Below are 45,490 nucleotides of genomic sequence, written 5' to 3' on the forward strand. Positions count from 1 at the left end.
CATCAAGCTGAACAAAAAAATCCCCCCGGAAGTGCTGACGTCGCTGAATAGCATCGACGATCCCGCGCGCCTGGCGGACACCATCGCGGCGCACATGCCGCTGAAGCTGGCGGACAAACAGTCCGTGCTGGAGATGTCAGACGTTAACGAACGTCTGGAGTATCTGATGGCGATGATGGAGTCAGAAATCGATCTGCTGCAGGTTGAGAAGCGTATTCGCAACCGCGTTAAAAAGCAGATGGAAAAGTCCCAGCGTGAGTACTATCTGAATGAGCAGATGAAGGCCATCCAGAAAGAGCTCGGCGAGATGGACGACGCCCCGGACGAAAACGAAGCGTTGAAGCGTAAAATCGACGCCGCGAAAATGCCGAAAGAGGCGAAAGAAAAAACCGAAGCGGAACTGCAAAAGCTGAAGATGATGTCGCCGATGTCGGCGGAAGCCACCGTCGTGCGCGGCTACATCGACTGGATGGTGCAGGTGCCGTGGAACGCCCGCAGCAAGGTTAAAAAGGATCTGCGCCAGGCGCAGGAGATCCTCGATACCGACCACTACGGTCTGGAACGCGTGAAGGATCGCATCCTTGAGTACCTCGCAGTGCAGAGCCGCGTGAACAAGCTCAAAGGGCCGATCCTGTGCCTGGTTGGGCCGCCTGGGGTGGGTAAAACCTCTCTGGGTCAATCCATCGCCAAAGCCACCGGACGTAAGTACGTGCGTATGGCGCTGGGCGGCGTGCGTGATGAAGCGGAAATCCGCGGTCACCGCCGGACCTACATCGGCTCAATGCCGGGTAAACTGATCCAGAAAATGGCGAAAGTGGGGGTTAAAAACCCGCTGTTCCTGCTCGATGAGATCGACAAAATGTCCTCCGACATGCGCGGCGATCCGGCGTCAGCTCTGCTGGAAGTGCTGGATCCTGAACAGAACGTGGCCTTTAACGACCACTATCTGGAAGTGGACTACGATCTGAGCGACGTGATGTTCGTGGCGACCTCTAACTCCATGAATATCCCGGCGCCGCTGCTGGACCGTATGGAAGTGATTCGTCTCTCCGGCTATACCGAAGATGAAAAGCTGAACATCGCGAAACAGCATCTGCTGTCGAAGCAAATCGAGCGTAACGCGCTGAAAAAAGGCGAGTTGACCGTTGAAGACAGCGCGATCGTCGGCATCATTCGCTATTACACCCGTGAAGCGGGCGTGCGTGGCCTGGAGCGTGAAATTTCCAAACTGTGCCGTAAGGCGGTCAAACAGCTGCTGCTGGATAAATCGCTTAAGCACATCACCATCAACGGCGATAACCTGCACGATTTCCTCGGCGTTCAGCGCTTTGACTACGGTCGTGCGGATAGCGAAAACCGCGTAGGTCAGGTGACCGGCCTGGCGTGGACGGAAGTGGGCGGCGATCTGCTGACCATCGAAACCGCCTGCGTTCCGGGTAAAGGCAAGCTTACCTACACCGGTTCGCTCGGTGAAGTGATGCAGGAGTCCATTCAGGCTGCGCTGACCGTGGTGCGTTCTCGTGCGGATAAGCTGGGTATTAACTCAGATTTCTACGAAAAACGTGATATCCACGTCCACGTACCGGAAGGGGCAACGCCGAAAGATGGCCCAAGCGCCGGTATTGCGATGTGTACCGCGCTGGTATCCTGTCTGACGGGCAATCCGGTACGCGCCGATGTCGCTATGACCGGGGAAATTACCCTGCGCGGCCAGGTGCTGCCAATCGGTGGTCTGAAGGAAAAACTGCTGGCGGCGCACCGCGGCGGCATTAAGACTGTTCTGATTCCTGACGAAAACAAGCGTGACCTTGAAGAAATTCCAGATAACGTTATCGCCGATTTGGATATCCATCCGGTGAAACGAATCGAAGAAGTTCTGGCACTTGCGCTGCAGAATGAGCCGTTCGGCATGCAGGTCGTCACGGCGAAATAGTGATTTCGCGCAAATTGCGCTAAGAAAAATAGGGCTGGTAAGTAAATTCGTGCTTGCCAGCCTTTTTTTGTGTAGCTAACTTAGATCGCTGGCAGGGGGTCATCTACAACTCTGTTGTAAGGGCATGACAGTCCTGATATAACTGCTGCGCGGTCGCACCACGAAGGATTCTGGTGCGATATAAATTATAAAGAGAGGAAGAGAACAGTGAATAAATCTCAACTGATTGACAAAATTGCTGCGGGTGCGGACATTTCTAAAGCTGCAGCCGGACGTGCGTTAGATGCTTTAATTGCTTCTGTTACTGAATCTCTGCAGGCTGGGGATGACGTTGCGCTGGTAGGTTTTGGTACTTTTGCTGTTAAAGAGCGTGCTGCCCGTACCGGTCGCAACCCGCAAACAGGTAAAGAAATTACTATTGCCGCTGCTAAAGTTCCGGGTTTCCGTGCTGGTAAAGCGCTGAAAGACGCGGTCAACTGATCGGCTTCCCGTCAGGGAATTTGACGAAGTACAAGGGCGCATCGAGAGATGTGCCTTTTTTATTTGTCCAGAAAGCGACTTTATGTGTGTTTGCGGACACTTGTGGGCTGACAATCACCCCATTTTGTTGTCAAAATAGGTCCTCACGCGCGGCGGCCATCACGTGCTATGCTGCGCGAGCTAAAGTCATCTACAGCGGAGCGTTGTTACACCATGATGGACAACCTACGCACGGCCGCCAACAGCGTCGTGCTCAAGATTATTTTCGGTATCATCATTGTCTCGTTCATTTTGACCGGGGTGAGTGGTTACCTGATTGGCGGCAGCAGCAATTATGCCGCGAAAGTTAATGACCAGGAAATTGGTCGCTCACAGTTTGAAAATGCCGTTGCCAGCGAACGTAATCGCATGCAGCAGCAGCTCGGCGACCAGTTCTCTGAACTGGCGGCCAACGAAAACTACATGAAAACCATGCGCCAGCAGGTGCTGAACCGCCTGATCGACGAATCGCTGCTTGACCAGTACGCGCGTGAGCTCGGCCTCAGCGTCAGCGATACCCAGGTGAAGCAGGCCATCTTCCAGACCCAGGCCTTCCAGTCTAACGGTAAATTTGATAACGAACGTTTTGGCGGCATCGTTAATCAGATGGGCATGACTACCGACCAGTACGCTCAGGCATTGCGCAACCAGCTGACGACTCAGCAGCTGATTAACGCCGTTGCCGGCACCGACTTCATGCTGCCGGGCGAATCCGACCAGCTGGCGGCGCTGGTTTCTCAGCAGCGCGTGGTGCGTGAAGCAACGATCGACGTCAACGCGCTGGCGGCGAAGCAGACGGTGACCGACGCGGAAGTTGAGGCCTACTATCAGCAGAATCAGGCGCGCTTCATGGCGCCGGAGCAGTTCCGCGTGAGCTACATCAAAATGGATGCAGCGAGCATGCAGGAGAACGCTTCTGACGCGGAAATTCAGTCCTGGTATGACCAGCATCAGGATCAGTTCACTCAGCCGCAGCGTAACCGCTACAGCGTGATTCAGACCAGGACCGAAGCTGACGCGCAGGCCGTGCTGGACGAACTGAAAAAAGGCGCCGATTTCGCGACGCTGGCGAAAGAAAAATCTACCGACATTATCTCTGCCCGCAACGGCGGCGATATGGGCTGGCTGGAAGATGCGGCAACGGTTCCCGAGCTGAAAGAGGCCGGGCTGAAAGAAAAAGGTCAGCTCTCCGGCGTGATCAAATCTTCCGTCGGTTTCCTGGTCGTGCGCCTGGTTGACGTTCAGCCTGCACAGGTTAAACCGCTGGCCGACGTTCGTGCGGATATCGCAGCGAAGGTGAAGCAGGAAAAAGCCCTCGATGCTTACTACGCGCTGCAGCAGAAGGTGAGCGATGCCGCCAGCAACGATAACGAATCTCTGGCCGGTGCAGCACAGGTTGCAGACGTTAAGGTTGTTGAAACCGGCTGGTTCGGACACGACAACCTGCCGGAGGAGCTGAACTTTAAGCCGGTCGCCGACGCTATCTTTAACGGTGGCCTGGTGGGCGAAAACGGCGCACCGGGCAGCAACTCCGATATCATCACCGTTGATGGCGATCGCGCCTTTGTTGTGCGCATCAGCGAGCATAAAGCGCAGGCCGTTAAGCCGCTGGCGGAAGTCAAAGCGCAGGTGACGGATATCGTTAAGCATACCAAAGCCGAGCAGCAGGCTAAGCTCGATGCGGACAAACTGCTGGCTGCCCTGAAAGACGGCAAAGGCGATGACGCGATGAAGGCCGCTGGCTTAAGCTTCGGCGCGGCGCAGACGCTGGCGCGTACCGGACAGGATCCGCTGAGCCAGGCCGCGTTTGCTCTGCCGCTGCCGCAGCAGGGTAAAGCAAGCTACGGCGTGGGCAGCGATGCGAACGGTAACGTGGTCCTGCTGGCTCTGGATGCCGTTAAAGCAGGCGACATGCCGGCTGAGCAGAAACAGGCCATGGTGCAGGGTATCACGCAAAACAATGCTCAGATTGCTTTCGAAGCGCTGATGAGCAGCCTGCGTAAATCAGCGAAAATTAAGCTCGGCGATATCGTCGATCAGCAGCAGTAATTTCGCGCATACTCGCAAAAGCAAGTAACGTAATGCAATCCCCAAAGGCCGCTTTCGCGGCCTTTTCCATTTCTGGCATTCGCCTTTTGTCCTCCTTTTCTCCGCTCGCTATCGTGGCTCTGCTGTCCACAAAAAAGGAGAACACAGCATGAAACCAAAAGTGAAAGCGATCGTTGTTGCCGCCGCATTACTTTGCGCTGCGGGAAGCCCTGTGGCGCTGGGGGCGCCTGCCGAGGGCAAGGCGCAGGTGGCGACAGGAAAGTCGTCGCTGTCGACAGGTAAGGAGAGCGCGCGGGCTAAAGCGCCCGACTCAGCCAAAGTGGGGGAGTCGGGGGCGACGAAGGTCAGCATCAATAGCGCCAGCGCGCAGGACCTGATGGAGGCGCTGAATGGCGTAGGCCTGAAGAAAGCGCAGGGGATTGTGAGCTATCGTGAAGAGTTTGGACCGTTTAAGACCATCGACGATCTCAAGCAGGTTCCCGGAATGGGTCATGCGCTGGTAGAGCGAAACCTGGCGCACCTCACCCTGTAATTTTGCGCCCGGGGCTTGCAGCAGCGTAAATTTTTGCCAGACTAAAGAGGTCACACAAGTGGTGTGACCTCTTACCTCATCAACGATAATAAGACAAAGGCACTTGCGCTATGCAGACACAAATAAAAGTTCGCGGCTATCACCTGGACGTTTATCAGCACGTTAATAATGCCCGCTACCTCGAGTTCCTCGAGGAGGCGCGCTGGGATGGCCTGGAAAACAGCGCGGCGTTCCACTGGATGACCGCCCGCAATATCGCCTTCGTGGTGGTGAACATCAATATTAACTATCGTCGTCCGGCGGTCCTTGGAGACGTGTTAACCGTCACCAGCCACCTGCAGCAGCTGAACGGCAAAAGCGGCACCTTAAGCCAGACGGTAACCCTCAATCCCGAAGGGGAAGTGGTCGCCGATGCGATGATTACCTTTGTCTGTATCGATTTGAAAACTCAGAAGGCGCTGCCGCTGGACGGTGAGCTGCGCGAGAAGCTCGAGCAGATGGAGCTGTAGCGGAAAGGGCTGGCGACCATATTTTCCGCCACGCCCCACCCATACCAGGGCACTTTCCCCGCGACGCGAAGCGCGGGCGGGGCAAGCGCCCGGCGATGCTTAGCGCAAGCCCGTTTTCTGCTTCATCAGGGCCATGATGCCGACCTTATCGGCCTGGTACTGATTCAGGCCGTTGGCGCGCAGGTTACAGGAGGCGCACTGCCCGCAGCCGTCACCCTTAATGCCGTTATAGCAGGTCAGGGTTTCGCTGCGAATCAGCTCCAGCTGGCCCCAGTAGTCGGCCAGCGCCCAGGTCTCAGCCTTGTTGAGCCACATCAGCGGCGTTTCAAAGCGGATATCTTTTGCCATACCCAGATTAACGGCATGGTTAAGGGCCTTCACGAACTCGTCCCGGCAGTCGGGATAGCCGGAGAAGTCGGTTTCGCAAACGCCGGTGATGATCGCCTCTGCCTTAACCTGATAGGCGTAGATCGCCGTCAGGGTTAAAAAGAGGATATTACGTCCGGGAACGAAGGTATTCGGAATACCGCTGGCGTCCGGTTCGTAGTCCGGAACCGGAATGCTATCGCGGGTCAGGCTGCTCACCGCAAGTTCGTTAAGCAGGGTGACGTCGAGCACCTTATGGGCCACGGCGCCCAGCTTTAGCGCCAGCTCGCGAGCGACGTCGATCTCTGCGCGGTGGCGCTGTCCATAGTCAAAAGTGACGCAGTGCACTTCATCATACTGTTTCAGAGCCTGCACCAGACAGGTCGTTGAATCTTGTCCTCCGCTGAAGACAACTACGGCGCGTTTCATGGTCATTCCTGGCTATTAAAATGAAAGCAGTATGGTAGCGCTTGATGGGCGCGGCGACCAGCTTCATCACGGCGATGAGGCCGGCAGCCAGGCGCTGGCGAAATCAAACCAGCCGCGCGCGTTAAGGCGCAGGCCGTTAACTCCCGGCGGGGCGCTAATGCGATAATTATAATTGAACAGCGGCGTCATGATGGCGTCGTCCATCAACCTGTTGAATACGTTACGCAAAGCATCGTTGCGGCTGCGCTCATCCGGCTGCGTTTGGACCGCATCAAGCGTGGCCTGCAGATGAGCATACTGCGCCCCGGTCAGTAAGTTTGGCCACATGGCGTCGCAGCGTAGCCACTGCTCAAGCGTATATTCCGGCGCCTCGCCGATCAGGCGATCGCCCATGATCAAATCTGCCTGCGCCAGTGCCTGGCAGCCGTCCCAGTTTTTGGCATCGTGAAAAATAAGCGTCAGGCAACAGCCGAGCTCGCTTAGCCGCTGCCGTAGCTGTTCGGCCATGGTATGCAGCTCAACCGGCAGATGGTAGAGCAGGGTAAGCCGCTCGGGCAGCGCTACCTGCCGATCTTCAGGCTCCTGCGGAATTGACCATCCGGGAAGCACTTCGTTGCTGGGAGTAATCAGATCTTCGTCGAGCGGCAGCGTTTCCAGCAGCGAAGAGCGGTGAATAAGCGCCACCAGCCGCTGGGCCTGAGCTTTGCTTAGACGAGGGCTTTGGCGCAGCGTCAGGTAGCAAAAGCCCAGGCTAATGCTATTGCTGACCTGACGAAGATGGGCCAGCTCGTCAGCATCGCCAATCGTTATCTGCACCGGATGGCGGCAGCTGGTGCCTAAATCCTGCTCGAAAAGCTGCGGGGTTATCCAATATTCGACGGCCTGGATGAGCGGATGATTCAGATGGTAGCGGGGGTGATTCTCCAGCCGCACCAGCTCGGGGCTCAACAGCTTGAGGCGAAACGGGCCGCTGCCAATCGTCGGATCGTCCGGATGCGCGAGGACGCTGCAATAGCTGGCAAGGCGAAACGGCAGCCAGTAGTCCGGACGATGCAGTGTAATAGTCAGACGCTGGGCGTGGGTAACATCAATCCGGCTGATGCTGGCGAAGAGCGTACGCAGGGCCGGGATCGTGAGCAGCATCAGCAGACGCTGGCGTAGCTGAGGCGTCTCTATCGGGTCGCCGTTGTGCCAGAACAGCGTCGAGCGGATGTAAAAATGCCAGCGCAATCCGTCCGCCGAGACCTGCCAGTGGTGGGCCAGATCCCCCATCGGACAGGTACTTTGCGCATCAAAGCGCAGCAGGCCGGAAAATATCTGCCCGGCGAGGTGCTGCTCCGCCCGGCCGGGTAAAAAGCCGGGCCGCAGCGGCTCGAGCGGGCGATAGTAGGGGATCCGCAGGGTCGGCGTATTGTTCTGCCACTGGCCGCCGAGGAACGGCGACAGCAGCGCTTTAAGATCGACCGGCGCCAGCTGGGCCAGCTCGAGCGCGTTTTTCTGCTGCCCGCTATTGAGCGCCAGCTCCATCATCTCATTACGCAGCATCTCAGGCGAAGTGTGAAAAAGAAGAGTGCCGCGCTTGCCGCGACCGGAACTGGCCTGCCAGCTCAGCCAGCCGGCCTCCTGCGCCTGGCGTAACAGCGTGCGGATATGACGTTCGCTGCAAAAACAGCGCTCAGCCAGCTCGCCCACGGTAACCTGCTGCGGAGCGCCGGAAGAAGGCAGCCAGAGGCGCTGGTACTGGTTCAGCCTGTTCAGTAATCTCATATACACTTCATCCTTCAACCTGCCTCTGCGTTGGCCGCGCTTGCTCACCCCAGTCACTTACTGGAGTAAGCTCCCGGGGATTCGCGCACTTGCCGCCTTGATGCAGGTCGAATGATTTTGTGTATATCCACTTTACCTGGCAAGGCTGTCTCTGTGTTGGTCGCGTTGCTTGAGTTTCTTGTGTTGCTTGTGTTGCTTGCAATTGCTCACCCCAGTCACTTACTGGAGTAAGCTCCCGGGGATTCGCGCACTTGCCGCCTTGATGCAGGTCGAATGATTTTGTGTATATCCACTTTACCTGGCAAGGCTGTCTTTACGTTGGTTGTGTTGCCTGCGGCGATTATCTTGCCTGTCCTTCGGCCTCTCCCCTTCGGAGTCGCACTAGCGCGGCTTATAAACCCGGAACAACAAAAAATATCTATTCACTATTACTTCCGTATATCTCAGGCAATACTGGAACACAAGCAAAACCCACCTCACCTCCGGGAGCAAAACATGGCAAGACTCGCTGCATTTGATATGGACGGTACGCTGTTAATGCCGGACCATCGTCTGGGAGAACGCACGCTTTCGACCCTGAAACGCCTGCGTGAGCGCGATATTACCCTGACCTTTGCCACCGGCCGCCATGCCCTGGAAATGCGCCACGTGATCGGCGAGTTTGCGCTCGATGCGTTCCTGATTACCGGCAACGGCACGCGCATCCACTCCCTGGAGGGGGAGGTGCTGCATCAATGCGATCTCGATCCGGGCGTCGCTGAACTCGTACTGCACGGCACCTGGGATACGACTGCCAGCATGCACGTATTCAACGACGGCGGTTGGTTTACCGGGCAGGCGATCCCCGAGCTGCTGCAGGCGCATATCTTTAGCGGCTTCCGCTACCATATCTGTGATTTAAAACGCATGCCGGCGCACGAGGTCACCAAAGTGTGCTTCTGCGGCGATCATCAGGATCTCCAGCGGCTGAAAGTTCAGCTTACTGAAGCCCTGGGCGAGCGCGCGCATATGTGCTTCTCGGCCGTTGACTGCCTGGAAGTGCTGCCGAATGGCTGTAATAAAGGCGCGGCTCTGGCGGTACTTAGCCGGCATCTTGGCCTGACGCTGCAGGATTGTATGGCGTTTGGTGACGCGATGAACGACCGCGAGATGCTGGGCAGCGTCGGGCGCGGGGTGATTATGGGCAACGCCATGGCGCAGCTCAAGGCAGAGCTGCCGCATTTACCGGTTATCGGAGACTGCCGCAACCAGGCCGTTTCCCACTTTTTAACGCATTGGCTGGATACACCCGATCTTCCTTATTCCCCCGAATAATCAGACCATTCCAGCAAGCCAGGCCGGGCATCGCGATGATGCATTAAGCCTGGCTTTTTTTATTGTGCCGCCGTCTTTGCCGCAATTTGCGCCTGCCACGGCGCGATGTCGCCGATATTGGCCGCCACCCACTGGGGATTGTAATAGCTTTCGAGGTAGCGCTCGCCGCTGTCGCAGAGCAGAGTCACAATCGAGCCGGTCCGCCCTTCGGCACGCATGCGTACGGCAAGCTCCAGCACGCCCCACATATTGGTACCGGTTGAGGCTCCGACCTTACGGCCCAGCAGCGTCTCCAGCCACAGGGCGGTTGCGACGCTGGCGGCATCGGGCACGCGCAGCATTTCATCAACCACATCCGGAATAAATGACGGCTCGACGCGCGGGCGGCCGATACCTTCTATTTTGCTGCCGACCGGACTGCGCAGGCCGGCGTCGCGGCTCTGCCAGTAGTCGAGAAACACCGAGTTTTGTGGGTCAACCACCATCAGCTGAGTATCGTAGCCCTGGCTGCGGATATAGCGGCCGATGGTTGCCGAGGTCCCGCCGGTTCCCGCGCTCATCACGATATACGACGGCTGCGGATGCGGCTCATGGGTCATCTGACGGAAGATGCTGTCGGCAATATTATTGTTTCCTCGCCAGTCGGTCGCCCGCTCGGCAAAGGTAAACTGGTCCATATAGTGGCCGTTCAGCTCGCGGGCCAGGGTTTCGGAGGCGGCGTAGATTTCGCAGGCGCTGTCCACGAAATGGCAGCGGCCGCCGTAAAACTCGATCTGTTCGATTTTGCGCTTCGCCGTGCAGGAAGGCATCACGGCAATAAACGGCAGGCCCAGCAGGCGCGCGAAGTAGGCCTCGGACACCGCGGTGGAGCCTGAAGACGACTCGATAATCGTCGTCCCTTCTTTAATCCAGCCGTTGCACAGACCATAAAGGAAGAGCGAGCGCGCCAGACGATGCTTCAGGCTGCCGGTGGGATGGGTACTTTCATCCTTCAGGTAGATCTGGATCCCTGGAAACCCGGGCAGCGCAAGGCGAATAAGGTGCGTGTCGGCGGAGCGCTGATAGTCGGCGTTGATTTCGCTAATGGCGTGTTTTACCCAGGCGCTGTTCATCTTCATTTCCTGTTTGTCATTTTGTGCCCAGCTTAAAGGAAATCGAAGGAAAAATTGTTGCTATTTAGCCTTTGAATTACAATAAAAGGAGTAAAATTTTCTCTATTGGTGACCTATGTTAGATAAAATTGACCGCAAGCTGCTTTCTTTACTGCAGACGGACTGCACCCTCTCTTTGCAGGCGTTGGCTGATGCCGTTAATCTGACCACCACGCCCTGCTGGAAACGGCTGAAGCGGCTGGAAGATGAGGGTATCCTGCGCGAGCGGGTCGCGCTGCTGGATGCCGAAAAGCTCGGTCTTAGCCTGACGGCCTTCGTGCTGATCAAGACCCAGCATCACAGCAGCGACTGGTACTGCCGCTTCGTAAGCGAGGTGACGCAAATGGCGGAAGTTCTCGGCTTCTGGCGCATGGCGGGGGAGTATGATTACCTGCTGCGGGTCCAGGTCGCGGATATGAAGCGCTACGACGATTTTTATAAACGGCTGGTGAACAGCGTTCCGGGGCTCTCCGATGTGACTTCGAGTTTTGCCATGGAACAGATAAAATACACCACGGCCTTACCGATTGATTAACGGCGTTTGCCGCGACGATTTATACACTCAGGATTTAACTGCTTGCGATTATTTGCTCAACTTAGCTGGTACTTCCGCCGGGAGTGGCGCCGTTATCTCGGCGCTATTGCTCTGCTGGTCATTATCGCCGTCCTACAGCTGATCCCGCCTAAGGTGGTGGGAATTGTGGTTGATGGCGTCACCAAAGAACATTACACCGCGGAAAAGGTGTGGATGTGGATTGGCGTGCTGGTACTTATCGCGATAATGGTTTACCTGCTGCGCTACGTCTGGCGCGTGCTGCTGTTTGGTGCCTCCTATCAGCTGGCCGTAGAGCTGCGGGAAGATTTCTATCGCCAGCTGAGCCGCCAGCATCCGGCCTTCTACCTGCGCCATCGCACCGGCGACCTGATCGCCCGCGCCACCAACGACGTTGACCGGGTGGTCTTCGCGGCGGGCGAGGGCGTGCTGACGCTGGTGGACTCGCTGGTGATGGGCTGCGCGGTGCTGATCGTCATGTCGACACAAATCAGCTGGCAGCTCACGCTGCTGGCGCTGCTGCCGATGCCGGTGATGGCGCTGGTGATTAAGCGCAACGGCGATGCGCTGCACGAGCGTTTTCGCGTGGCGCAGGCGGCGTTCTCAAGCCTCAACGACCGAACCCAGGAAAGCCTGACCAGCATCCGCATGATTAAAGCCTTTGGCCTGGAAGACCGGCAGTCGGCGCAGTTCGCGGCCGATGCGGAGGATACCGGTAAGAAAAACATGCGCGTGGCGCGCATCGATGCGCGCTTTGACCCGACGATTTACATCGCTATCGGCACCGCCAACCTGCTGGCGATCGGTGGCGGAAGCTGGATGGTGCTGCAGGGCAGCATGACCCTGGGCCAGCTCACCAGCTTTGTGATGTATCTGGGGCTGATGATTTGGCCGATGCTGGCGCTGGCGTGGATGTTTAATATCGTCGAGCGCGGCAGCGCGGCCTACAGCCGAATTCGCACGATGCTGGAAGAGGCGCCGGCGGTCAAAGACGGTAGCGAAGCGGTGCCGGAAGGGCGCGGAACGCTTAGCGTCGCCGTGCGCGAGTTTATCTATCCTCAGGCCAGCAAAGCGTCGCTGGAGAAGGTCAATTTTGTGCTGCAGCCGGGGCAAATGCTCGGCATCTGCGGGCCAACCGGCTCGGGGAAAAGCACGATTCTGGCGCTGATACAGCGCCACTTCGACGTCACTCTGGGAGATATTCGTTTTCACGATATTCCTCTAACACGGCTACAGCTCGACAGCTGGCGCGGCCGGCTGGCGGTGGTCAATCAAACGCCGTTCCTGTTTTCCGACACCGTGGCAAACAACATCGCGCTTGGCAGGCCCGACGCGACGGCCGAGCAAATTGAGCGGGTGGCGCGCCTTGCCAGCGTTCACGAGGATATCCTGCGCCTGCCTCAGGGCTACGAGACCGAGGTGGGCGAACGCGGCGTGATGCTCTCCGGTGGTCAGAAACAGCGCATCTCCATTGCCCGCGCGCTGCTGCTGGAGGCGGAGATCCTGATTCTTGACGATGCCCTGTCGGCGGTAGATGGCCGCACTGAGCACCAGATACTCTATAACCTGCGGCAGTGGGGAGAGGGGCGGACGGTAATCATCAGCGCCCATCGGCTATCGGCGTTGACGGAAGCCAGCGAAATTCTGGTGATGCAGCATGGCCATATTGCGCAGCGCGGCCGCCATGACGTGCTGGCAGCGCAGCCGGGCTGGTATCGCGATATGTACCGCTATCAGCAGCTGGAGGCGGCGCTGGATGATGCCCCTCATGAACTTGAGGAGGCTGCCGATGCGTAGTTTTACCGAACTCTGGCCGACCTTAAAACGCCTGCTGGCCTACGGCTCGCCGTGGCGCAGGCCGCTGCTGATTGCGGTCGGAATGATGTGGGTTGCGGCGGCTGCCGAAGTCAGCGGCCCGCTGCTGATCAGCTACTTTATCGACAATATGGTGGCGAAGAATTCGCTGCCGCTGAAGCTGATTAGCGGCCTCGCGGTGGCCTATATCGGCCTGCAGATCCTCGCGGCGACGCTGCACTACAACCAGTCGCTGCTGTTTAACCGCGCCGCCGTCGGCGTCGTTCAGCAGCTGCGTAGCGACGTGATGGATGCCGCGCTGCGCCAGCCGCTGAGCGAATTCGATACGCAGCCGGTCGGGCAGCTTATCTCCCGGGTGACTAACGACACCGAGGTGATCCGCGATCTCTACGTTACCGTGGTGGCGACGGTGCTGCGCAGCGCAGCGCTGATTGGCGCCATGCTGGTGGCGATGTTCAGCCTCGACTGGCGCATGGCGCTGGTGGCGCTGGCGATTTTCCCGGCGGTGCTGATCGTCATGATGATCTATCAGCGCTACAGCACGCCTATCGTCCGGCGGGTGCGCGCCTGGCTGGCGGATATCAACGACGGCTTTAATGAAGTGATTAACGGTATGGGCGTCATTCAGCAGTTCCGCCAGCAGGCGCGGTTCGGCGAGCGGATGCGCGAGGCCAGCTATGCCCACTATCTGGCGCGCATGCAAACGCTGCGTCTCGACGGCTTCCTGCTGCGTCCGCTGCTCAGCCTCTTCTCGACGCTGGTGCTGTGCGGGCTGCTGATGCTCTTTGGCTTCAGCGCCTCGGGAACCATTGAGGTTGGGGTGCTGTACGCCTTTATCAGCTATCTCGGTCGGCTGAACGAGCCGCTGATTGAGCTGACTACGCAGCAGTCGATGCTGCAGCAGGCGGTGGTGGCCGGCGAGCGGGTCTTCGAGCTGATGGATCGACCGCGGCAGGCGTGGGGGCAGGACGATGCCCCGCTGCGCAGCGGGGCGGTATCTATTGAGAATCTCTCGTTTGCCTACCGTGGCGATCGGCTGGTGCTGCAGGATATCAATCTGGAGATTCCGTCCCGCAGCTTTGTGGCGCTGGTGGGCCACACCGGCAGCGGTAAAAGTACGCTTGCCAGCCTGATGATGGGTTACTACCCGCTGAGCAAAGGCGAGATCCGTATTGACGGCCGCCCGCTCTCTTCTTTAAGCCACAGCGCATTACGCCAGGGCGTCGCAATGGTGCAGCAGGATCCGGTCGTGCTGGCCGATACCTTCTACGCCAACGTCACTCTCGGCCGCGACATTAGCGAGGCGCAGGTTTGGGACGCGCTGGAAGCCGTGCAGCTGGCCGAGCTGGCGCGCGGCATGGAGGGCGGGCTTTATACCCAACTGGGCGAGCAGGGCAACAACCTCTCGGTGGGCCAGAAGCAGCTGCTGGCGCTGGCCAGGGTGCTGGTCGATACGCCGCAGATACTGATCCTCGACGAGGCGACGGCCAATATTGACTCCGGCACCGAGCAGGCGATCCAGCAGGCGCTGGCAAAGGTTCGTCAGAACACGACGCTGATTGTAATTGCCCATCGCCTGTCGACAATAGTCGAAGCGGATACGATTCTGGTGCTCCATCGCGGCCAGGCGGTTGAGCGCGGCAACCATCAGCAGCTGCTGGCGGAAAAAGGGCGCTACTGGCAGATGTACCAGCTGCAGCTGGCCGGCGAGGAGCTGGCGGCCAGCTCGCAGGAAGAGTCCCTGATTGCCTGATGCACTATAAGCAGGCAGTGATTCTGCGGCGATATAGCGTGGTGCAAAAATGCAACCTCTTACGCACTAAAATGGTGCGTTTTTAGCCGCTCCCGGGCGCTTTCCCCCGCGTTCCCGGGGCGTTTCTCGCTTTTCTCCATCAAAAGGGCCGCTTAGCGGTCCTTTTTCATTTCTGGCATAGCCTTTGCTTTATTCCCTGTGTGTTAGCTGCTGCCATTACGAATTCTGATCGGAGGGGACTTATGAAGCTGGTTACCGTGGTAATCAAACCGTTTAAACTGGAAGACGTTCGCGAAGCGTTATCTTCCATCGGCATTCAGGGCCTGACGGTCACTGAAGTGAAAGGGTTTGGCCGCCAGAAAGGCCATGCTGAGCTGTACCGTGGCGCCGAATACAGCGTTAACTTTTTGCCGAAGGTAAAAATTGACGTGGCGATTGCCGACGATCAGCTGGATGAGGTCGTCGACGTCATCAGTAAAGCGGCATACACCGGGAAAATTGGCGATGGCAAAATTTTTGTCGCCGAGCTGCAGCGCGTTATTCGCATCCGCACCGGCGAAGCCGACGAAGCGGCACTGTAACGTCCAGACCACACAGTGATGGGGATTGAGAAGATGAAAATAGCAACAACAATGAAAACAGGTCTGGGTGCGCTGGCGCTTCTCCCGGGATTGGCCATGGCCGCACCGGCGGTGGCGGATAAAGCCGACAACGCCTTTATGATGATTTGCACCGCGCTGGTGCTGTTTATGACTATTCCGGGCATCGCGCTGTTTTACGGCGGCCTGATTCGCGGCAAAAACGTGCTTTCGATGCTGACTCAGGTGATTGTCACCTTTGCTCTGGTGTGCGTTCTGTGGGTGCTCTACGGCTACACGCTGGCGTTCGGCACCGGCGGCAGCTTCTTCGGCAACTTTGACTGGGTATTATTGAAGAATATTGAGCTGAAAGCGCTGATGGGCTCCTTCTATCAGTACATTCACGTCGCTTTCCAGGGCTCCTTCGCCTGTATTACCGTCGGCCTCATCGTCGGCGCGCTGGCGGAGCGTATTCGCTTCTCCGCGGTGCTGATCTTCGTGGTGGTGTGGATGACGCTCTCCTATGTCCCGATTGCCCATATGGTGTGGGGCGGCGGTCTGCTGGCGACGCACGGCGCGCTGGATTTTGCCGGCGGTACCGTCGTGCATATCAACGCCGCGGTTGCCGGGCTGGTGGGTGCCTACATGATGGGCAAACGCGTGGGCTTTGGCAAAGAGGCGTTCAAACCGCATAACCTGCCGATGGTCTTCACCGGCACCGCAATCCTGTACGTTGGCTGGTTTGGCTTCAACGCCGGTTCTGCGAGCGCGGCGAACGAAATTGCGGCTCTGGCATTTGTGAATACCGTCGTGGCGACCGCCGCTGCGATTCTGGCCTGGACCTTCGGCGAATGGGTGACCCGCGGTAAGCCGTCCCTGCTGGGCGCCTGCTCCGGGGCGATTGCCGGTCTGGTCGGCATTACGCCAGCCTGTGGTTACGTCGGCGTGGGTGGTTCACTGATTGTCGGTCTTGCTGCCGGTCTGGCGGGTCTGTGGGGCGTGACCGTCCTGAAGCGCTGGCTGCGCGTTGACGACCCGTGCGATGTGTTCGGCGTGCACGGCGTCTGTGGGATCGTCGGCTGTATCCTGACCGGTATCTTTGCCGCGACTTCTCTGGGCGGTGTGGGTTACGCAGAAGGCGTCACCATGGGGCATCAGCTGCTGGTGCAGCTGGAAAGTATCGGCATCACCATCGTCTGGTCCGGCATCGTTGCCTGGATTGGCTATAAAGTTGCTGATATGACCGTCGGTCTGCGCGTACCGGAAGAGCAGGAGCGCGAAGGTCTGGACGTCAACAGCCACGGCGAAAACGCCTACAACGCCTGAATCCTTGTGTTATCTCCAGTAGCAGCAAAGCCTCCCTCGGGAGGCTTTTTTATGCCGTTATGCCCTATGCATTGCGGTTGCGCATCACGCCTTCCTGCACCGTTGAGGCGACCAGGATGCCGTCCTGGGTATAGAACTCGCCGCGCACGAATCCTCTGGCGCTGGAGGCTGAGGTGCTCTCAACGCTGTACAGCAGCCACTCATTAACGTTGAACGGACGATGGAACCACATCGAGTGATCGATCGTGGCCACCTGCATTCCGGGCTCAAGGAAGCCCACGCCGTGCGGCTGCAGCGCGACCGGCAGGAAGTTAAAGTCCGAGGCGTAGCCCAGCAGGTATTGATGGATGCGGATGTCCTGCGGGACGGCGCCGTTGGCGCGTATCCATACCTGGCGGGTCGGCTCCGCGGCGTGGCCTTTTAGCGGGTTATGGAACTCAACCGGGCGGATCTCCAGCGGCTTATCGCAGAGGAACTTATCTTTGACCTGTGGCGGCAGCAGGTGCGCCAGCTTACGGGCAATATCGGTCTCTGAAGGCAAAGAGTCCGGCGCCGGGGCCGCCGGCATCGTTTTTTGATGCTCGTAGCCCGGCTCCGGGGCCTGAAAAGAGGCGGTCATATAGAAAATCGGCTTGCCGTTTTGAATCGCGGCCACCCGGCGCGCGCTGAAGCTGTTGCCATCGCGCAGGACTTCGACATCATAAATAATCGGCTTCTGGCTATCGCCGGGGCGCAGGAAGTAGCTGTGGAACGAGTGGATCAGACGCTCGGCAGGCACGGTCTCTTTCGCCGCGTACAGCGCCTGGCCGACGACCTGGCCGCCAAAAACCTGACGCAGCCCCAGATCTTCGCTCTGCCCGCGGAACAGCCCCTCTTCAATTTTTTCCAGATTTAACAATGCCAGCAGATTGGTTAGTGCCTGACTCATATTTACCCTCAATCGGTGATAACCGCTTCTCGCGGCGCGTATTGAGGCAAAGTATAACCTGGAATCGCAAGTGGTCCGATGGGTGTAATAATCTGAATAAGGGGTCGTTTGCAGGAAGAGATCTGAGATCTGTGCCACACTTATGCACGATACAAATGTTCATGCCATGCAGTCGGTAGGACATGCTCCTGTGTATATAGGGATGAAAAGGAGAACAACATGAAATTTGCCTATATGTTAAGTGCTTTAGCCGTTGCCACCGCATTGACCGCCTGTGCCAACAATCATAGCGACAGTGCGAAAAATAACGCGGCTGCCGCCGATCCTTACGGCATCGCGTCACTGACGTCCTCGCAGCAACAGCCTAACGTTTCCGGGACTATCTCTATTCGGCAGAGAGTTGCCCTGCCGCCGGATGCGGTACTGACAGTGACCTTGTCTGATGCTTCACTGGCCGACGCGCCGTCGCGCGTGCTGGCGCAGAAAGCCGTACGTACCGAAGGCCAGCAGCCGCCGTATAACTTTGTTCTGCCGTACAACCAGGCGGATATAAAGCCTAACGCGCGTATCCTGCTGAGCTCGGCCATTACGGTCAATGGTCAGCTGATGTTTATCACCGATACGGTCCAGGCGGTGGTCAACGGTGGCGGCAGTCGTGCCGATCTGCTGCTGGTACCGGTACAGCAAACCGCGGTACCTGTTGCCGGCGATGGCGCAGCGGCGAACACGCCGGCCGTCGCGCAATAAGACCTCACATGCCCCTGTTCAGGGGCATTTTTTTTAATAAATCCATCGATAGTGCTGCAGGTCGATATGCCCGCTGCCGGAGACCTGTACCCCCTCGGCCAGCAGCGCCTGGCGCTGACGCTGCAGGTCCGGGCCCGTCAGTGAAATATCGCCGTGCCGATTGACCACCCGATGCCACGGCAGAGCGGAGCCTTCCGGCAGACGCTTGAGCACGCGGCCCACCTGGCGGGCCGCGCGCGGCGAGCCTGCCAGCAGCGCGACGTCGCCGTAGGTGGCGACGTAGCCTTCCGGTATAGAGGCGATAATCTGCCATACCCGCTGAGGAAATGTGTCTTGAGGATCCATGAGGCGCCCTGTTGCCGGGAAAGGTTCAGGATAAGCGCTGGATAACGGGCTGTACAGCCCTCGGCTTAAGAGGAATGCGCGAGGGTAAATTCCAGCGCCAGGCCGAGGGTCTGCATCCCGTGTATGTTGTCACGCGGAGTCAAAGCCATCAGGCTTTCGAGAAACTTAAGCCGCCGCGACTGAGCGTTAATAATCAGCTTTGCGCGCAGGGCCGGGAGCTTCTGCGAGGTGATGGGGTAAACCACGCGCCCGCACACCGCGATAGGCAGCCTGCGTAACTCGACGCTCTGCAGCACGCCGACGGTGGAGTAGAGCAGCGCAACCGGCGTCACCGCCAGCATCGTGCCGCTGCTGATGGTGATAAAATCCAGCACCAGCTCCGGGCGCAGGTAGTGCAAGCCCTTGAAGGATACGGTCACGCCGTCAATCGCCGGCATCGCCAGAGTTGACGTCAAACGCGGTGATTCGCTCATTGATTCCTCATAACGATAAGGCGTTGATTTAAAAAGAGGGCTTCGATATTAGATGAAGTATGGATGAGCATAACGCATCCTGCCGCGACGGCGCTCGCAATCCCTTGTATTGCCCGGTAAGGATTGTATCGAAATTTAACAGCCCGGCCGGCGGCGGGTTTTCGCCAGCCCGCTGGCGGCTTTGCGCAATAAACCAGCATCCGATCGACGCCGGCTTGCAATTCAGCGCCGCAGTGGGGATAATGCGCCGGCGCGTTGGTTAACAACGCTCTCAATGGGGGCTCTGTTGGTTCTCCCGCAACGCTACTCTGTTTACCAGGTCAGATCCGGAAGGAAGCAGCCAGAGCAGACGACGTGTGTGCCGGGATGTAGCTGGCAGGGCCCCCACCCAATTCTGGGTAAGTACTTGATTGATAACGTCTAAAATACTGAAATCTCTCCCCCATAGCCTTAGTGGTACAAAAACTGTGTATCACCAGCAGGCTGCACGATGTCTCTTATGCTCTCCCGTCATGGGATCTGGTACTACCGGAAAGTTAACGTCTTACCCTGTGGTAAACGCCGTGAGTTTCGTCGTTCGTTATGTACGCGTTCAAAGACTGAAGCGACAAAGCGATCTTTACGCTTTGCAGATCGCCCTTGGCTGATTACTGATACTTCCACAACTACAATCGATTTGATGCAATCCCCCCATTCAGACTTGTCGCTTAGCGAGCTAAAACTTCATGCTGAGCAGTACGTTGAGTTTAAAAGCCGTAAAGTTTGTGAAAGGGAAGTTTCTTCTATCAAACGCTGTATTGATAAGTACTTTAGCTTCACTGATCAGGTGTTTAAGCGTAGTAGAGCTGCTGAATTCATTAGCGGGCTGGATGTCGCGGTTCCTACAAAGAACAAATATGCTAAGAAAATCAGTGGTTTTTCCGATGGCTGAAACACCGTACTGACGATATAGGGGCAAATCCATATGGTACTTGATCGTTCTCAGTGAGTGTTTGTTGGCATAAGGTATAAGGTCACGAAAGTGGCCTTTTTTAATGGCAGTGAAATGATATTTTGAGTGTTTTTTTACTTTTTTTGAAGCCGCTGGAACACCCATTGTACTGTACAAATACTATACATAACCATGCTATTTATGTGACAATAATCATTCAAAAAATAGCGTAAGTACAGAGTGTTATAGCAATACTGCTATTCTGTACCGATCTCTACAAGGACAGGAGAACTCGTAAATGGGGGCGATGGGATTTTATCTGCGGATAGGGGATGCCACGACATGTGGAGGGAAGATTCTTACCGGGGATGAAACGCTAAGCTGGTATGGAGTGGCGGGAGCACGTGAAGGTGACGCAGTATCGTGTGGTAAGCATTCTGGAACGTATAAAATTTTGGGGGGCGCATCTGACACCTGGGATGAGGGACGAAGACTGGCGGGAACGCTGGACAGCGTAAGCTCCTGTCCATGCAGTGCCCGGTTTATACAGTCTATTCATGACTGCTATATCAAGGACGATACTCCAGAAGAACAGGCAGAGAAGGAGCGGTTACTGGCGGTAACAATTCCTGACATAAAGGGTAAAGAGCTGGCTACTAAAGAAAAACGCCTGACAGAAGAACAAAGTCATAACCGGGTTTTTGCCAAATAATGCCTGCGTGGGGCTGGTAATACTGATGCCGGAACAACAGATGAGCCACAAGCCAACATAGGCGAAATGAGTTTTTATCAGTCCGACCCATCGCAGCCAGCCCCTGAACCAGAACAGCATGCACAGGCCACGAAAAAGAAGAAAACTTCACTGTCACCACCAGAGCCACCGAAAAAAAAATCACTGTTCGATAGAGTGACTGGCTTCTTCTTTGGTGAAGCGGAAGCAACGCCACTTCCCCCGCCCCCGGTAGTGATGAGAGGTGGAGCAGAAGCGGGTATGGCGGCATCTGCTGGCGGAGCGACAGCAAAACTAAACCAGGATGCGGCGAAGGCGTTAACGTACCAGATGAAACACCTGTCCGGACCCACTGTCTGGGAAAGCCGGTTTGAGCTGAATTTACCGTTCGTGGCCATGGGTGCCGTGCTTCACTCGATGCTGAAAGGCGAAAAGGGTGATCTGTTAACAGCGGACAAGCTGCTGGCAGTGGCTCAGAGTGGTGGTACAGTGCCGACGCGGGTACGCTATAACTGGGTAGAAAATCCGGAAACCGGACGGCTGAAAGCGGTGGGGTATCACACCAGCCCGGAAAGCGGACGTGACCAAGTAAAAGTCAGACTGATGGAAAAGCGGTTTGATGGAAAATACCGATTCTGGGGCGATGGACCGGGCGGAAAGGTACAGGTCATCTGGACACCAGCCGATGCACCGGGCAGCACAGATGTCAGCGGGTGGCATACGGGCAATGAAGGACAAACGGCTGGGACGGTAACGATACCGGGGCTTGAATATCCCGATATTCAGGGAGTGACTATTACCACAACGCCAGTACCGGAAGAGAAAGATTTTCGGGATTACATTCTGGTGTTTCCGGGGAACGTACATCCGCCGATCTACATCTACCTCAGCAAGCCCCCAGTCGAGTTGTTAGAGGTTGATCTATATGGCAACTTTACAGGTAGACCACGAAATGGCACGCACGCAGATCACATGCCATCGGCAGCAGCAGTGAGAGCATTCTTGCGACGTGAATACCCTGATGCAAAGCCTTCTGAAATTGACCGTATGGCTAAGGATGTTGCCGCAATCATTATTCCTGCCGAAGTTCACCAGAACCTAAGTGCTACCTATGGCGGTAGAAATAATCCTGCACAAATCCAGCAGGATTCAAAAAACTTAAGGGCGGCGTTAGAACGAGATATTGAAACAATACGGCCAGCTCTAAAAGAATGTGGATTAACAGATGGTCAGATTGATGAGGCCAAGGCTAAGTTGCACCAACTGAATCATGAACAAGGGTTATACTGATGACCGTAAATGTTGAAAAATTAATTAATCACTTAGGTAAAACGTATCAGGAAATTTTCGATGCTGGGCTTATTCCTTACAAGACTAAGCCTACAGGCTATCCGGGAGATCCTGACCTTACATTAAGTATGATGAATGAAGGCATTTATCTTGCATTCAACCGCGAAGGAGTAACACTTTATTCCATCGAGCTTTTTTTACAAAACCCCAACAAAGCCAATTACCGCTTCCCCAATGAGTTACCATCGCCGTTAGAACATGAAATGATGCGTTCATGGGTTCATGCTCAATTTGGTTCTCCTGATAAATTCTTGCCACCAAGAAAGCGATTACGTAACGATGTTGGTTACACAGACCTTTTTACTGTTATGGATTTTCACATTCCAATCAGTATGCAGGTTGACTATGATTTGCAGGAACAGGTAAAAGAAGTGGCATTCATCGTAACATCAGAAGTCCGCTGGTAATCTACTGTAAGCGGCCTCATGCAGGCCGTCTTTCCGCCCTCGCTAAAAGTACTGGTCTTTAGCTCACAAAATAACCGAAAGCCAGGCCTCCCGATTTTTGGCAAAAAACCTTAAGTAATCTTTTACTCAGAAAAAAGTACAGTCAGTGTTTTTCTGCACGATTGAAAATCTCGTTCATCTGATCAGGTTCAACTGTAAGTATCCCTGCAAAAAGAACCATTCACTTTTAGAGATCTTCCGACACTCTAAATTTCGAAAAGTACATGTCATGTACCCAACCCTGACGGCACGTTACCTTGCAAGATTTTGTGCTAGACGGTACTATCGAGAGTGGTACAGTACTGTTGTAGTACTACCATGATAACCAATTGATTAACCAACACAATTTAGTACTAATGGCTGATGGCAGGGCCCCCACCTAATTCTGCGCCAGACCGCTGAAAACCTATCTACTCCGTACAAAAACCTCCGTCTGAGCTCGGGCACGCCGGCAGCCACGTATTCCGCTGAGCCACGACTTGTCTATGCGCTGAAAGCGTAATGCCAGCCAAATACTAGCTAAAATGCTTCATTATCAAACTCTCGCAGGTTTCCCATAGCGCAGGTGAGCCTCTTTTTATCGTCGGCCCATAGCGGGTTAATACCTGTTCAAGCGATACGCCGTTTTCTTGCCAGGTTCCTCCATCGGTAAAGATATTCACCAGCAGGGGCTGAAAGCGGTCGAGGGCTTTAGCAAACCGCGCATCTGCGGTTTCCGCCCGCTCAAACTCCTGCCACAAATTATTGAGCTCACCGCATTGCGGCTGCGGCAGCAAACCAAACAGCCGCGTTGCGGCCGCTGACTCCTCCTGATAGAGCTCGCCTGAATAAGCGCGATGAATGGGATGATCGCCAACGTCTATTTCGACAACGTCATGCAGCAGGAGCATTTTTATCACCCGCGAGGGATTAACCGTATCGCTGGCGTATTCGCTCAAGATTAAGGCGTACATCGCCAGATGCCAGGAGTGCTCGGCGGAGTTTTCCCTGCGGCTTTTATCAAGCAACGGTGATTGGCGTATCACCGTTTTAAGTTTGTCGATTTCTCGCAGAAACGTTAACTGTTGTTCCAGGGCCGTCATGGCATTTTCCTTCATTCAGGGAATGTATTGTGAGTATGGGCGCTATTTCTACTGCCTGGCCCATAGGCATGGCTCACGGCGAGGCGTATGTTAATGGCTACCGCCGTGGTTGAGGAAGCGGGCGGGTGACAGAGGGGATCCGCCCGCTGGCGATGGCAGCCCGGAGCTGGCGCCATCGCAGAGGCCTGACGCTTAGCCAATACCGATAAAGAAACCGGCGATAGTGGCGCTCATCAGATTCGATAGGGTCGCGGCGAGCAGGGCCCGCATGCCCAGGCGGGCGATTTCCGAGGTGCGCTCCGGCGCCACGGCGGAGAATGCGCCCACCACCACGCCGATGGAGCCAAAATTGGCGAATCCACACAGGGCGAACGACACAATGGCGATAGTTTTACTATCCAACAGGGCGGGTGCGTGTAGGTAGGGTGAGAAGCTCAGATAGGCAACAAACTCATTCACCACCAGCTTCTGGCCGATCAGGCTGCCTGCCAGCGCAGCGTCGCTCCAGTCAACGCCCATCAGCCACGCCAGCGGCGCCAGCACCACGCCCAGAATAGCCTGCAGGCTTGCATGACCATAGCCAAACCAGCCGCCGACGCCGGCCAGAATCCCATTGATCAGCGCAATGATGCCAACGAACGCCATCACCACCGTTGCCAGTCCGGCGGCGATTTTCAGGCCAATGATGGCGCCGGATGACGCCGCTTCTATAAAGCTGCGCGCGGGGGTCTCATTGAATGAGAGATTATCAAAATCGACCTTCGACTCTTCCGTGGCGGGGCTGAGTAAACGAGCAAACAGAATGCCGCCGGGAATAGCCATCAGTGAGGCGGCCAGCAGGAACTCGATCGGCACGCCGAGCCCCGCGTAGCCCACCATCGTTGAGCCGGCAATCGACGCCATGCCGCTGCAGATTGCGGTAAAGAGTTCATTGCGGTTGAGACGATGAATAAAGGGTTTGACGATCGCCGGAATTTCATTCTGCCCAAGGAATATCGTCGTCACCGCGACAAAAGATTCGATCTTACTAATCTTCAGGGCCTTCTGAAATAATCCGCCTAATATACGAATTAAAAACCCCATGACCCCGATGTAATACAGGATACTCACCAGCGCGGTAATGAATATAATGGCTGGCAAGACGCGAAAGGCAAAAACAAAGCCGGCACCGTCAAATACCTTATCCATTTGCGGTCCGGCGAGGGCGCCAAAGATAAAGGCGCTGCCGGCGTCGCTATAGGATAATACGTGATGAATTCCGTTTGCCGCTTTCTCGGCCAGCCATTTTCCCGGCGGGAGATATAGCATGGCGCCGCCAATAATAATCTGTATTAACAGTGCCGCTCCGGTGGTGCGTAGGCTAATGCTTTTTTTATTAACTGATAGCAGAAATGCAATCGCCAGCAGTACCACCATACCAAGAATGCTTCTTAGTATATCCATAATGATCTCTCTTCATGTCATCTTTGGGATGTTTCATAGCGGTATGGGCGACTGCATTCTGCCCATGGTGGTTTAATTAATGATATTTACGCACGCACTCTTCGACCAGGTCCCAGAACCAGGCGGTATCCAGGGTTATGCCGACTTTGGTATTCGGCGCCTGGCCAAGCACGCCCAGCTCGTCGCAGACCGTGCGGCCATAGCATGGCCCGCTGTTGACGTCGATCTCGACGTACATCTCCTGCACCTTGAAGGCGTCGGGGTTGATGAGATAGGCAACGCAGGTGGCATCGTGCACCGGGCCGCCTTCCAGGCCATAGTTGTCGTGTTGCGTCTTCAGCGTGAAGTTCATCATGTCGCTGAAGAGCTTACCTGCCGGACCGCCGGCATTCTCCATGCGCGCGATAATATCCGGGGTACAAACCGTTTGGTGGGTCAAATCGAGTCCCATCATCACCAGCGGAACGCCAGAGGTAAAGACCACGCGAGCGGCCTCGGGGTCGGCGAAAATATTAAACTCGGCGGAAGGGGTAAAGTTCCCGGTACCATAGGCGCCGCCCATCAGTACGATTTCACGTATTTTGGGAATAATTGCCGGCTGCATCCGCATCGCGACCGCGATATTAGTTAACGGTCCCACCGGGATCAGCGTAATATCTCCTGCGCTTTCCATTAACGTATCAATAATAAAGTTAACCGCGTGCTTTTTTTCGGCCTCGCGAGTGAGCGGGCCGAATACCGGGCCGTCCAGCCCGGTTTCGCCATGAATATTATCGGCGACAATTTGCTTACGCATAATCGGCTGCGGCATCCCGCCATGTACCGGCGCATCAATATTCAGGGTTTGACAAACGTTCAGGCCGTTAGTCAAGGTTTTATCGAGCGTTTGATTTCCCGCCACGATGCTGATGCCCAGTAATTCAATTGCCGGATGTTTTGCGGCGAGCATGATTGCTATTGCGTCATCGTGACCCGGGTCGCAGTCCAGAATTATTTTGCGTGCTGTCATTTTTATTCCTCATCTTTTATTTTGGCTCACCTGAATATTATTTATGAAGAAATAAGCAGGTGAAGTAGGGTTGACGTTTTCACCTTATCAGCGGCAAAATATTGCAGGCATGAGAAATCTCATATAGGCAGGCGACAGATGAAAGAAGTACAGAATGAATCCTTTAAAAATCAATTAATAAAGGAGTCTGGCTATGCCGATAAATTTTCAATGGATGTGATCCGCAACACACATTTACTCCATGCCCAGGCCGGAGACTACATTGTGCGGGAGGGCACGTTACCGACCTTTCTTTTTTATTTGGTGCGCGGTCGGACCAAACTTTACGTCACGTTAGCCAATGGCCGAATATCCCTGGTCGATTTCTTTAGCGCCCCCTGTTTTATAGGGGAAATAGAAGTGTTAGATGAGCAGCATCCCTCTCGGGCGGTGCAGGCTATTGAAGAGTGCTGGTGTCTGGCATTGCCGGTCAAAACCTTACGCAGCGCGCTGCTCAACGATACGTTATTTCTGCGCAACGTCTGCCTCGGGCTGGTTGGCAAGAATCACCGCAATATTGTTACGTCGACGCGTAATCAGGCCTACCCGCTGCTCAATCGCCTGGCGGCTTTTATTTTGCTGACCGAGCACGATGCGCACTACAAAGAAAAGCATACTCAGGTCGCGGAGTATCTTGGCGTAACCTATCGCCACCTGCTGTACGTGATTGCGCAGCTGTGCGCTCAGGGAATATTGCTCAAACTCAATACCGGCTATGCGATTAGTAATAAAAAAGCGCTAACGGCGCTGGCGCGCGAGATGGACCCCAATACGACAGCTGCCGGCAGTGAGTGAGGCTCGCGCCGCGCTAGCCGCCCGGCAGCGGCAAAGAATTTATTTTTTTGCGCAAAGTCGACTCTTCTGCTACCCAGAAAATGAGCTGTCATAATTTTGAAATAATAATGAAATATATCCGTCATACGTTCGTCATAAATAACTGGCAGATTAGCAGTGGGAATTTGTTGCCAGATTACAAGCCGTAAATATATGTCTGGATCAACATGTTAACTTCGTGTATTAATTATGATGAATTTATTGCACGGGAAGCGTGACTATGACCACAGTGGTTTTGAACGTAAAAATTGATGCAGAATTAAAAGAGAAGCTGCGTCACTATGCGGAAGTAAATAACGAAAATCTGGGTACTGCGACGGAGAAACTGCTGCTGCTCGCTTTTCAAATAGCGGATTCAGCGGACGAGGCGGGGGTTTCGGAAGAGGATATTGACAGCCAGCATACCGAAGAGGAAGCGACCCCATTAACCCCTAAAGAAATCAAAGCGTTAAGAAAGATTCTGAAGAAGAGAAAATGAAACAACAACTCTCTACAGCCAGCAGCTACAGCGAAGCCTGCGACATGTTACGTTCAGGGTATGTAAAGCACGTTCGCCTGAACTGGAATATCGGCAGCGATGAGTTCTTTCGCATTGCTTCCGACTGGTGTGAAACCGGGGCAAAAATAAAAAAAGATGACGATGGTTTTATTATCTCGTTAAAAAGTTTTCCCATTCCGCGCCAGCATTAATGAAATGCGGTTGATTTTGTCATTCCGCTGACATATTGCAATGACAAGATGAACTGCAATTTTATAAAAACATCTCATATCCGTCATGGACGATGATTTTTGACGGGCTGAACCCAGCCCGTCGATATTTTATTATATTATTTTCCGCGCCCGCGTATTTTCACTCTGCTGTGCAAGACTATGCCACAGCGGCTGTAGCGTAGTGAAGGCGCTGCGCAGCGCCTCATCCTCCAGCGTAAACGGCAGCCGCAGATAGCGATCGAAAGCCCCTGCGAGGCCAAAGCGCGTCCCGGTCCCGATATGAATACCGCGGCTTTCTGCCCGCGCGGAAAGTATCGTCGCCAGCATCCCCGGTAGTTCAACCCAAAAAGAGAGCCCGCCCTCCGGCGGCGTAAAGTGCCAGTGGGGAAAATATTCAGCCATTAATTTACCGCACATATCCCGGCGGGCGGCCAGCATTGCCCGACGCGGCGGCAGCAGCTGTTTTTCGTTTTCCAGCAGCCAGCAGCAGGCCAGCTGTTCGAGCAGAGGCGATCCGAGGTCAAGGGAGTCGCGGGCCTGGACGAGTGAGGCGATGGTTCGGGACGACGCGCGGATCCAGCCAATGCGCAGCCCGCCCCAGAAGCTCTTGCCGGCGGAGCCGATGGTGATAACCGGCGCCTCGGGATTGAAGGCCGCCAGCGGCGGAGGCGGCGGGGCGTTGTACCATAAATCAACCATTGTCTCATCGACCACCAGCGTTGTGCGCGTATGGGCCGCAATATCAGCCACCCGCTGGCGGGTGGCGCTATCCATGCAGCGGCCGGTGGGATTGTGAAAGTCCGGCATCAGCCAGGCCAGGCGCGGGGCGGTTTGCGCAATGGTTGCCGCCAGGCCGTCGCAGTCCCAGCCCTGGGCGGGCAGCGCCACGCCAACCGGCCGGCAGGAGGCTCCCTGAATCGCGCTGATCGCCATGGGATAGGTTGGGGCATCGACCACCACGCGGTCGCCGGGTCCGGTCATTAAGCGCAGCACCAGCGCCAGGCCGCTAAGCGCGCCGTTAACAATCATCACTTCATCAGCCTGGGTCGCTAAACCGCGCTCGCAGTAGCGGCGCGCTATCGCCTCGCGCAGCGTCGCCAGCCCCTGCTGATCGTAGCCGGTGCTGGTCAGATGCTGAGGCATCGCGCCCAGCGCGTGATGGTAGGCCTGATGGATTTCCGGACCGGCGCTGAGGGCGGCGGTGGCCAGGTTCACCGACGTGGCGCTGGCGGCCTGTTCCACCGTTCCAGCCTGGCGCTGGGGCAGGGCGATGCGCGAGCCGCTGCCCTGGCGGCTGTAAAGATACCCCTCTTCCCGCAGCTGGCCGAGCGCGCTGGCGATGGTCGTGCGGCTAACGCTCAGCGCCGTCGCCAGCTCGCGCTCGCCGGGCAGGCGCGTTTCCAGCGTCAGGCGGCCGTCAAGGATCAGCAGCCTCAGGGCTTCTGCCAGCTGGCGCCAGAGCGGAGTGCGGGAGGCGGACTCCTGCCAGTTTCCCAGCAGGCGCACCAAAGATTGCGTACCAAATCGACGAGAAGCCATAGCGATCCACTTTTATAAAACTGGCCATTAATTATCAATCCATTTTTGCCGATGATGGAGAGGTCCGCAATCATCCAGAGGTAAAAAATGTTACGTCGTCTACTGCAGCTCTATATCGGCCTCGTTCTGTACGGCGTGTCGACCGCGCTCTTTGTGCACGCCAATCTCGGAGCCGACCCGTGGGATGTTTTTCATCTCGGCATGGGTAAACAGTTTGGTCTGGATTTTGGCACGGTCATGATCCTGACCGGCGCGGCGGTCCTGCTGCTGTGGATCCCCCTGCGCCAGACGCCCGGGCTGGGCACCATCAGCAATGTGATCGTGCTGGGCCTGGCGGCAAATGCGACCCTGGCCGTTTTGCCGCCGCTTGAATCGATGGTGGCGCGCAGCCTGCTGCTGGTCGGCGCGGTGGTCCTCAACGCCCTGGCAACCGGTATGTATATTGGCGCCGGCTTCGGCCCCGGGCCGCGCGACGGTCTGATGACCGGACTCCATGCCCGTACCGGCTGGTCGCTGCGCGGGATCCGCACCGCCATCGAAGTATCGGTACTGCTGATTGGCTGGATGGCCGGCGGCACCTTTGGCGTCGGCACCGTGCTGTATGCGCTGACTATCGGGCCGCTTATTCAGCTCTGTTTGCCCTGGTTCCGCCAGCCCGTCGCTGCGCAGCCCGTTGCCGACGGCCGCGAAGCCGCATCCTGATTTTATGCCGTCTTCGGTGATGAGAACTAAACTTAACGCTGCAGATGCGGCCGGGTTCGCCGGCTGCGCTGTTCACTTCGGAGATAATGCTCATGAAGTACGTTGATGGTTTTGTCGTTGCCGTGCCTGCGGAAAATAAGGAGGCATACCGCGAGATGGCAGCGAAGGCCGCGTCACTGTTCAGAAAGTTTGGCGCGCTGCGCGTTGTGGAGTGCTGGGCGGACGACGTGCCGCAAGGCAAGTACACCGACTTTCGGATGGCGGTAAAAGCCGAGGACGATGAAGAGGTGGTATTCAGCTGGATCGAATATCCGTCGAAAGAGGCGAGGGATAGCGCCAACGCAAAACTGATGACGGACCCGCGGATGAAGGCGCTGGGAGAGGGGATGCCCTTTGACGGCCAGCGCATGATCTTTGGCGGCTTTGCGCCGCTTCTCGATGAATAATCTGCCGCAGCGCCATCCCCGCCGGCCCGTCGGTTTCGGGGATGGTGCTAGCCATCGACAGCCGGCGGCGTTCACGTTCCCTTCAGGTTATTTTCCGCCCACAGAATAAATTCCTCTTTCGGCAGCGCTTTGCTGTACAGCCAGCCCTGGGCGTATATCACGCCGTGATCGCGCAGCCAGTCGCGCTGGCGCTCGGTTTCCACGCCTTCCGCAACCGTCGCCAGATCGAGCGCCTTTGCCATCTCGATGATGTGCGGCGTCAGCGGTTTATACTCCAGCGTATCAACAAAGGATTTATCAATTTTCAGGGTATCGACGTCCAGCCGCTGCAGATAGCTCAGGCTGGAGTAGCCGGTGCCGAAATCATCGATGGAGATGCGGTGCCCTGCCTGACGGTAGCTGGCGATCACCGGTAGAGTGGTTTGCGGGTCAACGAAGCCGCGCTCGGTAATCTCCAGAATGATCTGCTGCGCGGCGATATTCCAGTGCTGAAGCTGTTCGCGCAGAAGCATCGGCAGCTTTGGCGAGCGTAAATCATCTACAGACAGATTAATCGAAATATGGACCTCCGGCCGCCGCTGAAGCCAGGGGCCGAGGTCGGCAAAAATGGTTCGGACGATATCTTCGGTTAAGCGGGTCATCAGCCCGGTTTGCTCGGCGAGCGGGATAAAAATATCCGGCGACAGAAAGCCGCCGTCGGGCTGCTTCCAGCGCGCCAGCGCTTCCGCCCCCGCGATTTTGCCACTCTGCAGCGAAACAATCGGCTGATAGTAGACCTCGATGGCGTTGGAGTTCAGGGCATCCAGCATCCCATAGCGCGGCGAGCGCAGTCGACGCAGCAGCCGCAGAATTAAAAATGAGGCCAGCAGGCTGGTAAACAGGCCGATGGGCACCCACAGCAGCAGCAGATGCCGCCATCGCTCCTGCAGCGGCAGGGTCGAAGACCAGGTCGCAATCCCGAGGCCCAGCTCCGGGATGCGGTGAATGCGGAAAACGGTATCGTCGAGGGTCAGCGTTTTGACACTCTGATTTTTTATTTTCTCCCAGATAAGCGGATCGATCTTTTCGCTACTGACGATCGCCTGTTCGCGCCGGGTGCCAAACAGAACGGTGTGGATCTCATCCGGACTCAGCTGGACGACGTCGATAAACGATGCGGGATCTATCATCACCATATGGTTATCGCTGCCCAGGGCCGTCATCCGCCGCTGCATGCCGAGATCGTTGAGGGTTGTCAGCCAGGCGCGGTAGCCGTCGGAGGTGATGCTATCGGGCTCGGGAAATTTGACGGGCGCGCTGCGGTCTTCAAGGGAAGAGCACTGGGGGACTGAATCATGCAGCCACAGCACTTCCTGCACGTAGCGATGGGTATAGGCAATCCGCCGCATCGCCTGTAAATGCTGCGGGCTACACGAGGCGTAGGGAATAGCCTCCGCTTCCTGCAGCGCCTCTTTCGCCTGATCGGCAACCTGCTGCACCCGCGTTAAAACGCGTTTGGAGTAGTTATCCAGTTCGCTATAAAACTGCGTTTTTGCCTGACTCGTCGCCAGCCAGATGCTCAGCCCGGTGGGCAAAATAATGGCGAGAATCAGCACCCCCGTAACCAGACTCACCAGGTGTCGGGTTGTCATGAGAATATCCTTATGTCAGAGGGGGTTCGCTGAGTATACCCGATAGCGTAAAAAGGTCGTGGCGTCGGTGAATTATTATTGGATGTAAAAAATGCCCGAACCGGCAGATACCGCCGGTTCGGGCTAAGATGGACGATCCGCTGCGTTCAAGGCGTTGAGCGCGCGGAGAAAACGAGGGCCGGAATGCCTTTCGCGCTAGCGTTCAGCATCCGGTAACAGCTTAATCGCCGATCGTGACAGCGAGATGTTGCGCATCATGAAGACTAGTGGGCGTCCGGAGCGGCAATATCGGCGCTGATGCGCAGGTTATTTTCATCAAAGACCATGCAGAAGCTATCGTCGAAGGCGACGTCGATTTTCTGCCACGGCCGGAAGTGCACGTCGCCGGGGAGCAGGATTTTGACATTATCGTGACCGTAGCACTGGCCGAACAGATAGGTGTTGTTCCCCAGTCGTTCAACGACTTCACACTGGAAGCCGACGACCGTCCCGCTGCGAACGTCGGTCGACAGATGCTCAGGGCGGATCCCTAACGTGACGCTATCGCCGGGCCGTACCGGGGCGGTGGTGATATTCAGCGTCAGGTGATGATCCTGCGCCATCTTCACGCTGAGCTGGCCCGGCTGCCATGCGGTGACCGTTGCGGGCAGGAAGTTCATCTTCGGCGAGCCGATAAACCCGGCAACGAATTTATTGACCGGGTTGTAGTACAGCGACATCGGCGAGCCCATCTGCTCAACCTTGCCGTAGTTCATCACCACGATCTTATCGGCAAGGGTCATGGCCTCAACCTGATCGTGGGTGACATACACCATCGTAGTTTTGAGCTCATGGTGCAGTTTGGCGATATGCAGGCGCATCTCGACGCGCAGCTCGGCGTCGAGGTTAGAGAGCGGTTCATCGAACATGAACACCCGCGGATTGCGCACGATGGCGCGGCCGATCGCCACGCGCTGGCGCTGGCCGCCGGAGAGCTGTTTGGGCTTGCGGTCCAGCAGATGCGAGAGCTGCAGGGTTTTCGCCACCATTTCAACCTGACGACGGATCTCGTCTTTCGGCACCTTATTGACCTTCAGGCCGTAGCCCATATTTTCCGCGACCGTCATATGCGGATAGAGCGCATAGGACTGGAATACCATCGCCACGCCGCGGTGGGCGGGAACAACGTCATTCATCACCTCATCGCCAATCAGCACCTCACCCTCGCTGACCTCTTCAAGACCGGCAATCATCCGCAGCAGGGTTGACTTTCCGCAGCCGGAAGGCCCAACGAAAACCGCAAATTCACCATCTTCGATATCAAGATTAACCTGATGCAGCGTCACGGTACTGCCAAACCGTTTGGTGACATTCCTCAGTCGTATATTGGACATCAACGTTCCCCGGGGTTAGTAATCGTTATTTGCCGTTGGGATTAGGGTTGCAGCGGGTTTTTGTATTACGTGTAACAACTCGTCTGACCGATGATCAACAGCACTGAAATCATGCTATGACTATAACTTCCAGTATTTTTGTGCCCTACACCGATGTTTCATTTCTGCAATCACGATCACACAACTGGCAGCTTTATATGGTTTTATCCGCCTTCAAAGCGTAGCGTATAACAAATCACGAAAATCGGATTTTAGCGTTATAAATCACCGTAAAGTGCCTGATGTAAACATCGACAAACGTCGAATGGCTTAATAAAAACCAATAAATTGTTATACCTTCACATGAGGTTGATAATGAAAAAGAACACTCTTGCCGCACTTATCCTCACGACGCTGGCTGCCGGACAGCTGGTTAGCCTGCAGGCGCAGGCCGCCGGCCAGCTTAACGTCTGGGAAGACATCAAAAAATCCGACGGCATCAAAGCCGCAGTGAGCGATTTTGAAAAACAGTATGACGTGAAGGTCAGCGTGCAGGAAATGCCCTACGCGCAGCAGCTGGAAAAGCTGCGTCTCGATGGCCCGGCGGGTATTGGCCCTGACGTACTGGTTATCCCCAACGACCAGCTGGGCGGAGCGGTGGTTCAGGGGCTACTGTCGCCGCTGAAGCTGGAGCAGGCGAAACAAGAGGCGTTTACGCCGGCATCGATCGGCGCTTTCCGCCTCGATAATGTGCTCTACGGCGTGCCGAAAGCCGTAGAAACCCTGGTGCTGATCTATAACAAAGACCTGATCGACAAGCCGCTGGATAGCCTGCAGGCGTGGTATGACTTCTCGAAGGCGCAGCGTGCGCAGAACAAATACGGCCTGCTGGCGAAGTTTGACCAGATTTACTACAGCTGGGGGGCGATTGGCCCGATGGGCGGCTATATCTTTGGCAAAAACGCCAACGGCGGCTTTAACCCGCAGGACGTCGGTTTGAATAAACCGGGGGCCGTCGAGGCGGTGACCTTCCTGAAAAAATTCTACAGCGATAACGTCTTCCCGGCGGGGATCCTTGGCGATAACGGCCTGAACGCGATTGACTCGCTGTTTACCGAGAAAAAAGCGGCGGCGGTGATCAACGGCCCGTGGGCCTTCCAGCCGTACGAAGCGGCGGGGATCAACTACGGCGTCGTACCGCTGCCGACGCTGCCGGACGGTAAGCCAATGAGCTCTTTCCTCGGCGTGAAAGGCTACGTGGTGTCGACCTGGAGCAAAGACAAAGCGCTGGCGCAGCAGTTTATTGAGTTTATCAATCAGCCGCAGTACGCCAAGGCCCGCTACGTCGCCACCGGTGAAATCCCGGCGCTGAAGGCGATGATTGACGACCCGTTAATCAAAAATGATGAGAAGGCCAGCGCGGTGGCGGTGCAGTCGGCACGCGCGACGGCGATGCCGGGGATCCCGGAGATGGGCGAGGTTTGGGGGCCGGCTAACGCCGCGCTGGAGCTGAGTCTGACCGGCAAGCAGGCGCCGCAGGCGGCGCTCGATAACGCGGAAAAACAGATCAAAATGCAAATTGAAGCGATGCAGGCCAGCAACCAATAATTGCGATGTTCGCCACTCTGCAGGCGACGCGTAGGTTGGCGACGTTGATTCGCGCTGTAACGCAGCGCGAACGATCCAGGGTATCGCTGTAACAGAACGGGCGGGGAACCTCCCGTTTTCAGAAGGAGTCGTGTGTGATTATCAATCCCAGCGAAAATATTGCCGCAGCGCGCGGCGCGGGACGCCATGCATGGTGCGGCCTGCTGCTGGCTGTGGTGCCGGGTTTTGGCCAGTTTTATCATCGTCAGTGGCTGAAGGGGCTGGTTTTCCTCGTGCTGCTGAGCAGTTTTATGAGCGTTTTTTACGACTTCCTGCATCAGGGGCTGTGGGGACTGTACACCCTCGGTGAAGAGGTGCCGCGAGACAACTCTATTTTCCTGCTGGCAGAGGGGATAATCAGCGTGCTGATCGTCGCTTTCGGCGTGCTGGTTTACTCTCTCTCGCTGCGTGACGCCTGGGTCAACGGCAAAAAGCGCGATGAGGGCGTGGCGCTCAACAGCGTGCGCAAACAGTACCAGATGCTGCTCAAAGACGGCTTCCCGTATCTGATGATTACCCCCGGCTTTATTCTGCTGGTATTTGTCGTGATCTTCCCGATTTTGTTCGGTTTCGCGATTGCGTTTACCAACTACAACCTCTACCACACGCCGCCGGCGAAGCTGGTGGACTGGGTGGGATTAAAGAACTTTATTAATATCTTTACCCTCTCTATCTGGCGCTCGACGTTCTTTGACGTCCTGCAGTGGACGGTGGTCTGGACCCTGCTGGCGACCACCCTGCAGTGTACCGTGGGCGTTCTGCTGGCGATCCTCGTCAACCAGAAAGATCTGCGCTTCAAGCCGATGATCCGCACCATTTTCATCCTGCCGTGGGCGGTGCCGGGCTTCGTCACCATTCTGGTGTTTGCGGGAATGTTTAACGACTCGTTCGGGGTGATTAACAACGCGATCCTCTCCTTCTTTGGCATCAGCCCGAAGGCGTGGCTGACCGACCCGTTCTGGACGAAAACCGCGCTGATTATGATGCAGACCTGGCTGGGCTTCCCGTTCGTATTCGCCATGACCACCGGCGTGCTGCAGGCGATCCCCGACGATCTGTATGAGGCGGCAACGATGGATGGCGCCAGCGCCTGGACCCGTCTGCGGACGATTACGCTGCCGCTGGTGCTCTACTCGATTGCGCCGATCATCATCACCCAGTACACCTTCAACTTTAACAACTTCAACATCATTTACCTGTTCAACAACGGCGGGCCTGCGGTGGCGGGGTCGAACGCCGGCGGGACGGATATCCTGGTGTCGTGGATCTACAAGCTGACGATGTCGTCTTCGCAATATGCCATTGCGGCGACCATCACCATCCTGCTGTCGATTTTTGTTGTCGGCCTGGCGCTGTGGCAGTTCCGCGCCACTAAATCCTTTAAAAATGACGAGATGGCGTAAGGGAAGCAACATGGCTAAATCACCCAGTATTAAACGCGAAAAGTGGATTCGCCTGTCGCTCACCTGGCTGGTTATCGCCGCGGTGTCGGCGATCATTATCTATCCGCTGGTCTGGACGGTTGGGGCGTCGCTGAACGCCGGCAACAGCCTGCTCAGCACCTCGATTATTCCGGAGAATCTCTCCTTCCAGCACTACGCCGATCTGTTCAACGGTAACGTGAACTATCTGACGTGGTACTGGAACTCGATGAAGATCAGCTTCATGACCATGGCGCTGACCCTCATCAGCGTCAGCTTCACCGCCTACGCCTTCTCCCGCTTTCGTTTTAAAGGGCGGCAGAACGGGCTGATGCTGTTTCTGCTGCTGCAGATGATCCCCCAGTTTTCGGCGCTGATTGCGATCTTTGTCCTCTCGCAGCTGCTGGGCCTGATCAACAGCCATCTGGCGCTGGTGCTGATCTACGTTGGCGGCATGATCCCGATGAACAGCTGGCTGATGAAGGGCTACCTCGACGCGATCCCCAAAGATCTGGACGAGTCGGCGCGCATGGACGGCGCCAGCAGCCTGCGGATCTTTTTTGAAATCATCATGCCGTTGTCGAAGCCGATTCTGGCGGTGGTCGCGCTGTTTTCGTTCACCGGTCCGCTGGGGGACTTCATTTTATCGAGCACTATCCTGCGCACGCCGGACAAATACACGCTGCCCATCGGCCTGTATAACCTGGTGGCGCAGAAAATGGGCGCCAGCTATACCACCTATGCGGCGGGCGCGGTGCTGATTGCGGTACCGGTAGCGATTCTCTATCTGGCATTACAAAAATACTTTGTTTCCGGCCTGACCTCTGGCAGTACAAAAGGATAACCCCATGAAAAGATTAACGCCCGCGCTGCTTGCTGTTTGTCTGGCATGCAGTTTTTCCGCCAGTTTGCATGCTGCCGATACGCTGCAAACGCGCTCTTTTAACAATATGCCCGCCGACTTTATCAAAGGCGCGGATATTTCCACCCTGCTGGATGCCGAAAAGCACGGGGCAAAGTTTTATAACCACAGCAACCAGCTGCAGGACCCCATCGCGATCCTCAAGGCCGACGGCGTTAACTACGTGCGCCTGCGGCTGTGGGTTGACCCGAAAGATGCGCAGGGCCAGGCCTACGGCGGCGGCGATAACGATCTGGCGGCAACGCTGGCGCTGGCTAAGCGGGCAAAAGCGCAGGGCATGAAGCTGCTGCTCGACTTCCACTACAGCGATTTCTGGACCGACCCGGGCAAGCAGTTCAAGCCGAAAGCCTGGGAAAAGATGGATTATCCGCAGCTGAAAACCACTATCCACGACTATACCCGCGATACCATCGCCCGCTTTAAGCAGGAGGGCGTGCTGCCGGATATGGTGCAGATTGGCAATGAAATTAACGGCGGTATGCTGTGGCCGGAAGGCAAAAGCTGGGGGCAGGGCGGCGGCGAGTTTGACCGCCTGGCCGGCCTGCTGAACGCCGCCATCGATGGCCTGAAGGAGAATCTGAAGAGCGGCGAGCAGGTCAAAATCATGCTCCATCTGGCTGAAGGCACCAAAAACGATACCTTCCGCTGGTGGTTTGACGAAATCAGCAAGCGCAACGTGCCGTACGACATCATTGGCCTGTCGATGTACACCTACTGGAATGGCCCGATTAGCGCGCTGAAGGCCAATATGGACGATATCAGCAGGCGCTATAACAAAGACGTGATCGTGGTAGAGGCCGCTTACGCCTATACCCTGGAGAATTGCGACAATGCCGAAAATAGTTTCCAGGCCAAAGAGGAAAAAGACGGCGGCTATCCGGCAACGGTGCAGGGACAATATAATTACGTTCACGATTTAATGCAGGCCGTTGCCGATGTTCCCGACCATCGCGGCAAGGGCATATTTTATTGGGAGCCCACGTGGATTGCCGTGCCGGGAAATACCTGGGCCACGCCGGCGGGAATGAAATATATCCATGATGAGTGGAAGCAGGGAAATGCCCGCGAAAACCAGGCGCTGTTTGATTGCCAGGGTAAAGTATTACCGTCGATGAAAGTCTTTAATTAATATCCCCGAGACGTATTGAGCTTCGCAGGCGCCGGCGGCATTTGGCTACCCCGCTATCGGATTAATTGCCCGTCGGCCGATGCTCAAATTATTCAGGGAATATATGAATGTTAAACTTCAGGATGTTTATTATGAAAAAATTTGCGCCTTTGAGCCCGAAGGTTAATGCACTATTGCATGGTGCGGACTACAACCCGGAACAGTGGGAAAACTATCCCGATATTATCGACCAGGATATTGCCATGATGCAGCAGGCAAACTGCAACGTCATGTCGGTGGGTATTTTCAGCTGGGCCAAACTTGAACCTCGGGAAGGCGTATTTGAGTTTGGCTGGCTGGATAGCATTCTGGATAAGCTCTATGCCGCCGGCATTCACGTATTTCTTGCCACTCCGAGCGGGGCGCGTCCGGCCTGGATGTCGCAGGCCTATCCGCAGGTGCTGCGCGTGGGGCGCGACCGCGTGCCGGCGCTGCACGGCGGGCGGCACAACCATTGCATGAGCTCGCCGGTATACCGGGAAAAAATCTTCAAAATAAACAGCCTGCTGGCGGAGCGCTATTCACGGCATCCGGCGGTGCTGGGCTGGCATATCTCCAACGAATACGGCGGCGAGTGCCACTGCGATATCTGCCAGCAGCGCTTCCGCGACTGGCTGAAGGCGCGCTATGAGACGCTGGATAATCTCAACCATGCCTGGTGGAGCACCTTCTGGAGCCACACCTATAGCGACTGGTCACAGATTGAATCTCCGTCCCCGCAGGGTGAGGTCTCCATCCACGGCCTCAACCTCGACTGGCACCGCTTTAACACCGCTCAGGTTAGCGATTTTTGTCGCCATGAAGTTGCTCCGCTGAAAGCGGCAAATCCCGACCTGCCGGTGACCACAAACTTTATGGAATATTTCTACGATTACGACTACTGGCAGCTGGCAAAAACCCTCGATTTCATCTCCTGGGATAGCTACCCGATGTGGCATCGCGACAAGGATGAGACGACGCTGGCCTGCTACACCGCGATGTATCACGACATGATGCGTAGCCTGAAGGGCGGTAAGCCGTTTGTGCTGATGGAGTCGACGCCGAGCGCAACCAACTGGCAGCCGACCAGCAAGCTGAAAAAGCCGGGCATGCACATTCTCTCCTCCATGCAGGCTGTGGCCCACGGCGCGGATTCGGTGCAGTACTTCCAGTGGCGTAAGAGCCGGGGTTCGGTGGAGAAATTCCACGGCGCCATTATCGATCACGTCGGGCACCTTGATACCCGCGTTGGCCGGGAAGTGACCCGGCTGGGTGAGATGCTGAGCCAGCTGCCGGAGGTGGTGGGCTGCCGCATCGATGCCAAAGTGGCGATTATCTTCGATCAGCAAAACCGCTGGGCGTTGGACGATGCCCAGGGGCCGCGCAATATGGGTATGGAGTATGAAAATACCGTTAACGAGCACTACCGGCCGTTCTGGGAGCAGGGCATCGCGGTGGATATCATCGATGCCGATGTCGATTTAAGCCCCTATCGGCTGGTGATTGCGCCGATGCTCTATATGGTTCGCGACGGTTTTGCCGAGCGCGCTGAAGCGTTCGTTGCCGGCGGCGGTCATCTGGTGACCACCTACTGGACTGGGATTGTAAACGAGAGCGATCTTTGCCATCTCGGCGGCTTCCCGGGCCCGCTGCGCAACCTGCTGGGTATTTGGGCGGAGGAGATTGACTGCCTGAATGAGGGCGAACGTAATCTGGTTCAGGGGCTGGCGGGCAATGAGAGCGGCCTGCAGGGCCCTTATCAGGTGCGCCACCTCTGCGAGCTGATCCATGCTGAGGGCGCGCAGCCGCTGGCGACCTATCGGGATGATTTCTACGCCGGGCGGCCGGCGGTGACCGTTAACCGCTTTGGCAAAGGCAAGGCCTGGCACGTGGCGTCGCGCAACGACCTGGCCTTCCAGCGCGATTTCTTCGCCTCGATAAGCAAAGAGCTGGCGCTGCCGCGGGCCGTCGACGCTGATTTCCCGCCGGGCGTCGTAGCAACGGCGCGTACCGACGGTGAAACGACCTTTGTGTTCCTGCAAAACTACAGCGCCCAGCAGCATAGCGTGACGCTCCCGCAGGGCTATCGCGACTGCCTCTCCGGCGCCGCGGCCGATGCGCCTCTGAGCCTGAGCGCCTGGGATTGCCGTATCCTCAGCCGCAAAGCGTAATTCCTCTCTGCCCATGCCTGCTCTCGCGAGCAGGCTTTTTTTTATCTGTTATCATCTGGAGCGTATTATGGTGAGTTTAAAATCCTTCCTGCACTATTTCTCCCAGCCCCGCCCGACGGTTCCGCTAAGCGATGTGGAAAAGCAGCAGGTTCAGTCCCTCATTTCCGCCTTTGGCGGCGAGGAGAATATTGTTAACGTTGACGCCTGTATTACCCGCCTGCGGGTCACGGTAAATAATCTGGCGGTCGTTGACTCTCAGGCTTTGCAGCAGCTGGGGGCGTTGGGCGTTATTATTCTTGGGCAGCAGGTGCATGCTATTTTTGGCAAGCAGTCGGATGCCCTGCGTCAATTATTAGACGGCCATTTTACCGCCCGTCGTTAAATAAAAAAGGGATAACTCAACGGTGAGTTATCCCTGATATACGCCGCATATTTCACGCCGTAGGTGGGCAGCTGCTGTCGTTAAAAAACGCTTTCATGCCTGCCGCCGTCCCGCGACCCGAATTATTCAGGATATTAAAATAGCAATGGCAATACTCATTACCGGAGGGTAATTAACAACCTTACAGCTGGAGATAAAACAATATTACGCGATATTTATTACCACCAGGCTTCTACCTGGACACCAAAGTTCCACGTGTTGCTGGCAGTCTGATCTTCAAACGGCTTGCCGTGTTCTGAATCATTCAGATAGGAGGCAAAAATACGCAGCTCCGGGCGCGACATAAAGTCAGGACCGTCGGCGAGGCCTAGCGCAATGGTGTACTTCTCGCCCGCCTGCTTGTAGTCGGTATTGTTCTTGTAGCTATCTTTCTGGTAGAACCCGCCCACCTCGCCGATCAGCCGTACGTACTCCGTAAACTGATACTGTCCGCGGGCGACGAGGGAAAGCAGCCGCGTTTTATTGGTGTAGTCGGTGATGTCGTCGGCGGAACCCCAGGTCAGAACGTGGTTAATGGAGAACTTCTCGGTAATCGGGATCAGGCCGGTATTGATAACGCGATAGCCGCTGGCGTCGTTGACGTAGTTCCACATGTCGTACCAGCCGCCGCCCTGGGAGACCATATTTTGCGCCAGCCCTTTATTGGCGTACTGCAGCACCAGCTTGTTATAACCGCCCAGCATATCCTGGCTTATCTCACCGGTCAGCATGACGCCGTTTTCAGCATCGTAGAGTCCGCCGTAGCTATCCTGCTTTTTGGTGGTGTTCGGCATGGCGTAGTCGATACCGAATTCGGTCCACGAGCCGGACCACGGCTTCCAGCCGGCGTAGCGCAGATCGAGATAGTTAATATTGACGTTGCTGTCGCCATCGACGCGGTAGTCGACGTCGTTAGCGTCGCCGCGGATCCATGCGAACGAGACCGCGCCCGGGCCCAGGGTGTAGTTTTCGAGCCCGGCACCGGAGCCGGAAATGTTCCAGTATTTGGTATCAATGATGTGCAGATCGTGGCGCTGGTAATAGCGTTTACCGCCCCATATCACCGCGTTCGGGTCGCCCGGGACCAGGCCTTTAATCTGCAGGTTGAGCTGGCGCAGGCCAAACTGCGCGTCGTCGTTAAGCGTGGTTTCGTTATCGTTGGATCCGTCTGACACCATGCTGACCATGCTATCAAGGTAGAAGCTGACGTCGTCCTTTTTATAAACTTCCGAGCCGAGCTCCAGCTCGCCGTAGGTATCGGATTCGTTGCCCAGGCGGCCAATCTTATTCTTTTGCCATTCGGCGAGACTTCCATCACCGGAGACCCCAACCCCGGCGCGCATATAACCATGAAAATCGATACCCGGAACCGTAGCGGTGGCTGCGATTACGGAGGGTGAAATCAGCGCGGCGGTTAACGCAGCAGAAAGAGTGCGCAGCGTAGTGTTCATGTCTATCCTCTTATTGTTTTGTATTACGTTCACATTAACGATGTCATAAAATGCCTAAACGTAAACTCAGGCAAATGAACGATCGCGATAGTGTGACTAACTGCAAATAAAAACGCATATTTTGTTACGGTCGGTGAGTCCATTCACAATTTGATGTATTGTGAGCGTAATACTTTTATTGACAGTTTTTCGCCGGGAAACGTCGCGGGGAGCGTTTTTTCAAATAGCCCCTGTTACAATTCAGGGATAACAACATAAGGAACCGGACCATGAAGTCTAAAAGTGCAACCTTAGAAGATGTCGCTCGCCATGCGGGGGTCTCTTATCAGACGGTGTCCAGGGTACTGAATAAATCTGCCAATGTATCCGAAGCCACGCGTCACAAGGTGGAGAAATCTATTGAGCTGCTGCGCTACGTGCCAAATCGCCTGGCTCAGCAGCTGGTGGGTAAGCAAAGTCGGACCGTCGGCCTGGTGACCATTTCGCTCGCGCTGCACGCGCCTTCGCAGGTGGCGGCGGCGGTGAAACGCTACGCTAACGTTGAAGGGTATCAGGTGCTGATCTCAATGATTGATGAGAGCGTCAACCAAAGTATCCAGGATTCAATCAATGAGCTGAAGTCTCAGCTGGTAGACAAGGTGATCATTAACGTCCCTCTGGATACCGAGCAGGCGCAGAAAATCGCCGCTGATAATGACGACATTGTATGTTTGTTTTTAGACGTTGATCCCTACAGCTCGGTGTTTAACGTTTCGTTTAACCCGGCCGATGGCACCCGTGCGAGCGTGAAATATCTTTATGAGATGGGCCACCGTGAAATTGCGCTGCTGGCCGGCCCGGAAAGCTCCGTATCGGCCAGGCTGAGGCTGAAAAGCTGGCTTGAAACCCTGGAGGGCTATGGCCTGCAGCCGGTAACGGTGATCCGCGGCAACTGGGATGCGCAAAGCGGCTACGCCGGGGCTTTACAGATGCTGCGCGAGACGCCGAAATTTAGCGCGGTGCTGGTCGGCAACGACCAGATGGCGCTGGGGGTACTGAGCGCTTTCCATCAGCATCAGGTGCCGATCCCCGGTGAGAAGTCGGTCATTGGCTATGACGATACCTATGAAAGCTCTTTCTTCTATCCGGCGCTAACCACCGTTTCACTGGATCTCGATTTACAGGGGAAAGAGGCCGTGCGCCGCATTCTGGACAGCGGCGATAGCGAAAAGCTGAACACCTCCTCCATCCTTCCGGCGCGGCTGGTGGTGCGTCACTCCACCGGGCCCAAAATGGAGCAGGGGAAGAACCTGCAGGCCATTGCCGAGCAGCTACGCGCGCTTGCCCATCAGCTGAATTCCTGATAGCCAGCGGACGGGCGTCTCAGCCCGCCGCCTAAATCCCTTTGCTGTTCATGGTTGATCTTTGTTGTCTACCGGCGTAACCTTATTGTTATGTTATAACATATCTGATGGGGTCATCATGAAAGCGAATATTCATCCGCATTACCGCACCGTTGTGTTTCACGACACCAGCGCTAATGAATATTTTAAAGTGGGTTCGACGATAAAAACCGAGCGTGAGATCGATCTGGAAGGGGTGACCTATCCGTACGTGGCGATTGACGTCTCCTCCAAATCGCACCCGTACTACACCGGTAAGCAGAAAACCTTCTCCAGTGAAGGGAGCACAGCTCGTTTCCGCAAGCGTTTCGGCAGCTTTATTGATGCGAAAAGGAGCGAATAATGCAGGTGCTTAATTCTTTACGCAGCGCCAAACAGCGCCATCCGGACTGCCAGATAGTCAAACGCAAAGGGCGGCTGTACGTCATCTGCAAAAGCAACCCCCGCTTTAAGGCCGTGCAGGGGCGGAAAAAAAGGCGCTAGCCTGCCTGAGGGCGAAGGCTCTCAAGGGTACGGATCTGCTGGCCATCGGCGCTGAAATTGTCGCTGGCCAGCCATCTCTGCATAGCGCTATCAATCTGCGGCCACTCCGTATCAATTATCGAAAACCAGTCGGTATCCCGGTTGTGGCCCTTTATCACCAGCGCCTGACGAAAGCGCCCCTCATAGTGAAAACCTAGCCGCCGCGCCGCCCGGCGCGAAGGCTCGTTCAGACTGTTGCATTTCCATTCGTAGCGGCGATAGCCGAGGGTATCAAACGCGTAGCGCATCAGCAGCCAGTGCGCTTCGGTAGCCATTGCCGTTCGGCTAAGCAGTGGCGAAAAATGCACGTGCCCCACCTCGACAACGCCATTCTTTGTATCAATTCTCATCAGCGCCAGTGAGCCGACGGGCAGTTGGGTCTGGCGGTCAATCACCGCAAAATGAAGCGGGTCGCTAAGCTCGGCTACGCTGGCTACCCATGCGCTAAACTCTTTGACGCTGCTATCGGGTTCACGCAGCAGCCAGGTCCAGCTGCGCGTATCCGGGGCCAGCTGATGGGCGGCGAAGAGCGCCTCAGCGTGCTTTCCGGCCAGCGGCTCGAGATAACAGAGGCGTCCTTGCAGGGTCTGCCGCTGCGGAGCGGGACGCGGCTGCCAGTCGGGCAGGGCATCGCCAACGGGTTGACCGAAGTGGTTAAGCTGACTCATTTTGCTTTCCTTGTATGGAGGTATGCGCTGAGACTAAGGCCTTACTGGTTCCATAAAAAGTGCCAGTGAATTATATTTTCATGGTGCCACGAGGAGCCGCAATGAATATCCCTGACGATGCCTTTTTCACTTTACTGGAACATGCCCTGCGCGACAGGGGCGATGAGACGCTGCAGCGGACGCTGTACCACGCGCTGCGTGGTGCTGTTTTGCAGGGGACTCTGGCAGGCGGCAGCCGTCTGCCGGGCTCACGCGCCATCGCCAGCTGGCTCAATTTGTCGCGCAATACGGTTAACGCGGCGCTGGAGCAGCTGGCGATGGAAGGCTATGTGCTGCGCAGCCGGCAGGGGACGCACGTGGCGGCGCTGAGCTCTGCTCAGGAGAGCAAGGTTACGCTACCGGCGAT

General features: G+C 56.1%; 45 protein-coding genes and 1 other RNA gene (1 of these 46 cut by a window edge). 32 read left to right on the forward strand and 14 right to left on the reverse strand.

Annotation, left to right across the window (positions count from 1 at the left end; translation table 11 throughout):
• The 5 genes from lon to PFH44_RS02090 all read left to right on the forward strand — a co-directional run.
• On the forward strand, positions 1-1,933 hold the 3' portion of the coding sequence (gene lon / locus PFH44_RS02070; protein WP_045854219.1) for an endopeptidase La. It extends 422 nt beyond the left edge of the window; 1,933 of the gene's 2,355 nt are visible here — the last part of the coding sequence; its start codon lies beyond the left edge, outside the window; it ends in the stop codon at positions 1,931-1,933.
• A gap of 207 nt (positions 1,934-2,140) precedes the next feature.
• Positions 2,141-2,413 carry a nucleoid-associated protein HU-beta gene (hupB, locus tag PFH44_RS02075; protein WP_002444653.1) on the forward strand — a complete coding sequence of 91 codons (273 nt, stop codon included), beginning with the start codon at positions 2,141-2,143 and terminating at the stop codon, positions 2,411-2,413.
• A gap of 213 nt (positions 2,414-2,626) precedes the next feature.
• Positions 2,627-4,501, forward strand: coding sequence for a peptidylprolyl isomerase (gene ppiD, locus PFH44_RS02080; protein ID WP_283824162.1), 1,875 nt, complete (start codon positions 2,627-2,629; stop codon positions 4,499-4,501).
• A 148-nt stretch (positions 4,502-4,649) separates the two neighbouring features.
• Positions 4,650-5,033: a ComEA family DNA-binding protein gene (locus PFH44_RS02085; protein ID WP_283824163.1), complete on the forward strand. Its 384-nt coding sequence runs from the start codon at positions 4,650-4,652 to the stop codon at positions 5,031-5,033.
• A 110-nt stretch (positions 5,034-5,143) separates the two neighbouring features.
• Positions 5,144-5,542: a YbgC/FadM family acyl-CoA thioesterase gene (locus PFH44_RS02090; protein ID WP_041144323.1), complete on the forward strand. Its 399-nt coding sequence runs from the start codon at positions 5,144-5,146 to the stop codon at positions 5,540-5,542.
• Positions 5,543-5,641: 99 nt separating this feature from the next.
• Here the strand turns inward: PFH44_RS02090 and queC are convergent, their stop codons facing one another.
• Both queC and PFH44_RS02100 read right to left on the reverse strand, forming a co-directional pair.
• Positions 5,642-6,337 carry a 7-cyano-7-deazaguanine synthase QueC gene (gene queC / locus PFH44_RS02095; RefSeq protein WP_041144324.1) on the reverse strand — a complete coding sequence of 232 codons (696 nt, stop codon included), beginning with the start codon at positions 6,335-6,337 and terminating at the stop codon, positions 5,642-5,644.
• Between the two features lie 66 nt (positions 6,338-6,403).
• Positions 6,404-8,104 (reverse strand): SgrR family transcriptional regulator, encoded by a 1,701-nt coding sequence (locus PFH44_RS02100; RefSeq protein WP_241782530.1) that lies wholly within the window; start codon positions 8,102-8,104, stop codon positions 6,404-6,406.
• Positions 8,105-8,599: 495 nt separating this feature from the next.
• On the opposite strand from PFH44_RS02100, the gene cof reads away from it, so the two are divergent.
• Complete coding sequence (cof, locus tag PFH44_RS02105) at positions 8,600-9,418, forward strand: HMP-PP phosphatase (protein WP_283824164.1); 819 nt, start codon at positions 8,600-8,602, stop codon at positions 9,416-9,418.
• Between the two features lie 59 nt (positions 9,419-9,477).
• Here cof and PFH44_RS02110 read toward each other — a convergent pair whose 3' ends face one another.
• On the reverse strand, positions 9,478-10,530 hold the full coding sequence (locus tag PFH44_RS02110) for a PLP-dependent cysteine synthase family protein (protein ID WP_045854225.1): 1,053 nt from the start codon (positions 10,528-10,530) through the stop codon (positions 9,478-9,480).
• A 115-nt stretch (positions 10,531-10,645) separates the two neighbouring features.
• Between PFH44_RS02110 and PFH44_RS02115 the strand changes: the two genes are divergently transcribed.
• The 5 genes from PFH44_RS02115 (at position 10,646) to amtB (ending at position 16,594) form a co-directional block, all read left to right on the forward strand.
• The gene (locus PFH44_RS02115) at positions 10,646-11,104 is read left to right on the forward strand and encodes an Lrp/AsnC family transcriptional regulator (protein ID WP_041144328.1); all 459 of its coding nucleotides are present in this window, start codon (positions 10,646-10,648) and stop codon (positions 11,102-11,104) included.
• Positions 11,105-11,146: 42 nt separating this feature from the next.
• Complete coding sequence (locus tag PFH44_RS02120; RefSeq protein WP_283824165.1) at positions 11,147-12,919, forward strand: SmdA family multidrug ABC transporter permease/ATP-binding protein; 1,773 nt, start codon at positions 11,147-11,149, stop codon at positions 12,917-12,919.
• Positions 12,912-14,690, forward strand: a complete 1,779-nt coding sequence (locus tag PFH44_RS02125) for a SmdB family multidrug efflux ABC transporter permease/ATP-binding protein (protein ID WP_283824166.1) — start codon at positions 12,912-12,914, stop codon at positions 14,688-14,690. The genes PFH44_RS02120 and PFH44_RS02125 overlap by 8 nt, the downstream gene beginning before the upstream one ends.
• Positions 14,691-14,932: 242 nt before the next feature.
• On the forward strand, positions 14,933-15,271 hold the full coding sequence (glnK, locus tag PFH44_RS02130) for a P-II family nitrogen regulator (protein WP_004858743.1): 339 nt from the start codon (positions 14,933-14,935) through the stop codon (positions 15,269-15,271).
• A gap of 33 nt (positions 15,272-15,304) precedes the next feature.
• Positions 15,305-16,594: an ammonium transporter AmtB gene (gene amtB, locus PFH44_RS02135; protein ID WP_045855407.1), complete on the forward strand. Its 1,290-nt coding sequence runs from the start codon at positions 15,305-15,307 to the stop codon at positions 16,592-16,594.
• A gap of 64 nt (positions 16,595-16,658) precedes the next feature.
• Here the strand turns inward: amtB and tesB are convergent, their stop codons facing one another.
• Positions 16,659-17,522: an acyl-CoA thioesterase II gene (gene tesB / locus PFH44_RS02140; RefSeq protein ID WP_283824167.1), complete on the reverse strand. Its 864-nt coding sequence runs from the start codon at positions 17,520-17,522 to the stop codon at positions 16,659-16,661.
• A 219-nt stretch (positions 17,523-17,741) separates the two neighbouring features.
• Here tesB and PFH44_RS02145 point away from each other — a divergent pair, with 219 nt between their 5' ends.
• Positions 17,742-18,269, forward strand: a complete 528-nt coding sequence (locus PFH44_RS02145; protein ID WP_045854229.1) for a YbaY family lipoprotein — start codon at positions 17,742-17,744, stop codon at positions 18,267-18,269.
• 33 nt (positions 18,270-18,302) lie between these two features.
• On the opposite strand, the gene PFH44_RS02150 is transcribed toward PFH44_RS02145, so the two are convergent.
• Entirely contained in the window at positions 18,303-18,614 is a 312-nt protein-coding gene (locus PFH44_RS02150; RefSeq protein WP_283824168.1) for an MGMT family protein, read from the reverse strand.
• Between the two features lie 65 nt (positions 18,615-18,679).
• On the reverse strand, positions 18,680-19,087 hold the full coding sequence (locus tag PFH44_RS02155) for a dTDP-glucose pyrophosphorylase (protein ID WP_283824169.1): 408 nt from the start codon (positions 19,085-19,087) through the stop codon (positions 18,680-18,682).
• 284 nt (positions 19,088-19,371) lie between these two features.
• Here PFH44_RS02155 and ffs point away from each other — a divergent pair.
• The 5 genes from ffs (at position 19,372) to PFH44_RS02180 (ending at position 22,505) form a co-directional block, all read left to right on the forward strand.
• Positions 19,372-19,468, forward strand: an RNA gene (gene ffs / locus PFH44_RS02160) — signal recognition particle sRNA small type.
• Positions 19,469-19,577: 109 nt separating this feature from the next.
• Positions 19,578-20,018, forward strand: coding sequence for a hypothetical protein (locus PFH44_RS02165; protein ID WP_283824170.1), 441 nt, complete (start codon positions 19,578-19,580; stop codon positions 20,016-20,018).
• Positions 20,019-20,316: 298 nt separating this feature from the next.
• Entirely contained in the window at positions 20,317-20,730 is a 414-nt protein-coding gene (locus PFH44_RS02170) for a PAAR domain-containing protein (protein ID WP_283824171.1), read from the forward strand.
• Positions 20,731-20,796: 66 nt separating this feature from the next.
• A complete protein-coding gene (locus PFH44_RS02175; RefSeq protein ID WP_283824172.1) occupies positions 20,797-22,038 on the forward strand; it encodes an S-type pyocin domain-containing protein in 1,242 nt (413 codons plus the stop codon).
• Positions 22,038-22,505, forward strand: coding sequence for a DUF6392 family protein (locus tag PFH44_RS02180; RefSeq protein ID WP_128878920.1), 468 nt, complete (start codon positions 22,038-22,040; stop codon positions 22,503-22,505). The genes PFH44_RS02175 and PFH44_RS02180 overlap by 1 nt, the downstream gene beginning before the upstream one ends.
• A 554-nt stretch (positions 22,506-23,059) precedes the next feature.
• On the opposite strand, the gene PFH44_RS02185 is transcribed toward PFH44_RS02180, so the two are convergent.
• From PFH44_RS02185 to rihB, 3 genes are all read right to left on the reverse strand, one after another.
• On the reverse strand, positions 23,060-23,626 hold the full coding sequence (locus PFH44_RS02185) for an HD domain-containing protein (RefSeq protein ID WP_283824173.1): 567 nt from the start codon (positions 23,624-23,626) through the stop codon (positions 23,060-23,062).
• A 192-nt stretch (positions 23,627-23,818) separates the two neighbouring features.
• Positions 23,819-25,069, reverse strand: coding sequence for a NupC/NupG family nucleoside CNT transporter (locus tag PFH44_RS02190; protein WP_283824174.1), 1,251 nt, complete (start codon positions 25,067-25,069; stop codon positions 23,819-23,821).
• A 76-nt stretch (positions 25,070-25,145) separates the two neighbouring features.
• A complete protein-coding gene (rihB, locus tag PFH44_RS02195) occupies positions 25,146-26,078 on the reverse strand; it encodes a ribosylpyrimidine nucleosidase (protein ID WP_283824175.1) in 933 nt (310 codons plus the stop codon).
• Between the two features lie 138 nt (positions 26,079-26,216).
• Between rihB and yeiL the strand changes: the two genes are divergently transcribed.
• From yeiL to PFH44_RS02210, 3 genes are all read left to right on the forward strand, one after another.
• The gene (gene yeiL, locus PFH44_RS02200) at positions 26,217-26,912 is read left to right on the forward strand and encodes a transcriptional regulator YeiL (RefSeq protein ID WP_283824176.1); all 696 of its coding nucleotides are present in this window, start codon (positions 26,217-26,219) and stop codon (positions 26,910-26,912) included.
• A gap of 259 nt (positions 26,913-27,171) precedes the next feature.
• Entirely contained in the window at positions 27,172-27,429 is a 258-nt protein-coding gene (locus PFH44_RS02205; protein WP_045854235.1) for a hypothetical protein, read from the forward strand.
• Positions 27,426-27,641, forward strand: coding sequence for a hypothetical protein (locus PFH44_RS02210; RefSeq protein ID WP_045854236.1), 216 nt, complete (start codon positions 27,426-27,428; stop codon positions 27,639-27,641). The genes PFH44_RS02205 and PFH44_RS02210 overlap by 4 nt, the downstream gene beginning before the upstream one ends.
• A 132-nt stretch (positions 27,642-27,773) precedes the next feature.
• On the opposite strand, the gene yczR is transcribed toward PFH44_RS02210, so the two are convergent.
• Complete coding sequence (gene yczR / locus PFH44_RS02215; RefSeq protein WP_283824177.1) at positions 27,774-29,201, reverse strand: MocR-like transcription factor YczR; 1,428 nt, start codon at positions 29,199-29,201, stop codon at positions 27,774-27,776.
• Positions 29,202-29,288: 87 nt separating this feature from the next.
• On the opposite strand from yczR, the gene yczE reads away from it, so the two are divergent.
• Complete coding sequence (yczE, locus tag PFH44_RS02220) at positions 29,289-29,903, forward strand: membrane protein YczE (protein ID WP_283824178.1); 615 nt, start codon at positions 29,289-29,291, stop codon at positions 29,901-29,903.
• Positions 29,904-29,995: 92 nt separating this feature from the next.
• The gene (locus tag PFH44_RS02225; protein WP_283824179.1) at positions 29,996-30,349 is read left to right on the forward strand and encodes a DUF1428 domain-containing protein; all 354 of its coding nucleotides are present in this window, start codon (positions 29,996-29,998) and stop codon (positions 30,347-30,349) included.
• Between the two features lie 71 nt (positions 30,350-30,420).
• On the opposite strand, the gene PFH44_RS02230 is transcribed toward PFH44_RS02225, so the two are convergent.
• Entirely contained in the window at positions 30,421-31,980 is a 1,560-nt protein-coding gene (locus tag PFH44_RS02230; protein WP_283824180.1) for an EAL domain-containing protein, read from the reverse strand.
• A 263-nt stretch (positions 31,981-32,243) separates the two neighbouring features.
• Complete coding sequence (locus PFH44_RS02235) at positions 32,244-33,353, reverse strand: ABC transporter ATP-binding protein (protein ID WP_045854240.1); 1,110 nt, start codon at positions 33,351-33,353, stop codon at positions 32,244-32,246.
• Positions 33,354-33,707: 354 nt separating this feature from the next.
• Here PFH44_RS02235 and PFH44_RS02240 point away from each other — a divergent pair, with 354 nt between their 5' ends.
• From PFH44_RS02240 to PFH44_RS02265, 6 genes are all read left to right on the forward strand, one after another.
• Positions 33,708-34,940, forward strand: a complete 1,233-nt coding sequence (locus PFH44_RS02240; RefSeq protein ID WP_041144343.1) for an extracellular solute-binding protein — start codon at positions 33,708-33,710, stop codon at positions 34,938-34,940.
• A 134-nt stretch (positions 34,941-35,074) separates the two neighbouring features.
• Positions 35,075-36,382 carry a carbohydrate ABC transporter permease gene (locus tag PFH44_RS02245; protein ID WP_045854241.1) on the forward strand — a complete coding sequence of 436 codons (1,308 nt, stop codon included), beginning with the start codon at positions 35,075-35,077 and terminating at the stop codon, positions 36,380-36,382.
• A 10-nt stretch (positions 36,383-36,392) separates the two neighbouring features.
• On the forward strand, positions 36,393-37,244 hold the full coding sequence (locus PFH44_RS02250; RefSeq protein ID WP_283824181.1) for a sugar ABC transporter permease: 852 nt from the start codon (positions 36,393-36,395) through the stop codon (positions 37,242-37,244).
• A 4-nt stretch (positions 37,245-37,248) separates the two neighbouring features.
• A complete protein-coding gene (locus PFH44_RS02255; RefSeq protein ID WP_283824182.1) occupies positions 37,249-38,451 on the forward strand; it encodes a glycoside hydrolase family 53 protein in 1,203 nt (400 codons plus the stop codon).
• 131 nt (positions 38,452-38,582) lie between these two features.
• On the forward strand, positions 38,583-40,640 hold the full coding sequence (locus tag PFH44_RS02260; protein WP_283824183.1) for a beta-galactosidase: 2,058 nt from the start codon (positions 38,583-38,585) through the stop codon (positions 40,638-40,640).
• A 67-nt stretch (positions 40,641-40,707) separates the two neighbouring features.
• On the forward strand, positions 40,708-41,022 hold the full coding sequence (locus PFH44_RS02265; RefSeq protein WP_283824184.1) for a glucose PTS transporter subunit EIIB: 315 nt from the start codon (positions 40,708-40,710) through the stop codon (positions 41,020-41,022).
• Between the two features lie 218 nt (positions 41,023-41,240).
• Here PFH44_RS02265 and PFH44_RS02270 read toward each other — a convergent pair whose 3' ends face one another.
• A complete protein-coding gene (locus PFH44_RS02270; protein ID WP_045854243.1) occupies positions 41,241-42,512 on the reverse strand; it encodes a maltoporin in 1,272 nt (423 codons plus the stop codon).
• 269 nt (positions 42,513-42,781) lie between these two features.
• On the opposite strand from PFH44_RS02270, the gene PFH44_RS02275 reads away from it, so the two are divergent.
• The 3 genes from PFH44_RS02275 to ykgO all read left to right on the forward strand — a co-directional run bounded on the left by PFH44_RS02275 (position 42,782) and on the right by ykgO (position 44,377).
• Positions 42,782-43,855, forward strand: coding sequence for a LacI family DNA-binding transcriptional regulator (locus PFH44_RS02275; protein WP_041144349.1), 1,074 nt, complete (start codon positions 42,782-42,784; stop codon positions 43,853-43,855).
• A gap of 118 nt (positions 43,856-43,973) precedes the next feature.
• Positions 43,974-44,237, forward strand: coding sequence for a type B 50S ribosomal protein L31 (locus tag PFH44_RS02280; RefSeq protein WP_045854244.1), 264 nt, complete (start codon positions 43,974-43,976; stop codon positions 44,235-44,237).
• The gene (gene ykgO, locus PFH44_RS02285) at positions 44,237-44,377 is read left to right on the forward strand and encodes a type B 50S ribosomal protein L36 (RefSeq protein WP_003859006.1); all 141 of its coding nucleotides are present in this window, start codon (positions 44,237-44,239) and stop codon (positions 44,375-44,377) included. Before PFH44_RS02280 ends, ykgO begins: the two co-directional genes overlap by 1 nt.
• Here the strand turns inward: ykgO and PFH44_RS02290 are convergent.
• The gene (locus PFH44_RS02290; protein ID WP_283824185.1) at positions 44,374-45,084 is read right to left on the reverse strand and encodes a GNAT family N-acetyltransferase; all 711 of its coding nucleotides are present in this window, start codon (positions 45,082-45,084) and stop codon (positions 44,374-44,376) included. The two genes, ykgO and PFH44_RS02290, sit on opposite strands and share 4 nt — an antisense overlap.
• Before the next feature lie 101 nt (positions 45,085-45,185).
• Between PFH44_RS02290 and PFH44_RS02295 the strand changes: the two genes are divergently transcribed.
• A partial coding sequence (locus PFH44_RS02295; protein ID WP_283824186.1) for a winged helix-turn-helix domain-containing protein occupies positions 45,186-45,490 on the forward strand: 305 nt, incomplete at its 3' end.

The organism is Klebsiella sp. Ech2A (genome assembly GCF_030078455.1).
GTDB lineage: Bacteria > Pseudomonadota > Gammaproteobacteria > Enterobacterales > Enterobacteriaceae > Klebsiella > Klebsiella terrigena.

Bases quoted from the DNA above. Each gene is read 5' to 3' on its own strand.
- PFH44_RS02090 (WP_041144323.1), top strand. From the start codon at position 5,144: ATGCAGACACAAATAAAAGTTCGCGGCTATCACCTGGACGTTTATCAG.
- PFH44_RS02265 (WP_283824184.1), top strand. From the start codon at position 40,708: ATGGTGAGTTTAAAATCCTTCCTGCACTATTTCTCCCAGCCCCGCCCG.
- glnK (WP_004858743.1), top strand. From the start codon at position 14,933: ATGAAGCTGGTTACCGTGGTAATCAAACCGTTTAAACTGGAAGACGTT.
- PFH44_RS02170 (WP_283824171.1), top strand. From the start codon at position 20,317: ATGGGGGCGATGGGATTTTATCTGCGGATAGGGGATGCCACGACATGT.
- PFH44_RS02255 (WP_283824182.1), top strand. From the start codon at position 37,249: ATGAAAAGATTAACGCCCGCGCTGCTTGCTGTTTGTCTGGCATGCAGT.
- PFH44_RS02190 (WP_283824174.1), bottom strand. From the start codon at position 25,069: ATGGATATACTAAGAAGCATTCTTGGTATGGTGGTACTGCTGGCGATT.
- rihB (WP_283824175.1), bottom strand. From the start codon at position 26,078: ATGACAGCACGCAAAATAATTCTGGACTGCGACCCGGGTCACGATGAC.
- PFH44_RS02240 (WP_041144343.1), top strand. From the start codon at position 33,708: ATGAAAAAGAACACTCTTGCCGCACTTATCCTCACGACGCTGGCTGCC.
- PFH44_RS02115 (WP_041144328.1), top strand. From the start codon at position 10,646: ATGTTAGATAAAATTGACCGCAAGCTGCTTTCTTTACTGCAGACGGAC.
- PFH44_RS02185 (WP_283824173.1), bottom strand. From the start codon at position 23,626: ATGACGGCCCTGGAACAACAGTTAACGTTTCTGCGAGAAATCGACAAA.
- yeiL (WP_283824176.1), top strand. From the start codon at position 26,217: ATGAAAGAAGTACAGAATGAATCCTTTAAAAATCAATTAATAAAGGAG.
- PFH44_RS02280 (WP_045854244.1), top strand. From the start codon at position 43,974: ATGAAAGCGAATATTCATCCGCATTACCGCACCGTTGTGTTTCACGAC.
- PFH44_RS02155 (WP_283824169.1), bottom strand. From the start codon at position 19,087: ATGAGCGAATCACCGCGTTTGACGTCAACTCTGGCGATGCCGGCGATT.
- PFH44_RS02210 (WP_045854236.1), top strand. From the start codon at position 27,426: ATGAAACAACAACTCTCTACAGCCAGCAGCTACAGCGAAGCCTGCGAC.
- PFH44_RS02230 (WP_283824180.1), bottom strand. From the start codon at position 31,980: ATGACAACCCGACACCTGGTGAGTCTGGTTACGGGGGTGCTGATTCTC.
- tesB (WP_283824167.1), bottom strand. From the start codon at position 17,522: ATGAGTCAGGCACTAACCAATCTGCTGGCATTGTTAAATCTGGAAAAA.
- ppiD (WP_283824162.1), top strand. From the start codon at position 2,627: ATGATGGACAACCTACGCACGGCCGCCAACAGCGTCGTGCTCAAGATT.
- yczE (WP_283824178.1), top strand. From the start codon at position 29,289: ATGTTACGTCGTCTACTGCAGCTCTATATCGGCCTCGTTCTGTACGGC.
- PFH44_RS02165 (WP_283824170.1), top strand. From the start codon at position 19,578: ATGTCTCTTATGCTCTCCCGTCATGGGATCTGGTACTACCGGAAAGTT.
- ykgO (WP_003859006.1), top strand. From the start codon at position 44,237: ATGCAGGTGCTTAATTCTTTACGCAGCGCCAAACAGCGCCATCCGGAC.
- PFH44_RS02110 (WP_045854225.1), bottom strand. From the start codon at position 10,530: ATGAACAGCGCCTGGGTAAAACACGCCATTAGCGAAATCAACGCCGAC.
- PFH44_RS02225 (WP_283824179.1), top strand. From the start codon at position 29,996: ATGAAGTACGTTGATGGTTTTGTCGTTGCCGTGCCTGCGGAAAATAAG.
- PFH44_RS02275 (WP_041144349.1), top strand. From the start codon at position 42,782: ATGAAGTCTAAAAGTGCAACCTTAGAAGATGTCGCTCGCCATGCGGGG.
- PFH44_RS02145 (WP_045854229.1), top strand. From the start codon at position 17,742: ATGAAATTTGCCTATATGTTAAGTGCTTTAGCCGTTGCCACCGCATTG.
- PFH44_RS02085 (WP_283824163.1), top strand. From the start codon at position 4,650: ATGAAACCAAAAGTGAAAGCGATCGTTGTTGCCGCCGCATTACTTTGC.
- PFH44_RS02250 (WP_283824181.1), top strand. From the start codon at position 36,393: ATGGCTAAATCACCCAGTATTAAACGCGAAAAGTGGATTCGCCTGTCG.
- PFH44_RS02175 (WP_283824172.1), top strand. From the start codon at position 20,797: ATGAGTTTTTATCAGTCCGACCCATCGCAGCCAGCCCCTGAACCAGAA.
- cof (WP_283824164.1), top strand. From the start codon at position 8,600: ATGGCAAGACTCGCTGCATTTGATATGGACGGTACGCTGTTAATGCCG.
- PFH44_RS02150 (WP_283824168.1), bottom strand. From the start codon at position 18,614: ATGGATCCTCAAGACACATTTCCTCAGCGGGTATGGCAGATTATCGCC.
- queC (WP_041144324.1), bottom strand. From the start codon at position 6,337: ATGAAACGCGCCGTAGTTGTCTTCAGCGGAGGACAAGATTCAACGACC.
- PFH44_RS02235 (WP_045854240.1), bottom strand. From the start codon at position 33,353: ATGTCCAATATACGACTGAGGAATGTCACCAAACGGTTTGGCAGTACC.
- PFH44_RS02125 (WP_283824166.1), top strand. From the start codon at position 12,912: ATGCGTAGTTTTACCGAACTCTGGCCGACCTTAAAACGCCTGCTGGCC.
- PFH44_RS02270 (WP_045854243.1), bottom strand. From the start codon at position 42,512: ATGAACACTACGCTGCGCACTCTTTCTGCTGCGTTAACCGCCGCGCTG.
- PFH44_RS02180 (WP_128878920.1), top strand. From the start codon at position 22,038: ATGACCGTAAATGTTGAAAAATTAATTAATCACTTAGGTAAAACGTAT.
- PFH44_RS02100 (WP_241782530.1), bottom strand. From the start codon at position 8,104: ATGAGATTACTGAACAGGCTGAACCAGTACCAGCGCCTCTGGCTGCCT.
- PFH44_RS02290 (WP_283824185.1), bottom strand. From the start codon at position 45,084: ATGAGTCAGCTTAACCACTTCGGTCAACCCGTTGGCGATGCCCTGCCC.
- PFH44_RS02205 (WP_045854235.1), top strand. From the start codon at position 27,172: ATGACCACAGTGGTTTTGAACGTAAAAATTGATGCAGAATTAAAAGAG.
- PFH44_RS02260 (WP_283824183.1), top strand. From the start codon at position 38,583: ATGAAAAAATTTGCGCCTTTGAGCCCGAAGGTTAATGCACTATTGCAT.
- yczR (WP_283824177.1), bottom strand. From the start codon at position 29,201: ATGGCTTCTCGTCGATTTGGTACGCAATCTTTGGTGCGCCTGCTGGGA.
- amtB (WP_045855407.1), top strand. From the start codon at position 15,305: ATGAAAATAGCAACAACAATGAAAACAGGTCTGGGTGCGCTGGCGCTT.